We start from the raw sequence: 51,665 nt of genomic DNA, 5'->3' as shown, positions 1-51,665 counted from the left end.
GTATAAAATGAAAGCGCTTTTTTTTTTTAAAATAAAATCTTCTTATGGAACAACTGCCCTAGCCCTTATGGGAGGAAAAATCCTTTTTCTTGCTCCTTTAGCAAGAAAAAGATTTGGAAGGACAGCAGGAAATAACTCCTAAAAAAACTTAAATTCTAAATTCCAAAAGGATTTATTTGAGTTTTGTTTTCATAAGCCTTCGACTTCGCTCAGGAGGACAATCGGGGTATAAAAAACTAAATTATAGAAGGCTTTCTCTTTCTAAGGTTTTGGGATTATCAGGATTATTACGGACGATAATTAAGTTGTTCTTTTCTTACAAGATTCAATTTTAACAGCGATTGCGAGAATTAATTGTTATTTTTGATTTTCTCTTTAAATACAATTCTTCAGGAAATTCAACTTTATAGCCTGATCAAATACAAAAACCAATTATAACAACATTAGATTATGAATGTTCTACTCATTGAGGATGATAAACGCATTAGCGAATTTATTATAAAAGGTTTAGAAGAAAACAATTTTACGGTGCATCTTGCCGAAACGGGCGAGATTGCAAGAGATTTACTTCAGCACGATACCTGGGATATTATCCTGATGGATATTATGCTTCCGGGAATTGATGGCATTCAGCTGACTAAAATGATGCGTTTCAAGAAAATTCATACTCCAATTTTAATGCTTAGCGCACTCAGCGATACCGATGATAAGGTAAACGCGCTGGATTCGGGCGCTGATGATTATTTGGTTAAACCTTTTCATTTTAAAGAATTGATCTCGAGAGTAAATGCGCTGACACGCAGGACTAAATTTAATTATGATAAGGTAGAAACTTTATACACTTTAGGAAGTTTGGCCATAAACCCCGAAGAACATAAGGTTACCGAGAATGATATACTAATCGATTTGTCTCCGCGTGAATACAAACTGCTGTTATTTTTATTAGAAAACAGAAATAAGGTGATGTCAAGAACTCAAATTTTAAACGCGGTTTGGGGTATTAATTATGACAATAACACCAATGTTGTCGATGTATATATTTCTTATTTAAGAAACAAAATCGAGCAAAACCATAAATTTATCCATACCATAAAAGGAACGGGATATATGCTTAAAGAATAGTCATGAAAATACGCAATAGGTTCACCTTAATATCTTCTTTTACGTTTAGCGTTGTCTTTGTCATTGCTTCTGTTATCACGTATTTTTCTTTTTACAGTTATTCTGAAAAGATTATTTTTAATGAACTTCAAAAAACCTGTTTGCTAACGGGTATTTTCTATCTTGAAAAAGATGAATTACCACAAAATCAGCATTTATTGATTGGACAGCAATTCCGCGAAAATTCACTTGAAATTATATCACGGGTTTACAACAATAAAAATGAGATTGTTTATGGCGATAAAACCATAGATAAAAATATAAATGCCCAACGACTGGATTACATTCGCAAGAATCGAAAACTGAATTTTAAATCGAATCATCACTTTTATTTTGGGAGTTTTTATCACGACAATCAGGGAGATTTTGTTGTTTTCGTAAAAAAGAACGATCAGGAATTTAAAACCATTACCAACAGATTGATGATCATTATGATTCTGGTTCTTATAAGCGGATTAATCACGATATATATTGTGAGTCGTTTGCTTTCGAATCTGGCGTATAGTCCGATAAAACACATCATCAATCAGGTTAACGAAATCGAAGCTTCGTCGCTCGATCGCCATATTGTTTCGCCCAATACAAAAGACGATATTCAGGAATTGATCGAAACGTACAACAATTTGTTTAAGCGTTTATCGGATACTTTTATCATTCAGAAGAACTTTATAAATTATGTTTCGCACGAATTCAAAACGCCTTTGACCGCCATATCCGGAAATCTCGAAGTATTTGCGCAAAAAGACAGAACAAGCGCGGAATACAAACAAATGGCTGAAAAAGTATTAGAAAACGTGTATCAGATCGAAGGTACTATGAACACGCTCATGATGCTTTCGGGATTGCGTAATAACACAGAACTCAATGAGATTTTCAGAGTTGATGAATTGGTTTGGGATATCAACGATCAATTGCCGGATGTTTATCCGTTAAAAGGTTCGCAGATACAAATTGCAATTGAGATTACTAATGACAAACTGCTTTCGATAAAAGGAAACAGTAACGAGATTAAAATCGCCTTATACAATATTATAGAAAATGCCGTAAAATACTCCAACGGAAATCCTATCAAAATTAGTTTGCTTCAACAAGAGGATCAGCTTAAAATTGTAATCGAAGATCACGGAACAGGTATTAGCGAAGACGACTTAAAATTCATCAAACAAACTTTTTACAGAGGCAAAAACGTCAATGATATAAAAGGCAGCGGCGTGGGGCTTGCTTTGGCCAACATTATCTTCAAACAAAATAATATTCACTTTACGATTACCTCTAAAAAAGACGTAGGAACGACCGTAACCTTACTATTTCCCCCACTCTAATCGTTTTCTAATGTAACTCTAACTCCTTTCTAACACACATCAAATTAGGGTTTAATATGCTGTAGATAGCTTTGCAACATATTAAAAACAAACTTAATTTGAAACGTATACTCTTAACATTACTCGTTATTGTGGCGCACAAAGGTGTGGCGCAAACTGCTGCACTAAACGATACAATTGTACTTTCCAGAACACAGGCCGAGGCTTTGTTTCTCGAGAAGAATATTTCTATTATATCAGAAAAACTAAACATTGACATTGCCGATGCGCAGGTGATTCAGGCCAAATTATGGCCCAATCCTACGCTGACTATTGGTGAGCTTAACCTTTGGCACAATGCTACAGCGCAGGAAGTTCCGCCTTTGTGGGGGAATTTTGGTAAAACTACACAAGTTACTGCAGAATTAGAACAACTCGTTCAAACGGCAGGAAAACGAAAAAAGTTGATTGCCATGGAAAAAGTTAGCGCTGATATCGCTAAAGAATACTTTAAAACTTTTTTACGTAATCTAAAAATCGAGTTTAGAGGCAATCTAACCGAACTTCAATATACGCAGGCTCAGGAAGCGGTTTATAAAAAACAACTTTCCTCGATGCAGACTTTACTTAAAGCTTACGGCAATCAGGTGGCACAAGGTAATGTAGGACGTGGTGAATACATCAGATTAAAAGCATCTGAACTGCAGTTCCTGAAAGAAATCAGCGATTTAAAGAAAGAAAACAATTCACTACAAAAAGAATTGAAGGTTTTGATGAATCTGCCTGCAACAAGTTATATCAAACTTACTGATGACGGTTTTGTTCCTGACAATAAAAATATCGACAATATCAATTTAGGAAATCTTATGGCTTCGGCGGTAGAAAATCGTCCTGATATGAAAGTCATTAAACTCGGAAATGACTATAACGATAAAAAGTACAAATACGAAAAAGCAATGCGTACGCCAGATGTTACACTTGGTATTAGTTACGACCGTGGTGCAAGTACAATGAATGATTTCGTAGGATTGGGTTTTGCTTTAGATCTTCCGTTTTTTAATAGAAACCAGGGAAATATAAAAGCCGCAAAAATTGCCGTTGATCAGGGAAAATTACTTACCGAGGAGAAAACTATAAGCGTACAAGCCGAAGTGTTACAAGCTTACGAGGATTTAATTGTAACCAAAAAATTATACGAAAGTGTTGATGCAACTTATGAAGTTGACCTGGATAAACTGCTGGAAAGTTACCGCAAAAACTTCATGCAGCGAAATACCAGCATGTTAGAATATCTTGATTTTGTTGATGCGTATTTAGACAACAAATCGATCCTGCTTAATTCTAAAAAAGACCTGAACAAAAACCTTGAAGAATTGCGCTATATCGCGGGCGAGGAAATCAATTAAATCTAATGATCTAAAAATAATAACAAACAAAATGAAGAAACTTATTTTACTCCCGATACTTGGGTTAATGCTCGTTTACGGATGTGGCAAAAAAGAAGAAATCAAAGATACAAAAGAGGATAAATTTTGTATCGACAAAGGCTTAAAAGCAAAAATCACGATCGAACCGGTAGAAAAACGTTCGGTTAGCGAATCTATAAACCTCACCGGAAATATTACCTACAACGCAGATCACGTAGTTCAGTTTAACAGTCTTGTTGAAGGAATTATTACCAAAACGACTTTCTCGTTAGGCGATTATGTAAAAAAAGGACAAGTTCTGGCAGAGATAAAAAGTACAGAATTAAACAGTATGCAATCTGAAAGTAAATCGTTTCAATCGCAAATAGCCGTTGCACAACGTAATTTACAATCGACCAAATCGATGTTTGAGGACGGAATTGCTTCTCAAAAAGATTTAATGCAGGCACAAAGCGAACTAGATGTTTTAAAATCTTCTCTAGAAAATGTAAGGGCCAATCTTGCCATGTTTAGCGCCAGCAGCGAAAGATCTGTTTTTCAGATAAAAGCGCCAACTGAAGGTTATATCGTTGCTAAAAACATTAGTCCGGGAATGCAGATTACAGATGGCAGCGAACCTCTTTTTACGATTTCTGACCTGAAAGAAATCTGGGTTTTGGTTAATGTATATACCAGTAATCTAAAAAATGTGAGCGAAAATATGCTCGTAGATGTTACGACACCCGCTTATCGGGGAGAAATTTTTAAAGGAAAAATAAAAATGATGGCCAAAGTTTTTGATGCTGATGAACATGTTCTAAAAGCCCGAATTGTAATGGACAACCAGAATCTAAAACTAAAACCCGGAATGACCGCTGATATCATTATCGACAAAAGTCTGGGTGGCGAAATGTTAGCCGCTGTTCCTGCAAAAGCCGCCATTTTTGATAACAATCGTGATTATATTTTAATTTATAAAGACGATTGTACGATCGAAACCCGAGAAATTCATCCAACGCTTAAAAACAACAACTGGATTTATTTTGATAAAGGAGTTAAAGAAGGTGAAATGGTGATCACTAAAAATCACTTGTTAATTCACGAAAGATTAAAAAACTAATTATCCCTAAGAACGGATAAATACCATACAAAACATGAAAAAATTTGTACAAGGTCTGGTAGCTTTCTCGTTAAAAAACTCCCTTATAGTTTTTTTCCTGACAGCAGTATTACTAGTCGCCGGAATAGTGAGCTATATCCATACGCCCATCGAAGCTTTTCCCGATGTAACCAATACAAGGGCAAGAATCATTACACAATGGCCGGGAAGAAGTGCCGAAGAAGTAGAGAAATTCATCACACTTCCTATTTCAAAACAAATGAACACGATTCCTAAAAAAGCCGAAGTACGTTCTATTTCGCTTTTCGGATTATCGGTTGTAACAGTTTTATTTGATGATGATGTCGAGGATTTTTACGCACAGCAATACGCCTCAAATCGCCTTAATGGATTAGATCTTCCCGAAGGTGCAGATGTTGATATTGAACCGCCATCCGGAGCAACGGGTGAGATATTCAGGTATGTAATCAAAAGTGATTTACCTATTAAAGAAATCAAATCCATTCAGGATTGGGTAATTGAAAGAGAACTAATCGCTGTTCCCGGAGTTGCCGATGTGGTGAGTTTTGGTGGTGAAGAAAAAATCTTCGAAATTAAAATTAATCCAACCGAATTAGAGAATTACAATCTCTCTGCGCTTGACGTTTACGAAGCGGTTTCTAAAAGTAATGTAAATGTTGGTGGAGACGTTATCCAACGTGGTGATCAGGCTTATGTCGTACGAGGCGTTGGTTTAATAAATAAAGTCGAAGATATTGGAAATATCTTGATCGAAACCAAAGGTTCATCGCCCATATTAGTAAAACACGTAGCCGAAGTTTCGATTTCAGCCAAACCAAGATTAGGTCAAGTAGGTTTAGATGGTGATGATGATGTTGTAGAAGGAATCGTGGTTATGCTTCGCGGAGAAAATCCAGGTGAAGTAATCAAAAGACTTAAAGACCGTCTGACTGAACTTAACGAGAGAGTTTTACCGGATAATGTAAAAATAATTCCGTTTATAGATCGTACCAAATTGGTCGATACAACCGTAAAAACAGTAACCAAAAACCTTGTCGAAGGAATTGTATTGGTATCGTTAATCGTGTTTATTTTCCTTTATAACTGGAGAACTTCATTGATTGTGGCATCTGTGATTCCGCTTTCGTTTTTGTTTGCCATTGTAATGCTTAGAATTCAGGGATTACCCGCCAACTTAATTTCTATGGGAGCGCTGGATTTTGGATTGCTCCTCGAAGGAACACTGGTTATTGTCGAACAAGTCTTTGTATCGCTCGAAAAGAAAGCGCATAAAGTAGGAATGGAACGCTTTAACAGCATGAGCAAAATGGGATTGATCAAGAAAAGTGTGGGTAGCGTAGCGACATATATTTTCTTTGCCTTAATTATTTTAATTGTCGCGCTAATGCCTATTTTCTCTTTCACGAAAGTGGAAGGAAAAATGTTCTCTCCCCTAGCCTTTACACTTAGTTATGCGCTATTAGGATCGTTGATTTTATCCCTTACGTATGTTCCGGCAATGTGTAAAGTCATGCTGACGAAAAACATTGTAGAGAAAGAAAATATGATCTCACGTTTCTTTAGAGAAAACCTATTTAAATTATTTAAATGGAGTACCAAACATCGTAAAGCGACCTTATATGCATTCTTAGGTTTACTGGCTATATGCTGCGCGAAGTTTGCTTTTTATGGTTCAGAATTTATTCCGAAGTTGAATGAAGGCGCCATTTATGTAAGAGCCACTTTGCCTAACAGTATCAATCTGGATGAAGCAGTACGACTTACCAAAGAAATGAAAGCCAAAATAAGGAAATTCGAAGAGGTGAAATTTGTCCTGACACAAACCGGACGGCCAAATGACGGAACGGATCCAACGGGATTTTTTAATATCGAATTGCATATCGAACTAAAACATCAGGACAAATGGAAACGCGATATCAGCAAAGAACAATTGATTGCCGAGATCAAAAAAGAACTCGATGTATATCCCGGAATTGGTTTTGGATTTAGCCAGCCTATTCAGGATAATGTCGAAGAATACGTTGCCGGAGTAAAAAGTCCGTTGGTCATTAAGATATTCGGAAATGATCTTTTTCAACTCGAAGCCATGGCCGCAAAAGTAGCCAAATCTATTAAAGATGTAAAAGGAATCGAAGACATCAACGTTTATAAAAATATTGGTTTACCGGAATTAAGAATTCAGCTTCACGACGAAAAAATGGCGCGTTATGCCATTACCACCGCCGATGCGCAAGCTGTAATCAGAATGACCATTGGAGGTCAGGCCGCAACCAAGTTTTATGACGATGAAAAGATCTTTGACATTACTCTACGTTTCGAAAAAGAATATCGTGACTCAAAAGAAAAAATCGAAGATATCCTGATTCCTACTATGAATGGTAAAAAAGTTCCGTTAAAAGAAATTGCAACCGTAGAATATAAAACCGGTCCAACCTTTATTTATCGCGAAGGAAACAGCCGTTATATCGCTGTAGGTTTTAGTATCGAAGGACGAGATTTAGGAAGTACAATCGACGAAGCTCAGAAAAAAGTAGCCGCAGAAGTAAAACTTCCGAAAGAAAATGTAATGAAATGGGCCGGAGAATTCGAGAGTAAAGAAAGAGCTTCGAAACAATTGGCCATGATTGTTCCGGTTGTTTTGATCTTGATTTTATGTCTGTTGTATTTCAACTTTGGTAATTTCAAAGATACTCTGGTAGCCATAAGCGCCATGCCGTATGCCTTTATTGGTGGTTTCTTATCGCTTTGGGTAACCGGAACGGTATTTGGAATCTCAGCCGGAATTGGTTTTATCATTCTCTTTGGAGTCAGCGCGATCGACAGTATTGTCCTCATCGGAATGATCAGGGAAAATATGCGCGCCGGAATGCATCTCAAGGATGCAATTTCAAACGGAATTCACAGCAGAATTCGCCCTATTGTCATGATTGCCCTTATGGGATCTTTAGGATTATTGCCCGCAGCATTGTCTACAGGAATGGGTTCTGAGGTTCAAAAACCTCTGGCCATCATGATCGTAGGCGGACTAATAACCTGTATGATATTATCTTTAACCGTGTTACCGCAGGTATTTTATCTGGTGTATCGCAAAAAAGATCCCAGCAGAATAGATTCATAATTATCCTACTATATAAATTGAAATCCACCTTTAGACTTTATGTTTAAAGGTGTTTTTTTTAGTATACAATTGGGTATATCTCGTGTAAAGACTTTTTTATTTTTTGATTATCAATAAATTACAAAAGCAACAAATAGCTGAGATTAAACATCTACCTTTGAAAAAAATATAAATGAACAAAGGCGGACCAATTATTATAATTGAAGATGATTTAGACGATCAGGAAATTTTGACTGATATTTTTGCAGAACTTGATTATAAAAATGAAATTATCTTTTTTGCCGAAGGCGAAAAAGCATTAGAATACTTAACCTCTACACAAATTGAGCCTTTCATCATCTTCTCTGATATCAATATGCCAAAGCTAAATGGCATGGAATTACGAGAAAAAATTCATCAAAACGAAGATTTACGACTCAAATCAATCCCATATTTGTTCTTTTCGACAAGTGCAGAACAAAAGCATGTTGTAGACTCTTATTCAAAATCTATTCAGGGCTTTTTTGTTAAACCAACCGGTTACAACGAAATCAAAGAAACCATCAAAACAATTGTTACTTATTGGGAAATGTGCGTTTCACCCAACTATGTAAAGTAAATAACATACACCTTTAACTTTTACAAACATCTTTAGACACAAAGTTTAAAGATGTTTTTTTTTTTTAGAAGCAGAAAAAAACTGCATTCATTAGAAATATAGTCCCGCTCTACACTATATCTTTTATGGCGAACCCCGCCATAAAAGGATGCCGCTTCGATCGGGGCTATTTTAGAGGTTTAGTATTTCAATTCACTTTTCTTATTTCTCGTAAAGTCTTGCATTCGCTATAAAAAAAACTTAAATATTTTATTTCGCTTTGAATATATGTAGTTAACTACGTATATTTGCACGCAAATTATTTTTCCAGCATACCCAATATATCAAACGTTAAAACAAAATGAGCCATACTACCATTATAGTCGAAAAAGTAGACAATCAAAAACAAATAGAAATTGCATTCGAAATTAGAAAACAAGTATTCGTTATAGAACAAAATGTATCCCAGCAACGCGAATCTATGGACGATGAAGATGCAATACATTACATAGCTACCGTAAACGGAGAACCAGCCGGAGCAGCGCGATACAGAATAATGGAAAAAGGAGCCAAAATTGAACGAATTGCTGTTTTAAACACTTTTAGAGGAAAACGAATTGGTGAAGCCATCCTCCTAAAAATTTTAGACGATCTAAAAAATGAAGAGAAAGTATACCTATACGCTCAGGTCAACGCAAGTCAGTTCTACATCAAAAACGGATTCAGACAAACCGATAATTATTTTCTCGATGCCGGAATCGAACATGTCGAAATGGATTTTATAAAATAATTTCAGCAAAGCTCCAGCGGAGCGACATATTTATAGCTAAAAAATTCCAATCCGAAAAAGAGTTCCAGCGGAGCGACATATTTATCGACATTATCAAATTCAAATACTCAATCTGTTTTATTTTTTAATGAATTACTATAACATAAAATACATTTTACGATAGTAGGGAGATCGAAATAAATCATTACGATTAACATGAAAATAAGACTTTTATCTTAACTTTGTTCATCAACTTTAGTAAATCAACATCATGCAGGCAATTAGCATCACAGCATATACAGAAGACGCTTCTCAAATAGAAGCGGTAAAAGCTTTTATGAAAGCACTAAAGATAAAGTTTGAAATAGCAAATGTAAAACCGTATGAATTATTTGCTGAACAACAAGAAATTTTAGATAGCCAAATTAATTCAGACAAAAGTCTATACACAGATGCTGAGTTATCATATACCGATTTAAAAAAGAAATATGAATTATAAGGTTATCGTTTCTCCAATTGCATTAAAAAATATTGAAGAAGCAGTTGAATATTATATTTTTAAAACGACTAAAAAAGTAGCTTTAGATTTTCTTAATGACTATAAAAGTATTTACAAAGCTTTACAAGTAAATCCGTTCTATCAATTACACGACAATAATTATCGTTTTTTACCTTTTAAAAAATTTCCATATATCGCTTTTTTATTGTTGATGAACTATCAAAAACTGTTTTTCTAAATGCAATTTTTCATACTTCTCAAAATCCTGAAAAGTATCCCATAAAATAAAAATCTCTCATAAAAATTACAACTTCTCGCCTAGCCCCGATCGAAACGGTATCCTTTTATGGTGGGGTTCACCATAAAAGATATAGTGCAGAGCGGGAAAAATGGTCTTGAAACACAAAAAAACATCTACTCCTTAAAAAAATTAAACTAAAAAAATCCTTATAATTAAGGCACTTCGGGGATTTTTAATACTTGTCTATACAACAATAAGAAAATATTATGACAAAAATATTTCATTATTAGAAAAACCGCCATACATTTGTCTAACGGTGTTAAACAATTTAATACTCATTAAAAATGGCAAGTAAAGATCGAATTTTAAGACAAAAAGAAGAGACAAGAACTAACATTCTTGAGGCTGCTTATGCTATCGTCAAAGAAGAAGGATGGCAAGGTCTGAGTATGCGAAAAATTGCTGACAAGATTGAATATACGGCTCCTATTATTTATGAATACTTTTCGAATAAGGATGCCATATTGAATGAATTAACCGGAAAAGGTTTTATTAAGCTGGCCAAAGAACTCCAGATAGCAAGAGATAAATTTGAAAAACCGGAAGATCAATTAGAAGCCATGTGGATGGCATATTGGGATTTCGCTTTTACTGATACCGAAATGTATCAGGTTATGTTTGGTGTTCAAATGAGTTGTTGTTCGCAACGATGTTCTGCTGCCGAGGCACCATATAAACTGTTTACTGCAGTAATTGGTGAAATAATGAAAAACAGTAATCCTAGCGAAGATATAATTAAACAAAAGTATTTTACTTTCTTTTCTGTTATTCATGGTTTAATTGCAATTAATATCATTAACAAAAGTGATATCATGGCCACCATAAATGCTCAAATCCTGAAAGACGCCATAAGTGGTATCATAAAATCAATACAATAAAAAAATTTCATTTTAACTTAACAGTGATAAATGATTTAATTAAGTAATATAAAGTAATTTTGCTCGTACTACTTAACAATGTTAGATAATTTAATAGAGTAATACGGGAGTTTTTTTTCTCATTTACTTAACAGTGATAAATAATTTAATACCGATTACGAAATAGAATTGGAAGGCATCATTGTATGGATTTCTGTACCAATTCACTTAACAACGTTAGAAAATTTAATAGACTTAAATATGAATGCCGAGAATTTCAGAATGCCACAAAATTTAAATAATAAGAATGTCCAACAAATTAAAACCAATACGAAAATGAAAAATGTAATTATAACCAGTTTTATTCTGGCACTTGTGTTAAGCAGTTGTGCAGATAAGTCGCAGGCTCCAGCAGCTCCGGCTCCACCATTATTACCAGTTTTAGCTATTACTAGCGAGAACACAACTACAGATGCTGAATATCCGGCTTCTATACAAGGAACAGTTGATGTTGAAATTCGCCCACAAGTAAGCGGAAACCTTGAAAGAGTTTATGTAGACGAAGGTGCTTATGTTAATAAAGGTCAAACTTTATTTAAAATAAACGAACGTCCTTTCCGTGAACAATTAAACAATGCTTTGGCAAGTCTTCATGCTTATGAAGCTGCTTTAATAAACGCCAACTTAGAAGTTGATAAATTGACTCCTTTAGTACAAAACAAAGTAGTTTCTGACTATCAGTTAAAAACGGCTAAAGCTTCTCAAAAAATTGCTGCTGCCAATATCGAACAAGCAAAAGCAATGGTAGGATCTGCTAAAATTAATTTAGGATATACTAATGTTACAGCTCCTGTGAGTGGTTACATAGGAAGATTGCCTAAAAAACAAGGAAGTTTAGTTTCTGCAACTGATGTAGAGCCTTTAACAAACTTATCTGACGTGCATGAAGTTTACGCTTATTTCTCTTTAGGAGAAACTGATTTCATCAATTTTAAAGCGCAATACGCAGGAAACAGTTTAGGTGATAAACTAAAAAAATTACCTCCTGTAACTTTGGTTTTAGCCGATAACAATGCTTATCCTCAAACCGGAAAAATTGATATGGTAGACGGTCAGTTTGATAAAACTACCGGAGCGATTACTTTAAGAGCGACTTTCCCTAATACTGGCGGAACACTACGTTCAGGAAACACAGGAAAAATTCGTTTAGGTCTTCAACACGATGATGCTGTTTTAGTACCACAATCGGCTACAGTAGAAATGCAGGATAAAGTTTTTGTTTTCACAGTAAATAAAGAAAACAAAGTTGCTAAAATGCCTATTACAGTTATTGGTAAAAGTGGTACAAACTACTTGATCAAAGACGGTGTAAAATCTGGTGACCAAATTGTATTAAGCGGTATCGATAAACTTCAGGAAGGACAAGTAATTCAGCCTGAAAAATCAACTCCTTCAAAAGTTGCCCAAATAATTAATAAAAAATAATTTTTACGAAAATGTTCAAAATATTTATACAAAGACCAGTACTAGCAACCGTTATCTCCATCTTATTGGTGATCCTGGGTATACTTGGACTTACAAAATTACCCTTACAACAGTTTCCTGATATTGCGCCGCCATCGGTTTTGGTAACGGCGGTTTATCCGGGAGCTAACGCAGAAACGGTTTTACGTTCTGTGGCTCCTTCTTTGGAAGAATCTATAAATGGTGTTGAGAACATGACTTATATGAGTTCTACAGCCAGTAATGACGGATCTTTAGCTATTACAGTTTTCTTTAAATTAGGAACTAACGCAGATCAGGCAGCGGTAAACGTACAAAACAGAGTTGCTCAGGCAACGAGCCAGTTACCTGCAGAGGTTGTACAACAAGGTGTAACAACTGCGAAACAACAAAACAGTTTCATCATGGCGATTGGTATGTATACCGATGATGAGTCAAAATACGATCAGACTTTTGTTGCCAATTATGCACAAATTAATATTATTCCGGAGATTAAACGTATTCCGGGAGTGGGTTCTGCCAGTATTTTTGGAGGTGTAAAAGATTACTCTATGCGTGTTTGGTTAAACCCAACACAAATGTCGACTTATAAAGTGACGCCAAACGAAATCATGGGTGCTATCCAGGATAAAAGTTTGGAAGCTGCTCCTGGTAAATTTGGAGAAAGAAGTAAAGAAGTTTTCGAATATGTAATTAAATACAAAGGAAAACTAACCAAACCGGAAGAATATGAAAACATTGCGATTCGTTCTAATCCTGATGGTTCTGTTCTTCGTTTAAAAGATGTTGCCAGAGTTGAGCTTGGTGCTTATTCTTATAACAGCTTAACGCGTTTAAATGGTAAAAAAGGAGTTGTAATTGGTATTATCCAGTTAGCAGGTTCGAACTCAAATGATATTCAGGTTGCGATTAACAAATTGATGGTGAAAGCCTCAAAGGATTTCCCAACAGGAATAAAACACAACATTTTCTATAGTACAAAAGTTGCCTTAGACCAGTCTATTGAGCAAGTTCAACATACTTTACTTGAAGCGTTTATATTAGTATTTATCGTAGTATTTATATTCCTTCAGGATTTTAGATCAACATTAATCCCGGCTATTGCTGTACCTGTAGCAATTTTAGGAACGTTCTTCTTCATGCAGTTATTCGGATTTTCGATCAACCTTCTTACGCTTTTCGCTTTAATTCTGGCGATTGGTATTGTGGTAGATGATGCGATTGTGGTCGTCGAAGCCGTGCATGCTAAAATGGAGCACAAACATTTGTCTCCAAAAATAGCAACTCATGAAGCAATGCACGAAATAACGGGTGCTATTATCTCGATTACGTTGGTAATGGCTGCTGTATTCCTGCCGGTTGGTTTTATGGAAGGCTCAACAGGAGTTTTCTATCGTCAGTTTGCCTTTACAATGGCAATTGCAATTGTAATTTCGGCCGTAAACGCTTTAACTTTAAGTCCTGCACTTGCTGCATTATTCTTAAAAGACAATCACGGAGCACACGGTGATGAAACGTATCAGAAAAAAGGATTTAAAGAAAAATTCTTTAACGGATTCAATAAAAGTTTTGATTCCCTTACCAACCGTTATGTTGGAGGTTTGAAATTCTTAATCCGTAGAAAATGGTTAAGTTTAGGAGGTTTAGCTTTAATTACTGTAGCTACTATTGTAATGGTTAAAACAACTCCTGCAGGATTTATCCCAACAGAAGATCAAGGATTTATTGCCATTGCAGTAAATACGCCTTCAGGAACATCACTTGACGGAACTCAAAAAGTAATGACCGAAGCTGAAAACACATTAAGAGGTTTAGATGCTTCCCGATTTGTAACAGCGATTTCAGGTTTCAACTTATTGACGAATTCTACAAGCCCGTCTTCAGCAGTTGTTTTCGTATTGCTTAAACCAAATGAAGATCGTGGAGATGTTAAAAACATTGACGAAATCATGAATCAGGTTCGTGGTAAACTTGGAGCTATTTCCGGTGGAAGTTTCTTCGTATTTAGTTTCCCAACCGTTCCTGGATTTAGTAACGTTGAGGCTTTAGATTTAGTACTTCAGGATAAAACCGGAGGAAAACTGGATAAGTTTAGCGGAATTTCTCAAAACTTCATCGGAGAATTGATGAAACGTCCTGAAATTGCCGTAGCCTTTACCTCTTTCAAAGCTGATTATCCTCAATTACAATTGGATATTAATGATGAAAAAGCAGATCAGTTAGGCGTAAAAGTAAAAGACATTTTACAAACCATGCAAACTTATTTTGGTAGTGCGCAAGCCTCTGACTTTAACCGATTTGGTAAATATTACCGAGTAGTTGTTCAGGCAGATATCGACGACAGAGCTGATCCATCATCAATTGACAGAGTTTTTGTAAAAAACAAAACAGGCGAAATGGTGCCAATAAATACTTTAGTAAAACTAACTCGTATTTATGGTTCAGAAACTGCTTCGAGATACAACTTGTTTAATTCGATTTCGATCAATGCAATTCCTAAACCAGGATTTAGTTCAGGAGATGCTATTAAAGCAATACAAGAAGTTGCAGCACAACAATTACCTGCGGGTTATGGTTTTGAGTTTTCAGGACAAACTCGTGAAGAGATTTCTTCTGGAGGTCAGTCAGCAACGATTTTCTTACTGTGTTTGATATTCATCTATTTCTTACTTGCTGCACAGTATGAAAGTTACATATTGCCATTGGCTGTAATCTTATCAATTCCTGCAGGTATATTTGGAGTATTTGTTGCCATCGGATTAACTGGAATCGAAAACAACATTTATGTACAAGTTGCACTGGTAATGCTTATAGGTCTGCTAGCCAAAAATGCCATCTTGATTGTGGAGTTTGCGGTACAGAAACGAAAATCAGGTCAGGCATTAGTAAGAGCGTCAATCGATGCAGCAAAACTACGTTTGAGACCAATTATCATGACATCATTAGCATTTGTTGTGGGATTGATACCAATGATGAGCGCAAAAGGGCCATCAGCACAAGGTAACCACTCTATCAGTATTGGTGCCGCCGGAGGTATGATATCAGGAGTAATACTAGGATTATTTATCATCCCGGTTTTATTCATCATCTTCCAACATTTACAAGAAAAGGTTTCTGGAAAACCAGTAGCCGTAATTCATAACGAAGAAAAATAAAAATGGAAAACTATATAACGACAATCCTTGTAGCCATCATCGTTGGCATTGGATACATATCCTATAGAATCTCAAGAGATCTTGATAACAGAAAAGATACTTGTACAGAAATTTAATGATAACATATAAAATGAAAAATTATATAACCAAAATCGTGATGATCGCCATTTTGATCACGACTATAATATCCTGTAAAGTTTCTAAGGATATTGAAACTCCAAAAGATGCATTTCCTGAAAATTTCAGGAATGCATCGGTTTCAAAAGATACAACGAGTATTGCTGATCTGGAGTGGAAAAATTTCTTTACAGAACAGGATATTATCAAACTCATCGATAGCGCTGTAGCCAGAAATAACGACCTGCAGATTGCTACTAAAAATATCGAAATTGCACAATACAGATTCACACAATCTAAATGGGGAAATGTTCCTCAGATAAATTTAAATGTAAGTGCAAGCACAAGCAACCCGTCTGATAATAGCTTTACCGGAAAAAATTTAGGTCAGGCTTTAGGTCAAAATCATATCGATGATTACTCTGCCGGAGCAACACTTTCGTGGGAAGCTGACATCTGGGGGAAAATCAGAAATCAGAAAAAAGGAGCTTACGCAGGTTACCTTCAGTCAGAAGAAGTAAAAAAAGCATTGCAAACTACTATTGTAGCCAATGTTTCTAAAGGATATTACAACCTTTTGATGCTAGATGCGCAATTAGAAATCGCCAAACAAAACTTTAAATTAAATGATAGTACAACCAACATCATTAAATTAAAGTACGATGCAGGTCAGGTTACTACATTAGCGATTCAACAATCTGAAGCACAAAAATTAGTTTCGGCACAATTAATTCCGCAATTAGAACAAAACATTGCCATTCAGGAAAATGCTTTAAGCGTTCTAACAGGATCATTCCCGAATTCTAAAACAAGAACCACACGTTTAAGTGCTCTTGAAGTTAAAAATAATAATGCAATCGGAATTCCGTCTTCATTAGTAAGCCGCAGACCCGATGTAAAAAGTGCCGAATTAGCGCTTAAAGTAGCCAACGCAAATGTTGGAATTACAAAAGCTGATCTTTATCCGTCACTTAAAATTACCGCTCAGGGCGGAGTAAACTCGTTCGAAAGCAGTAATTGGTTCAACATTCCGGCTTCATTGTTCGGAACCGTTGCCGGAGGTTTAACACAACCATTGTTGAACAATAAAAAGGTAAGAACTCAATATAATATTGCAGTTGCCGAAAGAGAAAAAGCCGTTTTAAGCTTTAGACAATCGGTTCTTGTGGCAGTTAGCGAAGTATCTGATGCTTTGGTAAAAGTCGAAAAATTGCAACAGCAGGAATCTTTTCTAAAAGAAAGAGTAAAAACATTACAACAAGCCATCAAAAATGCCAATTTGTTATTCAAAAACGGTATGGCTGAATATCTCGAAGTTATAACTGCGCAATCTAATTTATTGCAAAGCGAGTTAGAACTGGCCAACATAAAAAGAGAACAACTTTCTGCCAATACCGAGTTGTATCGTGCATTAGGCGGTGGTTGGAGATAATACCCGTTAATTATTTATTTTTTGAGATGAAAACGCTGTGAGACTTTTAGTTTCATGGCGTTTTTTTATTTTGTTGAGATATGGCACGCGGATGACGCGGATTCGCGTACCATTTCTCTCCCAACCTTTATATTTCAGTTTATTTTTTTATTTTTGATCAAATTACTTTCACAAAGAAAAAATACCATTTCTATAATTAAAATCAAATCCATGAAAAAAATCGCATGCATCGCACTTTTAGCAGTATTCTTTACCAACTGTAAACAAAGCAATCCAGACGAAAAAGCAGCATCAGCAGAAAAACCAGTCGATACAGTTACCGTTGTAAAAGAAGAAAAAGCAAAAAAAGCAGACGAAGATTGTAAAGACATTCAGGTAGAAATGGGATCCGGAAGAGAATGCATCGTAAAAACTACAGATCTAAATGCCGTTTATCAAGGTATTATCGCAAATAAAGAAGTCGAAGAAACAGAGTTTTATCTGGCTACAATTCCAACCGAGAATAAATCTGTTACAATAAATAAAAACGGATTAATCTCAATTGATTATGAAATCACTAAAGATAAAGTTGCTATTGCTATGAATTACGAAGGTGGTGTGACCGAAGTGGCGCTGGAAAAAATAAAAGATACCATCAAAAAAAGCATTTATCATTACGCTGATTAAACTCCATAAATAAATCTCCAATCTTTGTCGAGCTAATAGCGGAGATCCTTCCTCCGTCAGGATTGACAAATAGTACGAGTACAAAATTGCGAGAAAAAACAATAAAAATCCGTTTTAAATTCGTGTTTTCGCTTTAGCGAATCCATGTCATCCGCGTGCCATCATTCCGTATTATTTCTTTACTTTTGATAGTATATAATTATTCCCGACAATGACACTCAATCAAGATAAATACAGTAACGATTTAAAACTGAAATTCGAAAGCTACGCTCCTGTTTCGGTAACATCCTGGCAATTGATTGAAAACATAATAGACATAACCGCAATAAAAAAAGGAGAATTACTTTTAAGAAACGGACAAATTGCAAAAGAAATTCACTTTGTAGTCAAAGGTGCTTTGCGCGCTTTTATAACCGATGCAGAAGGAAATAGTTATAATAAAAACATCTTTCTCGATGGCGATTTTGCAGGTTCAACAGTTTCTTTAATTCAGCAAACTCCTTCCGAATTTTCGATCGAAGTCCTCGAAGATTCCGTTTTGATTAATATCAATTATAAAAAATACAGAGAACTGATTTTTCAAAATGACGATTTAAAAAACTTCTACATTGCTTACTTAGAAAGAAATTGGGTAATCGAAAAAGAACAAAGAGAAATCTCGATCGTGATGGAAAATGCCACCGAAAGATATCTTGACCTCTTAAAAAAGCATCCCGATATTTCAGAACGAATCGCATTGCACCATATTGCGTCGCATTTAGGAATTACTCCAACGCAATTAAGCCGCATTAGAAAAACTTTCGAAAAAGATTTGTGAATCAACATATGTAAAGGTTTGTCATAAAACCTAAAGTTATCTTTGTCTCTCAATTGCATCACAATGGAAAAAAAAAACCTCATAGAAGACAATATTAATAACCTTACCGATTTTTGGAAAACCGTAGGAACTCCTTTCCTATCCTATCATAAAAACGATACTTTCGAATATTGTAAAATCGAAAATTCAGGCTGGCCTAATAAATTGTGGCTTCGCAACGATATTACAAAAAATAATCTGCCAGAAATTATTAAAACTATGCAATCTAATTCGGGCTTGGTTTTATCGTATTGGGATATCTTCGGTACAAAATCGTATGAAATTCTCGATGCTTATGGTTTTACCCTAAAAACCGAGCAAGTTGCAATGGCTTTAAAATTAGATCAAAAATTTGCACTTCAAAATACACTTAGCTTTAAGAAAATCGATAACGAACAAGACGCCAAAATCTGGTCTGATTTATACCCAAATGCTTTTGGATATGTGATCAGTAAAGAAATCCTGATTCACAATCATACTGATGTTCATTTCTATTTGGTTTTTCAGGACAATCAACCCATTGGCACTTTTATGCTTTTTCAAACCGGAAACAACATCGGAATTCACGGAGTTGGCGTTATCCCTGAAATGCGCAGAAAAGGCTTTGCCGAAGAAATCATGAAATTTGCACTTAATCTTTCAATAGATTTAAAAGCTGGTTATGCTTTATTACAAGCTTCCGCAATGGGAAAAGATATCTATACCCGATTAGGTTTTGAGGATTTGTTTATCATTAAAAATTATGTTTTGAAAACTGAGTAAAATGGCATTTATTGACCTGGCACGCGGATGGCACGGATTCGCTTTGCGAAAGCGCGGATGTTCACAGATTTTTTATATTACTCATTATAACTCCCCGCAATCTTGTCATCCTGGCACGAAGGATCTCACGCGGGATTCTATATAGATTGCGGAGTTTCTAGTGCGATCCTTCGTACCTCAGGATGACAAACTGTACAGTAAACTCCGTTTAAAAAATCTACATTCTATCCTCTTTATTCTATTCTCTCTCCAAAAAATCAAAAATTTTGTTCTTTGTCCTAAATGACCTTAAAAAAGTCGCAAATACCTATTAGCACAAAAAATAACATTTGTAAGTTTGTAATACATTAACTGATAACCACTTAAAAAACAAACCTATGAAAAAAGCAAAAATTATTTTTTGGATTACTACTATTATTATTTTTCTATTCGAAGGCGTTATGCCGGCATTAACTTCTCAGACCGAACTTGCAAAAGAAGGAATTAAACACCTAGGATATCCGGAATATTTTGGAAATGCATTAGTTGTTTTCAAAATTCTCGGAGTATTGGCATTGATTATTCCGCAAGTTCCTAAAAACATAAAAGAATGGGCTTATGCAGGATTTGGTTTCGATTTTATATTTGCTTCTATAAGCCACTTTGCAGTTGACGGAGTTGGTTTTCAATCCTTTTTCCCATTGATCTTTTTAGTGATCCTGGCGATTTCATATCATTACTATCATAAAATCGAGCGGTATAAAAATATCGCTTTATAATTCAGGAACGATGATCGAGGTTTTTAAAACAAATGTTCAGAAAGTGGAACAATCTCAAATGATTGTAGAAAAACTTTTGAAACATTTTCCAAATAGTGCAATCAACTTTGATTTGGAGGATTGTGACAAAATTTTACGGATTCATAGTTTATCGATTTCAAACAGAAAAATTATTGCAATCCTTAAAGCAAACGGTTTCTATTGTGAGGTTTTGGCATAAAAACAAACGACATAATTTATTGATTTTAAAATAATTAATTTTAAAATTGTAAATTTATAGTACTAATTACAAACCCAAAATCATGAATTTACCTTCAGGACATCAAACCATAATGCCTTATTTAATTCTAAAAGGGGCATCAGATTTTATTGATTTTACCAAAACAGTTTTCGGAGCAAAAGACGTTATAAAACCAGTGTTGCACGACGACGGAACTATAAGACATGCCGAAATCATACTCAATGATAGCACCATTATGATTACAAATGCAAGTAAAGACTGGTCGAGCCAAACGGCAAACTTATTTGTTTATGTTCCTAATGCCGACGAAACTTATGCAAAAGCATTAGAAAATGGGGCCACCAGCTTAATGGAATTAAGCGATAAAGAATACGGCCGAACCTGTGGTGTAACGGATGCTTTTGGGAATGTTTGGTGGATTACCTCTATTGTTCCCTAATTTTTTTAATTTCAAAAATCAACAAAATGAAAACAGCACTTCAAAGAGATATTGTTGAAACCTTTAAAAAATTAAACGAAACCCTTTCCTCTTTTTCTGATGAAGAGATCAATACCGTTCCGTTTAAAGGAAGCTGGACACCCGGACAAGTTGTGCAGCATATCATTCTGGGCAATTCCGGATATCCTGAATTATTTGCAGGAAATACAAAACCTACCATTCGCAAATACGACGAACATGTACAAGAACTCGAAGGAATATTTTTGAACTTCAATACCAAAATGGACGCTCCAGACTTCTTAAAACCAGAGGCAAAAAATTACAATAAAAATGCGTTAACTTTATCGTTGCTCAAAATAGAATCTGATTTATTAAACGCAGCCGAAAATAATGATTTAACGCTGACTTGTATGGATTTTCAGGTTCCGGGTTTCGAAAATTTTACCATTTACGAGTGGATTAATTTTGCTCTTGTTCATTCGCAAAGACATACGCATCAGCTTCAAAAAATTTCAAATTACATCACAACATTATAAATTATATCACGCAATAATTATCTACATGAAATCAAAATCAGGAACTATTTTTTTATCAGGATTAATTGCAGGAACACTTGATATTCTTGCCGCAGTTATTATTTATGCTGTTGTACTTGAAAAAACAACCGCCATAAAAATTCTTCAATCTATTGCAAGCGGCGTTTTTAAAAAAGAAGCCTACACCGGAGGATCGCAAATGGCATGGTTGGGTCTGGGACTTCATTATCTGATTGCTTTTATTTTTGCCTGGTTTTATTTTATTGTCTATCCTTATTTTCCTTTTCTTAAAAAAAATCTTATCCTTTCCGGAGCTTTATACGGTATTTTTGTTTGGATTGTAATGAATCTTATTGTCCTTCCTATTACATTTCCTCTCTTGCCGGAAAAACACTTCGATTTCCCTCTACTATTGTCAATACTAATTTTGATTTTCTGTATCGGACTTCCAATTGCGTCTGTTACCAGAAAGTTTTATGCATTTCGTTGATATTTAGTCTCAGTTTTTAGTCGCAGTCTCAGTCGCGGTTTTCAGTCTCAGTTAAAGTACACAGTAAAACGTATTGACTGCAAGCTGAGACTGAGACTGTATACTAATGCTGTGACTGCGACTGTACACTAAACACGATTCTTACAAAAAACTACATTTCTAAACGTTAAAATAACATTGCAATTATCTATAAATCAAAATTTTGACTTACTTTTATAATTCCCTCTTTTCGTTATAGAATTCCCACATAAACGCTTTTGAGTTAATTTTTTGATCGATTGGATCAATCAGGCCTTTGGGCTTAAGGTAATTTTAGATAAATATTTTAAAAGATATGAAAGTAGCTCAGAGACGGCTAAATTCATAGTCTTATAGGTACCAAAAAAGACTTATTAACTGAACTAAAAAAGAATCCCAATGAAAACGATATCAAATAAATCAAAAATAGTTTTTCTATCTACATTTCCACCAACACAATGCGGAATCGCAACTTATACACAAGATACCATAAAAGGAATTACCGATGTTTTTGGTAAATCGATTACCTGCGAAATATGCGAATTGGTAAAAGAGCCAAAAGCAAATCCTACGCAAGCTTATACTTTAAACACAAAAAACAAAGAGGAATATACAAAGGTTGCTCTTGAAATTAATAAAGACAAAGCGGTAAAATTGGTTCATATTCAGCATGAATTTGGTTTGTTTGATGGAAATTACGGAGACTATTTATTAGATTTTTTGAATGAAGTTAAAAAACCTTTAACCTATACGTTTCATAGTGTAATTCAGAATCCAAATAAGGAATTAAAAACATTTGTAAAACTGTTGCTTTCTTACAGCAATTCGGTTTTCGTGATGACTAATAAATCAAAAGAAATTTTGATGAGAGATTATGACATCGACGAAGATATTATTACTTGTGTACCACACGGAACTCATATCGTAATTTATGAAGCTCCACAACAAGCCAAAGAAAAATTCAACATTCAGGATCGTAAAGTACTAGCTACATTTGGTCTTTTAGGAGAAGGTAAAAATATTGAGACAGGCTTAAAAGCGCTTCCAAAAATTATAGAAAACACACCAAATGCGCTTTACTTAATTATAGGCAAAACACATCCTAATTTAATTATCGATGGCGTTGATGCGTATCGCGATAAACTCGAAGGCATTGTTGCTGATTTAAACCTGCAAGATCACGTTCGTTTTGTAAATGAATATTTAGATACAAATGAACTTTTAGATTACTTAAAAGCAGCAGACATTTATCTGTTTACTTCTAAAGATCCTAATCAGGCAGTGAGCGGCACTTTTGCCTATGCTATGAGTTGTGCTTGTCCTATTGTAGCTTCAAAAATTCCACATACATTAGAAGTTTTAACTCCTGATTCGGGAATATTGGTAGATATCGGAGAAGTAGATCAATTTGCAGATGCAGCGATAAAACTACTTTCCGATGATCATCTGAGAGAAGAAATGGGAATCAACGCTTTTAGAAAAACCAGAGCGTCATCCTGGGAAAATGTAGCCATTACTCACATGGATACTTATAAGGAATTAATCGAAAATCCTGCAGAAATAAAATACAGTTATCCATCTATTCAGTTAGGACACATCAAAAGAATGACTACTGATTTAGGAATTATTCAGTTTAGTAAAATTTCGATTCCGGACTTAGAATCAGGATATACATTAGATGATAATGCACGCGCTTTAATTGCCGTTTGTATGCATTATAAACTTACTCAGGACAAAGAAGATTTAGCTTATATTTTAATTTATTTAGACTTTATTCTTCGCTGTCAACAGCCAAAAGGCAACTTCATCAATTATGTCGATCAGGAAAACCGCGAACATATTGAGCAAAATGCCGAAGTAAATCTGGAAGATTCTAATGCAAGAGCAATCTGGGCTTTAGGAACTGTAGTTGCCAACAAAGAAATCTTACCTGAAGCGATTGTAAAAAAAGCTTCTCAATGTTTACTGAATTCATTAAAATGGGCAGAGAGTATTCAATCGCCACGTTCTATTGGTTTTGCAACAAAAGGTTTGTATTTATATCATACCGCTGTTCCTAACTTATATGTAGCAGCAATTATCAATAAACTGAACGCTAAATTGCTTTCTAATTATGAAATTCATGCTTCGCACGAATGGAAATGGTTTGAAAATTACATGACTTACGGTAACGGAATTTTACCGGAATCTATGCTTTTTGCTTTTTTAACGACCAACAAACCTATTTACAAAAAAGTAGCTTTAGACTCTCTTGACTTTTTAATGTCGAAAATGTTTAAGGATAAAAACTTCAAAGTAATTTCAAACAACGGATGGTTGCACAGAGATTCGCAAGAACAAGTTCACGAATACGGAGAACAACCTATAGATGTTGCTTATACGATTCATACATTAAATTCATTTTATAGCGCCTTTGGTACACCAGAATACAAACAAAAAATGAAGATGGCCTTCAATTGGTTTTTAGGAAAAAATCACCTTGGGCAAATTATGTATAATCCAATAAGCGGCGGTGGTTACGACGGACTCGAAAAAGATAACGTCAACCTCAATCAGGGCGCTGAATCTACAGTTTGTTTTTTAACTGCCCGATTATTAATGGAAAATCTTAAATTATCAGAAATAAAAGTAATTCCGCTTATGAAAGCCAAAACCGGAATTGCCATTAACTCATAATTGATTGACACTATATTTCTAACTAAATATACTATTGAACCCTAAAACTCCCTTTTCACAAAGGGAGTTTTAGTTTTTTAACATTTTCGGGAACAACGTTACTTTATTCTATTTATTGTGTTTGATTATGTTAATTATATAAACTTCTAAAAAAGTTGTGTAAGATTTTTTATGTACTTCTAAAGTAATTTTAAGTTATAATAATCAAGGGGTATACAACCTTTTAAACCGTTGATTTTCATGCATTAGCTTTAACTTAAAAACATAGTATTTTGATACTTACTTTAAAAAATACATTCACGGAAATAGGAAACGCAACAGTGTTTGCAAAGCAGTTTTTTAAGGAGGTTCTTGTTCCGCCTTATGAAACAAAAGAGTTTTTGAAACAATGTTATGTTATTGGCTATAAATCCTTACCGCTGGTAGCGATAACAGGCTTTATTATGGGTTTAGTACTCACGCTACAATCCAGGCCAACCCTGGTAAAATTTGGAGCCGAATCCTGGTTGCCGGGAATGGTAGCTCTATCATTAATTAGAGAAATTGCTCCGGTAATTACAGCTTTAATTTGCGCAGGAAAAATTTCATCAGGAATTGGTGCAGAATTAGGTTCGATGAAAGTAACCGAACAAATTGATGCCATGGAAGTTTCTGCCATCAATCCTTATAACTATTTGGTCGTAACCAGAATCTTAGCCTGTACGCTAATGGTGCCTATATTAGTATTCTTTGCTGATGCAATTGGTATCATAGGCGGATACGTAGGTATCAATATTCACGGTGATGTCAATTTTTACCGTTATCTGACACAAATCCTGCAATCACTTGAATTTCTGGATTTAATTCCCGCAACCATCAAAACATTCTTCTTTGGATTTTTTATCGGAATGATTGGATGTTATAAAGGCTTTAATGCTTCTAACGGAACTGAAAGTGTTGGTAAAGCAGCGAATTCAGCTGTTGTTACTGCTTCGTTAACCATTTTTATTATTGATATGGTGGCTGTTCAAATAACCGATTTATTTTTTTAAGATGATTAAGGAAAAAGAAAATATAGAAAAAGATAAAGCTGCTAAAACCAAAAAGCAAGATCCTATTATTGTGATTAAAGACTTGCATAAAACTTTTGGTAAAGACAACAAAGTCCTGCAAGGTGTAAATCTTACGGTAAACAAAGGCGAGGATTTAGTGATCTTAGGACGTTCCGGATCTGGAAAATCAGTTACGATAAAATGTATTGTAGGTTTAATTGAACCTGATCAGGGCGAAATAAAAGTTTTTGACGAAAATGTACTGAACCTAACAAAACCGGAACTGAATGAAATTAGAGTCAGAATTGGATTTTTATTTCAAAGTGGCGCTTTGTACGATTCAATGTCGGTTCGCGAAAATCTGGCTTTTACATTAAAAAAACACAAACGTGATCTAAGCGCCGAGGAAGTGGAAAGTGAAGTAATGGAAGCTCTTGATAATGTAGGATTGAGTGATGCAATTGATAAAATGCCTTCTGAATTATCCGGTGGTATGCAAAAGCGAATTGGTCTGGCGAGAACTTTAATCCTTAAACCGGAAATCATTTTATATGATGAGCCAACAACCGGATTAGATACGATAACATCACGAGAGATCAGCGAATTAATTCTCGATATCAAACACAAACGAAAAACAACATCGATCATTATTACTCACGATATGGCTTGCGCCAAACTTACAGCAGACCGCATTATGGTTTTGAAAGACGGAGTAATACATGCTGAAGGAACATACGAAGAATTAGAAAAAGACGAAGACGAATGGGTACGTTCTTTTTTTCAATAATACTAAAAACAAATAATTAGAAATCATGGATAAGCAATCTGGATATACTTGGAAATTAGGAATGTTTGTAACAATAGGTTTATTGCTGTTTATAATGGCGATTTACTTTATTGGTAAACAAAAAAATCTTTTTGGTTCGACATTCAACATCACATCTCAGTTTAAAACTGTTAGTGGTTTAGAGGTGGGAAATAATGTTCGTTTTTCAGGAATTAATATCGGAACGGTCGAAGAAATTCAGTTAATAAATGATTCTTCGGTTGTGGTAAGAATGGTCATTAAGGATGAAGTTCGCGAATTTATTAAAACAGATGCCCGTGCAAGTATTGGTTCTGACGGATTAATGGGAGATAAAGTACTAACGATTTCTCCGGGAGTTAAATCTACCAAAGTAATAGAAAACAATGGCGCAATTGCTTCTGTAAACGGAATCGAGATGCAGGATCTAATGAAAAGCGTAAAGAAAAGTGTCGATAATGCTGCTGTAATAACAGATGAATTGGCCATTTTTAGCCATAGTATGAATAACGGAAATGGAGCTTTGGCACGATTAGTTCGTGATGATAAAATGGCAAACAGCGTTTCGAATACACTTTCTAATTTAGAATCAGGTACAAAAGGCTTTAGCGAAAATATGGAAGCTGCAAAAAGCAATTTCCTGCTTAAAGGATACTTCAAGAAAAAAGAAAAAGAGAAAGAAAAGAAAAAAGAAGAATTAAAAGAGCAAAAAGAAGAGCAACAGGAAAAAGCGCAAAAAGAAGAGCAACAGGAAAAAGCGCAAAAAGCTAAGGAAGAAAAAGCAAAAGAAGACAAAGAGAAAGCGGAAAAGGCAGAAAAAGAAAAGGCTAAAGCTGAAAAAGAAAAAGCCGACAAAGCCAAAGAAGAGAAAGAAAAACTGGAAAAACAAAAAGCGGAAGACGCTAAAAAAGCCGAAAAAGGAAAATAAAACTACTCTTTTTTTTTACAATGCTATGAGCCCTATTTTAAAATCGATCCATGTATTCTCTATTGAATAAATTAAAATACTATGAAAACTTCATATAAAAATATAAGCCTGAAAATCTTAAAAGTAACAGGAATAGTAATAGCAAGTATCTTGCTATTACTGTTTTTGATACCATTGCTATTTCCCGGAACCGTTGCTACTGAAGTAAAGAAAATCGCTAACGAACGATTGGATACTAAACTGGATTTTTCGAAATCCAGACTTTCGTTTTTTACACACTTCCCTTCTTTAACCGTTTCACTTGATGATTTGTCAATGACAGGATCGGCGCCATTTAGCAATGATACTTTGTTGAAAGCAGAGCAAGTCGCTTTTGGTATCAACTTAAAAAGGTTAATTTTTGATAATGAAGTAAAAATTAATAAACTCTACGTTTCTAAAGCTTTAATCAATATAATGGTGAACCAAAAAGGACAAGCCAATTATAATATTTATGTTGCTCCGGAAGATCGGGACAAAAAACCAAATGATCCTAACGCTCCTGAAGAAGGAACAGCCATCAGATTAGAGCGAATTGACCTAAAAGATTGTCACGTAAAATACAACGACCGTTCGGCTAAAATTCTGGTCGATGCAAAAGGTTTTAATTATATAGGAAAAGGAAATCTTAGCGAAGATATTTTTGATTTAAATACCGATGCCCAAATTGACAATGTCGATTTCTATTACGACAGAACAGCTTATCTTAGAAAAAAAGAAGTTCGTGCTGATTTAATTACCAGAATCAACACGCATGCCCTTTCATTTATTCTTCAAAAAAATGAATTAAGAATCAATAAATTACCGTTGAAATTCACGGGTTTATTTACCATTTTAAGAGAAGGATATAAAATAAATATCAAAGCAGCATCTGAAAATACAACCCTAAAAGATTTATTTTCTGTAATGCCTCCTGAATATTTAACCTGGATGAACGAAACTGAAATCTCAGGAAATAGTGATTTGCTTTTTACTTTTAAAGGAGATTATAATGTTGCAAAAAAACAAAAACCGGATTTGGCTTTTAATTTAAAAATCGATAAAGGAGCCATAAATTATCAAAATGCCCCTGCTCCTCTTACTGATTTTCAAATGAATCTAAATGCTGTTTTACCTTCATTAGATATCGAAAAATTATTGATTAATCTTCAAACCTTTAAATTTAAAGTAGGCGAAAAAGATTATTTCACCGCTTATTTACACAGCAAAGGCTTTAACGAAATGACCGTTGATGCAAGTGTAAAAGGCGCATTAGATCTTGCTACCGTTGATGCCGCTTTAGGATTGAGCAGTATTGATCTTAAAGGAACTTTAAAAACAAATATTCAGGCAAAAGGAATTTTTAGTACTTCGAAAAAATTATTCCCTAAAACAATTGGCGGAATTGCTTTGCACAACGGCTGGCTAAAAACAGACTCCTATCCTAACCCAATTAAAGACATTACGTTTGTGGCCAATGTGCTCAACAAAGCCGGAACTTTTCAGGATTTAATTGTGGCCGTGGCTCCCGCTTCTTTTGTTTTTGAAGGAAACCCAATGTATGTAAACGCTACATTATCTGATTTTAGTGATTTGGCTTATAATGCTAAAATAAAAGGAGAACTTAATGTAGGACGAATTTATCAGGTTTTCTCTCAAAAAGGACTTGATGTTACGGGTTATGCCAAAGCCGATCTTTCACTTAAAGGAAAACAAAGTTATGCAACCAAAGGACAATATGATAAACTGGATAATCGCGGAACTATTGTTTTAAAAAATATCAAAGCAACATCAGAACTTTTCCCGAAATCATTTTTTATCAAACAAGGAAACTTCCGTTTTCAGAATGAGAAAATGTGGTTTGAAAGATTTGACGCGACTTATGGAAAATCAGATTTTGCCATAAACGGCTATTTGCTTAATACCATTAATTACTTTCTGGAATCGCACGGAACTTTAAGCGGAAACTTTAACATGAAATCCAAACTGATTAATGTTGATGAATTTATGGCGCTCAAAAAAGGCGAAAATACAGATCGAAATATCGAAGTGGAATACGCCAAAGAAGATCATCCAAAAATGAGCGGCGTTGTTATTGTGCCTAAAAACTTAAATGTTGCCCTTACGGCAAATGCAGATAAAGTAGAATACAACGGATTGGTTTTAAACAAACTTACTGGTAAAGTCGGAATGACAAAAGAGGGGTTTTATTTAGAAAATGCCAATTTTAATATTATCGATTGTTTAGTAGGAATCAATGCAACTTATAAAGACGAATCACCAACAGGGGCACATTTTGATGCACATTTTACAGCCAAGGATTTTAGTGTACAACGCGCTTACAAAGAAATCCCAATGTTTCATGATATGGTTACAGCGGCAGAAAAAGCACAAGGAATTATATCTGTAGATTATAAAGTAAAAGGCGATCTAGACGGTAATATGAGTCCGATTTATGCTTCTCTTCAAGGTGGCGGGAAACTGAATTTACGCGATGTAAAAGTCAAAGGATTAAAATTATTTGACGGTATTAGTTCACAAACCGGACAAAAAGGCCTTGATGATCCCAACTTAAAAGGAATCGAAATCAACTCGACGATCGATCGTAATTTAATTCATATAGAAAGCTTCACTTTTAGTGTCGCCAGTTTTAGACCTACAATAAAAGGAACCACAAGTTTCGACGGACTTTTAGATTTACGCATGCGATTAGGTTTGCCTCCTTTTGGTATCATAGGATTTCCTATTGTTATTACCGGGACGCATGAAGATCCTAAAATTAAAATCTTTAGTAAAACCGGTCAAAAAATTTATGAAGCCGTTTATGATGAAAAACACAATAAGGTTGTTCGGAAAGAAAAAGCAAGTAAACGTAAAAGTTAAATTCAAATGAAAACTAAAAAACAAAACAAGACCAGTGCTTTCGAAAAGTTCGCGACTCATGTTTCTAAAGCCGCAGGAAGTACAACCGCTTTTATTGGTGCCTTTTTACTTGTAGTCGTCTGGGCCGTTTCGGGACCCATTTTCGATTATTCAGAAACCTGGCAGCTGGTCATCAATACCGGAACAACAATTATTACTTTCCTGATGGTTTTTCTTATTCAGAAGGCACAAAATAAAGATTCGCTTGCCATTCAATTAAAGCTAAACGAATTGGTGGCATCCAACGAATATTCCAGCAATAGTCTGGTAGATATTGAAAGTATGACCGAAGAAGAAATGATCATTGTACAAAAATACTATCATAAACTGAGTGAATTGGCCAAAAAGGACGAAAGCATAAGAAGTTCCCATTCTATTGCTGAAGCCTCTGAACAACACGAAAGAAAAGACAAAAACAGAACTAAATTACGTACCCGAAATATAACCAAAAAATGAAACTACGTTCCTCTGAAACTTTTTGGCCCTTAAAAAGTGCCATGAAATACAGTTATCCGTCTATAGATGCCGATCTTTCTACTGAGATCCTAATTATTGGCGGAGGAATTACCGGAGCTTTAATTGCTTATAAATTAATCTCCGAAGGCAAAAAAGTAATACTTGTTGACCGACGCGACGTTGCAAACGGAAGTACTGCCGCAAGTACGGCTTTGCTGCAATACGAAATCGACGTTTCGCTGCATGAACTCATAAAAATCAGAGGAACCGAATGTGCTGTAGACAGTTACACCAACGGCAAAAAAGCCATCTTTGATTTGCGTACCATTATAGATACCATAAAAAGCGAGTGTCAGTTTGAGTTTAAAAAAAGCATTTATTACTGTTCCTTAAAAAAAGATATTCCGTTTTTAAAGAACGAATTTAAATGCCGTAAAGAGCACGGATTTGATGTAAACTGGCTCGAACGATGGGATTTGGAGAAAATGGGCTTAAATGCAATTGCAGCCATTGAATCTAAAACTGCTGCCGTAATGGATCCTTATAAACTTGCGAATGACTTACTGCATTACTGCAAAAAAAAGGGAATGCAGATTTTTGACCGTACCAATATTACGTCCATTCAAAATCAAAAGTCAAAATTGATAGCGCATACCGAAAATAAATTTACGATTACCGCAGAACATATCATTCATTGCAGCGGTTATGAAAGCACCGAAACACTAACCGAAAAAGTAGTAGACTTAAAAAGTACCTTTGTCATTGCATCCGAAAATCTGGAAGTTTTACCAACCGCTTTTAAAAACGCTATTTTTTGGGATACTTCTTCGCCTTACTTGTATTTTAGAGTGACCTCAGATAACAGAATTATCATGGGTGGCAGCGACGAAGATTTTAAAGATACTAAAAAACGCGATAAACTATTGCCTAAAAAAGAACAATATCTATTAAGGCATTTCAAGAAAAAATTTCCCAATATCAATTTCAAAATTGATTATTCCTGGGCGGGAACTTTTGGAGAAACAAAAGACGGTCTACCCTACTTTGGAAAACCCGACCCAAGCAAAAATGAACATTACGTCCTGGGCTTCGGCGGAAACGGAATCACCTTTAGCGTTATAGGCATGAACTCTATTATGGATTCTATTAATAATAAAAAGAATCAGGATTTAGAGTATTATCGTTTTGGGAGATAAATAAGGTGCAAAGGCACAAAGGTTCAGAGGAACAAAGGTTTAAACCTCTGAGCCTTTGTTGCTCTGAACCTTTTAACCTTGATTATAAATAATCCTCTCTTATTGGTGTAAAAACATCTACTACTTCTCCGGCTTCGATGATTTCGATAGAATGCTCAATATTGGCAGGAATCGAATACGTATCACCTTCTGATAATGCAAATTCTTCTCCTCCAAATTTTAAGTTGTACTTACCTGAAATCACGTATCCGCTTTGCTCATTGGGATGTTTATGAAACGGAACATTATCTGTCGCTTTATACAACATTTTTGTTACCATAGAATCTTTTCCTATAGAAAGCACAACAAAATCAACTCCTAAAAACTGTCTTGAAACAGCATTTTCTTTTTTTACAATGTTTTTCATGATTTTTATTTAAAAGGTACAAAGCTGCAAAGACTCAGAGGCTCAAAGTTTTCTTGGCCTTTGAACCTTTATTACTTTGTCACTTTGAACCTAGATTTTTAACTCCATCTGAATATTACAACGCTTATAAGGTGTTGCCAAACCGTATACGCGGTGGAAACCCAGTTTGTAATACAAATTAATGGCAGGTTTTAAGATCGTATTGCTTTCCAGATATATGGTGCTTGCTCCTAATTCTTTGGCGCTTTTTACGATGGCCTGGCCTAATAAAAACCCAATGTTTTTTCCTTGCGCTTTTGGAGAAACCGCCATTTTTGCCATTTCAAAATCATAATTTGAATCCTTCATTTTGATAAGGGCGCAAACTCCAACGGGTTCATTGCGGTACAAAGCCACAAAAATTTTCCCTCCTTTGTTTAAGATGTATTCTTCAGGATTATCCAGCGCTTTATAATCCGCTTCTTCCATTTCGAAGTAAGTCGAAATCCATTCTACGTTTAGGGATTTGAAAGCATCAAGATATTGAGGTTCGAATGCTACGATTTGCACATCGTGACTTTCACGCTTTTTCTTGGCTTCGGTTACTCTTTTAAGCAGGCTTTTTTGTTCCAGTAAAAATTCCCATTCTTCGAGTGCCGCCCAAAGATTGTGTTTAGATTCTGTTATTAAGCTGTCAACAGCGGCTTCAACATCTTGTAATTGCAGTTTTAGTTCTTTCGAAAATTCCCATCCCTGCTTGGTGAGACCTACAATATTTCTGCGTTTATCATTGCTTTTCAGACTTTCTTCTACCAATCCTACAGCAATCATTTCCTGAACAATTTTGCTCACAGAGGGTTGCGAATGACCAATTTCGTTGGCGATTTCGGTAATTGTTATTTCCCTTTCATCCATGAGCGTATAAAATACAGGAAACCACTTTGGCATAAAAGTCATCCCGTAAGACTCATATATTTTGGCCGCATCATCTGTGATAATGGCCGTCATTAAACGTAAGCGACTTCCTAAAGCCACCTTACCTACTTTGTCAAAAAATTCCATATATAATTAATTACATAACTAGTTATGCAAATGTATATATTTTTTAGATACTAAGGTTCTAAGTTGCTAAGAATCTAGTTTTTTTTCGAAATTTTAATGAAAAATAAAAAATATCATGAAAACAAATGCCCTAGCCCTGATAGAAGCGGTATCCTTTTTCTGGCTCCTTTAGCCAGGAAAAGATACAAGTGGATAGCAGGAGATAGCTCCTAAAAAAGATTCAAAATCATTACACTTTTAAACAAAAAAAAGAGACGCACTGCTGTGCGCCTCTACAAGATCTTTGTTCCTTTGAACCTTTGCAACTTTGAACCTCCTCTAAGCTGTTATAGCCAACGGATTCAAATTGAATTTATATTCTTTTGGACTACAATTGAATTTTTGTTTGAATATTTTTGAGAAATAGCTTCTGCTGGTAAAACCAATGCAATAAACGATTTCGGATATATTGAGATCAGAAGTTCTGATTAAAATTTCGGCTTTCAGCACGCGCATGTGGGTAATGTAGTCGTTTACGGTTCTGTTGTGTATGAGTTTAAAACCTTCCTGCAGTTTATTTGGCGATAAACCTGATTTTTTGCTTAAAGATTTAATCGTAAAAGCTTCTTCGGGATTGGCTTTGATGGCTTCAGAAAGTTCTTTGATTTCTTCCATTTCACGCAACGTCAGGCAATTGGTATCTTTGGCATTCATGCACAAATCGTCTGTATGTTGCTGAATTTCCATTGCCAGGATAATTCTTAAAATGCCTTCTTTTAGAAGATTTCTAACAATTCCGGTTTGTGTAACGGCATTTAATTGTTCGATTTTTTCGGCAATTTTTAAGTTATAAGAACCTACGTAAAAGAAATCCTGAACGGTATTATTTTCAAAGAAAGTTTCTTTTACTTTTTGGTTTAATGAGTTGGCAGGATCCTGATGCAAAACATGAGTTCCTACTATTATTAAGGTAAATTTTGTGTTTTTATCTTTTTCAAAAAACAGCACATTATCCTGATTTTTCTTTGAGGTTACAATGGCGGTCTGGAAAGTTTTAAATTTTCTTTCTTCGCCGGTAGTACCAAAACTATGCGATAAACTGCCTTTTGAGCAATAGGCAAAATAAATTGGTGATTCGATAGGATTTACAATTTCCATACGAACATCTGCAGCAAAAGTCATATCGAACTCAACGTACGAAATATTATCATTGAATGAAGCACCAATTATAGATCCTTTTGCAAAACTATTGTTCGTTTCGAGCGTGTATTCGTCTAAATCAAAAGTTACTTTACCGCCTAGATTTGTATGTAGTTCTTCAAAAATATTTTGAATTCTTTCTGTATTTATAGTAACTATTTTCATTTTGCAAGGGATTTTAATTCAACTTCATTTTACATAGATTTACAAAAAAAGAAAGTCCGTTTTGTGGTATTGGATTTCTAAAAATCTACGATTCAAAGTTCGCCCACAAGTCAGGCAAAAATGTTATATAATTTTTCTAAATTGTTTTATAATTACTTCTGCATGATGTTTTTAACGGTAATATTTTTTACCTTTCTACTATAATAGTAATACATATATGAAAAGTTTTTCGTTTGCACCAATATCAAACAACGAGGCTAACATTTTGATTCTGGGTACAATGCCGGGAACAAAGTCATTAGAACTGAACCAATATTACGGTCACAACCAAAATAATTTCTGGAAATTCATGTTCGCCATTTTTAATGAAGATTTCTCGAATGATTACGAAACTAGAAAAGCGCTTTTGCAAAAAAACAAAATTGCCTTATGGGATGTTTTACAGTTTTGCGACAGGGTTGGAAGTTTAGACAGCGCGATAAAAAACGAAATCGCGAATGATTTTGAAACGTTTTTAAAACAACATCCCAACATTAAAACGATATTATTCAACGGACAAAAAGCGGCGGCGTTCTTTAAAAAATATGTTCAGCTAAAAAATCCGTATCAACTTATAACTTTACCCTCTACAAGTCCTGCAAATGCAGCAAAAACATATCAGTCGAAACTAGACGAGTGGAAAATTATAAACTCTTTATCTTAAACTAAACAACGAAAAAATATGCATTAAACCTTAAAAGTTGAAATAATATAACATTTGCCTTTTAAAATATAACAGCTTTTTTTACCAACTCAACTAATTTTACCAAAGAGATTAAAGACAGATTAAAGCCATTGAAAAAGAGAATGAAAGTGAGGCTTTTTAAATATAGATACTACTAAGAGAACTTGAAAAAGTTTAATTATAAAGAGAACATTGGTTATGTTAGTTTATTTTTGGAAAAAAAGCTATTCTATTTTTTTAGGGTAGCTTTTGTTTTTTTGATAGCAAACCGTAAATAAATAATTATGAAAATCCAGACCTATTACAATCATATCAGGTTTTATACCCCGCATCATTTTGTTTACTACCCTATTCTTACCATCTTTCTGGCGGCAAGTATTTACTTTGCTTTTACAACAAACGATACCTTAATATGGTCGTTTATTAGCGTTGTTTTTGTGTTTTTATTTTGCCTTGCTTTTATGTTGCGCCAGCATTATGCCCTTATTCTGCAAAACAGAATTGTGCGACTGGAACTTCGTTACCGCTATTTCACCCTAACCGGAAAAAGATTTGAGGAAATCGAATACAAACTAACCGATGATCAGATTTTTGGACTTCGCTTTGCGCCGGATAACGAACTTTTGCCTCTTATAGAAGACGCACTAAAAAATAACCTAAGCGGAGACGCCATCAAAAAAGCAATCGTACACTGGAAAGCCGATTATAACCGGGTATAAAATTTCAATAAAAATGCAGGTTTTTCTATGCAGTTTTTCTTTTATAATTAAATAAAATATAAATCAAGAACCCAATCAGCCAAGCGCCTACAACTACAGCAAAGAAGATTTCGATAATCGACGGATGAAGATATTTTGGTTCGTAGAATAATCGCTCCAGCGTATCAAATTTTTCTGTCAGCGCTTTTCTGTCATAATTATTTCTAATCGCATTCAACGGTTCGCGAGTGTTCTTTTGATAATGGCGCACATCTTTTGCCAGATCTTTAGGCACCAAACTCGTTTCGATTTTGTATTTTCTTAAAAGCGTATCCAGTTGTTTAAAATTATTAAGCAACGAATCTTCCTTAGTTTTATAAAGCAATTTATAGCGTTTTACTGCAGCATCATATTGCTGTTTCTCTATCGGAATGCCTTTTACAGACTTGTACAACGCTTTATTCTCAACAAAAATGCAAATATTCTCATCGTAATCAGGATTTACGCGCATGCCTTTATAGATAATTTCGGTACTGTCTTTTATCACATTTTTTTTGATGATGCGTTCCAAAAGCTCTTTTTTACCAAATCCAATACTATCTAAAATCGTACTTGCAGCGCCCGAAACTTTGTTCAAATCCGTCGTTAGCATTTTTAGCGTATCAATACTATAATAATTATACTCTACACTATAATAATTACCATACAAAGTACTATCAATCACCTCGATAACCGGATAAGGTTTTGGGTATAAAATATTTACCGGATTAAATAATTTCTCTGAACTATAAGAAGTATAATTATACAAAAACGGACGCAAAACATTCAATAACTCTTTGTCTTTATTCAGTTTTGCCTCAGACAATTCAGTTCTCATTTTTGCATTCAGTCCAAAACTGTAACTAATAAAAAATGAAAAACTAAAGAAAGAAATCAACAATAATAAACCACCAATTTTAAGCAGATTTACAAAAGAATAATTTTTCCTCGAATGATTTTTTAATAAAAAAATCAAGAAGAAAAGTAAAAACAAACCCGTTATAAAAAAATGCGAAATAGACACATCATCATAAAACTTAAACCTGTAAAACTCTGTATAAATGTCGATATTCCCAATTCCTTCAAACTTAAAATAGCCATATAAAAAATAGCCCAAATGAATCAATAATAGTACTACGAAAGACTTTACAAGGTATTGTTTTAATTTTTTATCCATAATTGTTTTCAGATTATACTTTCAAATATAACGTAAATCAATTACAATGGCAATTGCAAAAAATAAAATTCAATGACAATGACAATGGCAATGACAAAAATCAATTACAATCGAAAATAAGATATAATCTAAAAATTTGACATTGATATTGAGTTTTGAAATTGAATTTTAAAATTGATATTGAGTTTTTGAATCCAGGCGTGCCACCATCCCGGCAAGAGGGCAAACTTACTTTGCGCTTATTCGCCCTCTTACCGGCATGCTGTCGGGCTATCCGCTCCGCCGCGGCGGACTGCTCCTATCCCTCACGCGACACACGTTCTAAGACAAAACAAAAAAAAAGACGCACATCAGCACGTCTATAAATTAAACCTTAGAATCTTAGATTCTCAGCAACTTAGAGCCTTAAAGAAAAACCTTAGATCCTTAGATCCTTAGATCCTCAGCAACTCAGAACCTTTATTTAACCTCAAATCCTTCCTTCACAATTTCCTTTTCAACCTTATTAATAAGTTTATTCATTTTGCCCGTAAGCCTTTCTTTTTTCCAGTCGCCTTTGGCATAAATAAGCATTGTAACAATTGCCGTAACAACCGTCGAAATTGGGAAAGCCCACCAAATACCAATTGCCCCAAGCGAAGTATTATGAGATAATATATATGCCAGCGGAAACTGCAAAACCCACTGCGAAACCAGCGTTAAAATCATAGGAAGCGTCGTATTACCAACAGCCCTGAAAACGCCCAGTAAGCACATTTGAAGTCCCAGAAATCCCCATGAAAGACACGTAATTCTTAAAAAAGTAGTTCCTCCCGCGATTACCTCAGGCTCGTTTGGAACGAAAAAAGCAATTAAATAAGGCGCCAAAACATAGGCGATTATTCCAATTCCCGTTAATAACCCAAAACCTAGATAAGCGCCTAATTTTGCGATCCTACCCGCGCGAAGCATATTTCCTGCACCAATATTCTGACCCACCAAAGTCGCAATTGCCATCGAAAGTCCAAGCGCCGGAATCATAATAAGCTGTATTAAGTTCGAGCCCGCTCCATAAGAAGCAACAGTCGTTGTACCAAAATGCACAATTAAAAAAGTAATGGCAGTTAAACCAATTGCTCTCATTGATTGTTCTATCGATGAAGGAAAACCAATTTTAAAAGCTTTTTTAATATGCTTAAAATCGGGTTTAAAATCTCTGGTTTGCAAATGAATACCATGTTTTCCTCTAAACAAAATCACAAACCCTATTATTATCGCCAGACTTTGCGTTGATAAAGTCGCCAAAGCCGCTCCTTTTACGCCCATTGCCGGAATAAAATGCCATCCAAAAATAAACAACGGATCTAAAGCAAAATTCAGAATCACCGTTCCCAATACAATATAAACCGGCAAAGTAACACGCCCAACCCCTCGCATAACCGACTGAAAAATCATGAAACTAAAACTAAAAACAAGTCCGATAAAAGCAATTTGCATAAAGCCCAAAGCATCTTTATAAACCGTTGGCGTTACTTTTAGAATTTGCAAAAAATACGGACTCATAAAATAGCCTATGATCGATAAAACAATCGACGCCGAGATTACCATAAGCAAGGTTTGAGCTGCCACGTGATTTACCATTTCCTGTTGTCCTGCACCAAAATATTGTGCAATAAGTATCGATCCGGCAATAGCCAAGCCGGTTCCTAAAGCAATCATCAGGAAAATTACGGGTGTACTTACAGACACCGCTGCAACGGCGTCTCCGCCCAATCGTCCAACCCAAAAAGCATCTACTAATTGATAAGCGGCTTGTAGTAAATTAGCAATCATAATTGGCACTGCTAATTTTAATAAGGAAGAAAGTATAGGACCTTCTAATAATTCGTTTTTGTTCATTTTGTATTTTCTATAATATTGTTTTCATTGTTTTTTGCCTCAGATTATAAAGATTAAAATGATTATTAAAACCAATAAAAATCCGTTCAATCAATAAAATCAGTGGCTAATTTCTTTGTTGACATGTCAACCTTTAAAACCTAAAAAAATTAAAGCGTATCTAATTTGTCTGCGTAACCTCTGATTGTTTGTAAAGCTTCTGATCTTTCTTTGACTGAAAAAACAGCCAAAACCTCATCTTCTGCCCTATTCATTAAAATTCTAATGTTTTTGGCCAAATCGATTCCTTCATCTGTAAGGCTTACGATATTCTTTCGTTTATCGCCTTTGTCTTTTTTAACGACAACCAAACCCTTCTTTTCTAAGGCATTGATACTTCTCAAAATAGACGATTTATCCCTCATGGTAATATCGGAGAGTTCTCTTTGCGAACGGCTGTCACTTTGAAGAATCATAATTAACGGGAGTTGTTCTAACTGCAAAGTAATTCCTGCTTCGTTCATTAAGGCATTAGTATGACGAAAGATCGTACGCTTCATTCGATGTATCTGAAAGAAAAAACTATCTGAAATGTTCTCTCTAGAAGTATTAAAATCTGTTTTATCTTTTTCCATGATACAAAACTACAAAAAAGAGTGACATGTCAACTAATTTTAACAAAACCCATAATTTACTGATAGTCAATAGATTTATTCAAATAATAAAGATCAAAAATAAAAATGCATGATTTTTTTTGTTAACTTTAAGTGTTAAAAATTTATCAATAAAATTTAAAAATAAATACAATGAAAAACTTATTTTATTTTTTGATAGTTTCCTTTTTGTCCCTTTCCCTTCAGGCTCAAACCACCGCCGAAATTCCGGTAGAAAATGCTCTCCCAGCTTTACAAAACAATGCTTCAGAAGATTTTCAGGATTACGACGCCACTGATTTACCATGGCACGACAGACGTTTTAAAGTAACTGCCGGAGCTTTTTTTCCTGTTAACAATACAGAAATCGAAGTTGGAACAAATAACGGAAACAGAGGTACAAAAATAGATCTTGAAGACGATTTAGGGTTTTCGAAATCAAGCGTGTCTTTTATGGCAACATTTGACTGGCGAATTTCAAAAAGATCCAGATTGGGTTTTGAATATTTTTCTTTAGATAGAACTTCCACAAAAACGCTTCAAAGAGAAATCACTTTTGGTGAACACACCTACAATGTAAATACAAGTGTAACAGCCTTTTTTGATGTTCAGATTGCGAGAATCGCTTACGGTTATGCTTTTTTGGCAAAGCCAAAATATCAGGCTGGTTTATTAATTGGGGCTCACGTACTTTTTACAGATGTGGGTTTACGTGTTAATGCGAATCAGCTTAGTGCAGAATATAAAGATAGTTTTAATTTCACCGCTCCCTTACCAGACATCGGGATTTGGGGTGATTTTGTATTAGCCAAACGCTTTGGATTGTATGTCAACGCCAATTATCTCGCCCTAAAAATCGACGATATCGATGGCCGAATCATCAGCTATAATCTTTCTCTTTTATACAATGTGCACAAAAATTTTAGCCTTACCGCTGGATATACCGGACTGAACTTTAAAGTTGATGCTGTAGAAAAAAGACTCAACGGCTTTCTGAAATGGGGATACAACGGACCTACTTTAGCCGCAGCTTATACTTTTGGCGGGCATATTTCGTATAATAGACATTGATTTTTTCTTTGAGATAGTGAGGCGCTGAGTTGCTAAGGTTCTAAGATGATGTTGTTTTGATTTGGTAGGGTGAATAAAATCCTTATATATCCGCGTTTTCACATTGCGAATCCGTTTAATCCGCGTCTCATTCCTGACATAGTAATCGCAAAACAACCACAATCTTGTCATCCTGACGAAGGAAGGATCACACTTGTAAATCGACAAAGATTAGCGATTCTGATTGCAGAGTTTCTCGCGGAGATCCCTCGTTCCTCGGGATGACAAAAATGAGAGTCGCAACCAAACTTATAATCTCTTAGATGAACTTACATGGTTCAAAAAATAACAAACCCGATATCTTTTTCAAGACATCGGGTTCATTGCGCAAACTTACACTCAAACTTAAACTTAACTCAAAATAATATTAAACTAACTTATTTCTCAATTGGAGAGAATTTTATAGCTGTTCCTCCGCCAGCTGCCAACTTAATATCTAATATTGTTTTACTGTTTACTTTTTGTTTTGCAATTGTCACCGGATACGGATTTGTTTTATAATTCGCTCCTGCTCCATCGGCATAGATTTCGGCTTCGTATTCTTTTCCGGCATCTAAAAATGATAGATTTACTTTTAGATTTCTGGCGAAACTATTAGTGATCGCACCCAAATACCAGTTTTTCTCGTCCCAGTCTTTTCTGGCAATGGTTGTGTATTCTCCTATTTTAGAATCTAAAACTTTAGTATCTGACCAAGTACACGGAACATCTTTTATAAACTGAAATTCCGGTTTTCCTTCGTAATTCTCCGGTAAATCAGATGCCATTTGCAGCGGACTGAAAATGATTACATACAATGCCAATTGGTTTGCTAAAGTAGTTTGAACTCTTGCCCCTGACGGTGTTTTGTAATCAAAATTGAAGTTCCCTGGCGTGTAATCAAACGGGCCTGAAAGCATTCTTGTAAATGGCAAAGTGATTAAATGTTCGGGAGTATTTCCGCCATCAACGGACCATGCATTGTATTCTTGCCCTCTTCCGCCTTCTTGTGTCATAAAGTTCGGGTAAGTACGTTGTAATCCTGTTCCTTTTATAGGTTCGTGATTATCGATCATGATATGGTATTTAGCCGCAGTTTCCATTACTTTTCTGTAATGACGTGCTCCGTACTGGCTATCGTGCCATTCTTTTTTGTCTAAATACTTATTTACATAACCAGTTTTTACGGTATTTACGCCCATTTTCTGATACAATTTAAAGGCATCTTCTAACTGGCTTTCGTAATGTTTTGTAGCTCCCGCTGTTTCGTGATGTCCTATTAAACGAACATTTTTAATAGCGGCATATTTCGTGATTTCTTCCAGATTAAAATCAGGATAGGCTTTTACAAAACTAAAAGAAGATCCGTCAGCAGTCCAGTCGCCATCCCAGCCTTCGTTCCAGCCTTCTACCAGAACTCCGTCTAAATTGTTTTTCGCAGCAAAATCAATGTATTCCTTTGTATTCTTAGTCGTTGCGCCATGTTTTGGCCCTTGTCCCCAGGTGAATTTTTCCAAATGCATTCCCCACCAGATTCCGATATATTTTGAAGGCGTGATCCAGGAAAGGTCTTCAATTTTTGAAGGTTCATTTAAATTCAGCATAATAGTAGATGTTGCTACTTCTCCGGGAGTTTTCCCTACTACAATCGTTCTCCATGGTGTTTTAAACGGAGTTTCAGCATATACTTTTACGCCATTAGCCCACGGCACTAATTCGCTTTTGTATTGTTTATCATTTGTTTTTAATAACGTCATTGAGGCAAAATCAGTTAGGTTGGCTTCGTGAATCGCCACAAATAATTTTTCTTTGGTTTCTAAGGTCGCCGGTGTATTGATGGTATCGGTTTTACTAACAGGCGTTTTACGGTAGGTACTTTCGTAATAACTGTTTTCGCGATGCACCGGGATCCACCAAACATCATTATCTGATTTAAAGGTAAATTGTGTGATTTCGTTTGAAATTTCTACTTTACCTAAATTAGGCTGTTTTGGAAATTCGTATCTAAAACCAACACCATCATCAAAAACTCTGAAAATAATATCAACCAAACGCTCCTGTCCTTTTGACTCTTTCAAATGCACAATTAATTCGGTGTGGTGATCTCGCACTTTTTTAAATTCACCCCAAGGCTGTTCCCAGGTTTCATCAGCTGATTTTTCTTCGGTAGTTACTACTTCAAAACCATCAGTCATTTTTTGAATTCCTTTAAATTCAAATCCAAGTAAAGATGGTTCTATTACTGATTTTCCGTTTGATGTTAAACTATATTGAGGCTGTCCAGAAGGAGTTAATTCAAAAACTAATTCGGTATTTTTTCCGGGAGAACTTATTTTGTATGTTTTTTTAGTACTGCAGGCAACGATCAACATTGATGCTAAAGCGATTAGACAGTATCTATATTTTATGTTTTTCATTATTTAATTGTATTAATTACAACTCTTTATTTAATTTCGTTTAGTAATTGTTTTGCTTTTGCAGGCTGCATCGAAACAAAATAATTAAAAGCCTGATCTAATTTTTTCTGGGCATCGGCATTGCCTTTCTTTTCTACTCGCAGATTGTACATTTTACTGATATCAGGAAAAACAGTTTCGGTGTTTTTTACGCCAGCAAATGCTTTTACTTTTTCTATATATGAATAACCAAATTCTACTGTTGGTTCGAACATTGTTCCTTCTCCAAAGTCATTCCATGTAATTAGTTGCAGGTAATTTAAATTCGCATTTTTAGCCAGAGAAAGTGTTTCGTCAAGAGTTGCTCCATTGTTGTGTTCTATGGTCCATCCAATTGCAGCTCCGCCACCACCTTCGGCATAAAAATCTTTAAAACCTGGATAAGCGCCTCCCATTGCAACCGCTAGTTTTGGTTTGTTATTTGTATAAAAATTATTCAGATAGGTATTGTTTTTATATACCCAGGCATATTCTCCCGCGGCATTATCTCCTGCATCTCCAGATTCGTTCCAGAGTGTTAAAAAAGTAGGTTTTGCAGTCAGGGTATTAAAAACGTTAGTCCATTCGGCTGGTGTTTGCAATACGATTGGTCCAAAATTTAGCAATAATGGTTTTCCGTTTATTTTGATGTAATTTTTATCATCAAAGTAATTTTTCTCCATATAGGCTAAATCGGTTTTTGCTGCGCTGGTAACAGAAATTGCTTTTCCGGCATTTACTACGTTCGGCAAAAAACGATCTTCATAAACAATGGCATAATCTAATCCTACTTTGTCTAACATGGCAATAAGCTGTTCTGTATTTTCTTTTACCATTCGATAATCGTTTACATCAAAAGTGCCGTACCAATCGATTAGAATACCATCGATTCCTGAATACTTCATCAATAATAAATGATTTTCGATCACATTTTTATCGCCTGAATGATAAGGGCCAATGAGTGGATAATAATACGACGCAATTTCCCTGCGATTGTTTGCCCCTATGTTGTTTGGATTTTTGTTGGCCATTGTCCAGTGATATCCCCATTTTTTATCGGCACTACTTTCATTGGTCTCAAACCAAGGCATATAATGAACATAAATTTTGGTGCTATTTGTTTTTCCAATCGCAACAGGTTCAAATGTTTCCGGTTCTGTAGGTTTATCAGAATTTTTATCGTCGCTGCTACAAGCCGTGGCGACAATAATATTCATGATCCCAAAAAACAATAATGTGATAGATCTTTTCATATTGATAATATTTGTTTTTATGACTGGTTGCTAGCGTCTATTTTTTATACTATTACTTCGTTTTTAGCTCACCACCTTTGTCTAAATTATTTCACGCAGATTCAAAAAGATTTAAGCAAATTCTGCAGATTTTATTATTACACTAAAATTTAAATCTGCTTTGATCTGTAAAATCTGCGTGAAACTTTTTTTACCATTTTAATTCTTTATTTCGATAGCTATCGGCCATCGTAAAATTTTCTCTCGCAGATTGTGCAGATCTGGCTGATTTTTTTCTTACACATTAGCAGATTAATTATATCTGTTGAATCTGCCTGAAATAAAATCCTTTTAATCTTTTAATCTGTGGCAAAAATTATCCTTAAAACATGTCAGCCTTCCACGACTAACCAACACGGAAGACTGACATTCAATAACCTAGTTTACAGGATACCCAGGATTTTGTACTAAATTTTTATTTGTTGTTAAAACTGTACTCGGAATTGGGAAAATCGCTCTGTATTTCTCTGTTGGTCCTTTTTCCCACCATGAATTGAAGAATGTTCCAAAACGAATGTTATCTGTTCTTCTTCTTCCTTCAAAAGTAAATTCCTTAAGTAATTCTTTGTCTATAAAAGGAAGATCAATTATTGTAGGCATTTCTTCTCCGGCACGAGCTGTAATTTGTTGTACAAAAGGTTTTGCTAAATCAGCAGATCCTAAACGTACATAACATTCAGCCTGCATCATTAAGATCTCGGCATAACGAATTAAAACTAAATCGTGATCGCGCTCCCATTGTTCTCCGGCTTTCATTTCGTATTTTCCTAAACGAACTCCCTGATTTTCTTTTGCATCAGCAACACTTGTAACTTCTTCTGTATAGGTTAAAGGTTCTCCGTTATCCATAATAATTACAGAACCTGTTGCTACACTAATCTGATCGCCCGCAACCATACATTTTCTTCTTTTATCTGTGGCAGCAAAAGCAGAGTAAACACCTGGTTGTGCACACATTCCGTTTGCACTCCAAGGATAATCTAATCCTGTAGCAGAAATGGTAAGTTTATGTAAATAATGAAGAGACATCGAGTTCATATAATTTCCTACTGTTCCTGCTTTTTGATCGTAAGGAATAGAGAAAATAATCTCTGGCGATTTTTCATTTTCTGTAGCAAAATTGGCGAAGAAATCCGGCGTCAAAGTATATCCTGTTACTTTTTGACACATGTTGATACAATCCTGCCAGCGTGGTGTACCAATAAAAGCTTCTGAATTTAAATACAATCTTGCTAATAATGAATAGGCTACATTTTTTGTAAATTTAGAATACACCACATTTGATGTTAAATACGGAAGCGCATCCAACAATTCTTTTTCTACGAAATCATATACTTGTTTTCTGGTAGAGTTTGATGGCAAAGAGGTATCTTCAAAATTCACTACGATTGGCACATTACCAAATAAATCTAAAAGGTTATAGTAATAATAAGCTCTTAGCGATTTTAATTCGGCATAAATTGGTGCTTTTGCCGCATCTGTCAGGCTTGATTTATCTACCTGATAAATGATCGAATTGATTTTAGCGATTCCGGTGTAGTTGTAACGCCATGCTGATAAAATCATACGGTTGTCTGCTTTCCAGGTATGTCTTTGCGCGTCCTGATATTGACCTCCATCGTACCAGTTGGTTCCTCTGGTTGGAATGGTGGCTTCGTCTGAAACGGTCTCATTCAAAAAGAATACGTACTCACTAGTTGGGTAATTGGTTGATATACCATCAGAAAATCCTCTTAAAGAAGAATAGGCTCCTCCTACTAATGCATCAATTTCTTTTGGTGTTTTTCCAAAATTCCCGTCTTCTACTTTATCATATAAATCTTCATTTAAATCTGTACATGATATCGTAAAAAGCATACTTACTAATAATAATGCTGTTATTTTGACTTTCATTTTTTATATTTTTGAGTTATCGCTTAATTATTCAGCGTAAAATTTAATCCAACAGAAATCGTAGTTGGTCGAGGATAGTTATTAAATCTATCAATTCCGGGAGCCGCCAATCCCGTTTCATCCAATTTACCGGTTTGATTGATACCGTCTTGCGCATTTAACCCAATCTCCGGATCTACCCCTTTGTATTTTGTAAATACAGCAAGGTTTTCTCCCATAAGATAAATTCTAAGTTTTGAACTTTTGTATTTTAATGGCAATGTATATCCTACTGAAACTGTCTGAAGTCTAAAGAAAGAAGCATCTTCGATCCAGTAATCTGAATATTTAGGAGCCGATTTGATTCCGGTATTCAGGAAATCATCCGGAACATTAAAAGTTGGTAATCTATTAGGATCGTTTAGCATCATGTTGGTTGCATTTAATGCTTTTTGACCAAACATTCCGTATCCTGTAATTCCTAAATCAAAGTTTCCGTATGTGAAATTCATTCCGATACCCATAGTCAAATCAGGCTGAATATTTCCTAAATCTGTTTTATCAGCATCTACCAGAGCACTTTCGGCAACGATACCTCCTGCTGCATTATAATATTGAATTTTACCATTTTCGTCAAGTCCCGCATTTTTGAAACCCCAGAATGTTCCAACAGGATAACCCTCAGCAATAATTTGAGAATATTGTCCTGACATACCTGCTAATCCGTGTAAAGATCCGCTGTAGATCACATCTGTTTTATAAGTAGGGTTTGATAGTTTTTCGATTTTTTGAACGTTGTGTCCTAAAGTTAAATTTGCATTCCATGAAAATTTATCTCCTTTTATGATATCGGCATTCAACGTAAGTTCAACTCCTTTGTTAGACATTTCACCAACGTTTGCAAGCATTGTTCCTACTAAATAAGGCGGCTGAGGCACTTCGTAAGTATAAAGCAAATCGTTTGTGTTTTTTGAATAATATTCGAATGAACCTGTGATTCTGTTGAATAAACTAAAATCTACCCCAATGTTTAATTGTTTTGTTGACTCCCATTTTAAGTCAGGATTTGGGTTTTGTTTTGGCGAATAAGCCAAACTCCATCTTCCTGTACTTGGATCGTAGTAACTGTCATTTCCAACTCCTAAAATCGAAAGTGATTTGTATTCTCCAATTCCGTCCTGATTACCGGTAACTCCGTAACCTACTCTAAATTTAAGGGTGTCTAACCATCCTTTTGTTGAACTCATAAACTCCTCGCTAGAAACTTTCCAGGCTACAGATGCAGATGGGAAAGTTCCCCATTTATTGTTTTCTCCAAAACGGCTTGAACCATCTCTTCTTACAGTACCGGTTAGCAAATATTTTCCGTCATAAGAATAATTCGCACGGGCATAAAACGAAACCAGATTTGATTTTCCTTTATAAGAATACACATCGCCTAAACGGTAATTGTAACCTGCACCAAGATTGTTGTAGCTAAAAGCATCTGTAACAAAACCACTACGTTGCGCGCCAAAACCTTCGTAAATATTCTCTAAGTAAGAATATCCGGCAAGAGCTCCAATAGTATGTTTATCGATTACTTTATTATAATTTACATAAAGTTCTCCTTGTGCATTAGCGTATTCAGCATAGGTTTTTTGAGCATATCCTTTTTCATCAACTCCTTCCATAACTGCGTAAGAAGGTTTGTAAGTGCTCCCTTTTACCGCATTATGTTCGTATGAAATATTAGCTACAGCAAGAAAATCTTTTAAAAATTTTACTTCAGTTTTAAAATAACCTAACAATCTGTGTCTTTCGTTATCTACTGTTCTATTGGTTAAAATCTCAACTGGATTTTGGTAGATATTTCCACTTACTGCAGAGAATTCTCCGTTTGAATTGTATACCGGAATTGTTGGATTTAAATTATAAGTACGCTCAAAAATTCTATAATCCATTGGGTGCCATTTGTCAACATTAGCAAATAAACCCATGTCGAATTTCACCTCTTTATTATCTCCAAGATATTGGTAAGCATTGATATTTCCGCTTAATCTTTCAAGACCTGTTTTTTTAATTACTCCTTCATTGTTTAGGTATGAAAGTGAAGTTCTGAAACCGCTGTCAGTTTTACCAGAATTGATACTTAATGTATGCGATTGCGAAATAGCGGTTTGTTCGATTGCTTTTTGCCAGTTTGTATTTCCGCCGTAATCAACAGCATCTTTGTTTCCTGTGCTACGTACATAACCTCTCCATTGATTGGCTGATAAAAGATCTAAATTATCTGTTACATAACCCACACTTGATAATCCGCTGTAGGTTACAGAAACTCCTTTTGTACCTGATTTTGTTGTAATGATAATTACTCCGTTTGCTCCTCTTGATCCATATATAGCTGTTGCCGAAGCATCTTTTAGAACGTCTACAGATTTAATATCTGATGGCTGAACAATGTTAATATCAACTCCAGCAATACCATCTACTACAATAAGCGGACTGTTGCTTGCTGTAAGCGAAGTTCCTCCACGTAAACGAATCGTAGAACCTGCAGCTGGATCTCCAGAAGGACGAATGATATTTAAACCTGCCACTTTTCCTTGTAAAACCTGTTCTGTAGAAGAAATTGTTCCTTTTACCAAATCATCAGCTTTTACACTCGAAATAGCTCCGGTTAAATCTGATTTCTTTTGAGTTCCGTATCCCACAGAAACTACCTGAACTTCTGCAAGCTGATAACCATCATTTTGCAAACGAACATCTATGTTTGGTTTCGTTGCTGATGTGATCTGAATCTTTTGATTTGTAGATCCTATAAACGAAATTTCAATAGAACCTCCTACGGCTACCGTTAAGACAAACTTTCCGTCAAAATCTGTAGTGGTTGCATTTCTGGTTCCTACCTCAATTACCGTTGCTCCCGGTAATACACTTCCTGTATTGTCATGAACGGTACCTGATACCTGCTTTTTTTCCTGTGCAAACATTCCTGCCGAAAGAAAAAGCATGAAAATCATGAATACCACATTTTTAGTAGTCCACATTTGATGCAGGACTATTTTTTTATTTTTACTATTCATTAGAATTGATGTTTTAATTTGATAGTGAATTATTTGTCTAAAGTTTTAAGCGGAATCGTTGTATCCGAAATTGTTTTGTCTTTATTGTCTTTGACCAAAACATGAATTTCACTTAAATTCGGAACATCCTTAAGCTCTGAAACCAAATTGACAAATCCTTTTATCTCAGAAGTTCCTCCGGTAAATTCACCTGAAATAACTTTGCTTCCGGCTGTAATGGTGTAGATTAATTTGTTTACGCCCGATTCGTTATTTTTTCTCGACATTCCAAGAAAATCTTTTTGACTAATTTGTAATGGGAAAAATCCAAAAACCGGTGCTGGCGGCGGTACAAAAGCTCCTGCGTATAAAACCTGATCCGGAGTTGTTCCTGCCCAATTGTCTTTTACCATCAGGAAAACCAGGTTTTCCATCACAAAACCGTCTGGCGCATTATAGTAATCTTTTGGTACCAGATCCATTTTATAAAAGCCGTTTCCTAAATCTTTTAGTTTGGTTTTTTCTGCAATCTCCGGTTTTGACGCTTCGTACATTTGCTGAATACTCCAGTCGTTTAGTCCGCTATGAATATGTACGCTTGTAGCGCCGGCAAATCCAGGAGCCAGATTGGCATTAAACAAAATACTCACTCCTTTATCAAGTGTTGGTTTTGTAGGGTAAGATCTAATTAACTCATTTGCTGTATAAAAGGTCGAAAAATCAGTGTATGGCATATTGGCCACTTCACTTTGTTTCGATCCGTTTTTGTTTTTTATACGAAGCCAGAATCCTGCACTTGCTGCGATTTCAGCAGGTGTTTTTGAAAAATATTGTGTTGGAGTTAAAGTAATGCTCCAAATTTTGTCTTTTACATGGGTTAATTTAGCAAAGTCTGATGAGTTTTCCCAGTTTCCAGCATCTGGTTCTGATGGGGACCAGATCCATAAATATAAAACCTCATTCTCAGCAAATGTGGTTGCCGAAAGGTCAAAAAACCACGTCACTTTTTCATCATATTTGTATACTACAGGAAATGATGTCATACTCCCTACAGCTCCAGTTGTTTCTTGTGCCTGCACAAAATTAGGAGCCATCAACAGGGCAAGTAAAATTGTATATATAAACTTTTTCATATTACTTTTTAATTAATAGCATTTAATTTAAACACATAAGAAACAAACACAATTCCGCCAGAAGCATGATCTAACTGAATTTCCATCTCTCCATTTTTACCCGGAATCGATCCTACTCGAAGTTCATCTGTTTTTTGAGTTTTTTGGGCATCGCTGTACAAATAAATCTTTACAGGATTACCCGGATTTGTTGGCTGAAAATCGGTGCTAAGTCTCCAATATCCTTTTGGGGCAAATAAAGGGGGCACATTTCCTGTAACTTCGTAACTTGTTGGATTGTTCTTTTCATCTACATTAAATTTGATTTTAAAATCTTCGTAGTTGAAATAGGTACTCAAGTTTTCTTCGTTTGGCTCGATCTTATTTGCCTTTGCAAATACATCGACCATTTTCAAATTTGTTAATCCCCAATTTCCACTTACTTTCTCATAAATGGTAATCGGATCAACGTAGCTTCCGTCTTCTGTGTTGTCACAGCCAATGGCAAATAAACACATCATAAGAGCTAACCAGTAAATACTTTTACATCTCATAAATTTTGGTTTTTGTTAGTTTTTCATCCCTTTAAAAGGACAGTACGAAACTAGATGTTAAATAAATCTAAAAAAAAATATCTTTAAAAAATCAAGATATAATTGAACTTTTTTCAACGTCAAATAATTGATAACCAATCAACTAAATCGTTTTCGTGAATTAAAAAATCAAGGTTTTGTTGAGATGAAAAAC

42 protein-coding genes are annotated in these 51,665 nt (G+C 35.1%); 30 read left to right on the top strand and 12 right to left on the bottom strand.

All coding sequences use genetic code 11. The annotated features are described in order from the left end of the window. The first annotated feature begins 450 nt into the window (after positions 1-450). From FLACOL7796_RS06600 to FLACOL7796_RS06470, 27 genes are all read left to right on the top strand, one after another. The gene (locus tag FLACOL7796_RS06600; RefSeq protein ID WP_173970024.1) at positions 451-1,122 is read left to right on the top strand and encodes a response regulator transcription factor; all 672 of its coding nucleotides are present in this window, start codon (positions 451-453) and stop codon (positions 1,120-1,122) included. A 2-nt stretch (positions 1,123-1,124) separates the two neighbouring features. Continuing rightward, positions 1,125-2,483 carry a sensor histidine kinase gene (locus FLACOL7796_RS06595; protein ID WP_173970023.1) on the top strand — a complete coding sequence of 453 codons (1,359 nt, stop codon included), beginning with the start codon at positions 1,125-1,127 and terminating at the stop codon, positions 2,481-2,483. A gap of 98 nt (positions 2,484-2,581) precedes the next feature. Then, the gene (locus FLACOL7796_RS06590) at positions 2,582-3,868 is read left to right on the top strand and encodes a TolC family protein (protein WP_173970022.1); all 1,287 of its coding nucleotides are present in this window, start codon (positions 2,582-2,584) and stop codon (positions 3,866-3,868) included. Between the two features lie 31 nt (positions 3,869-3,899). Continuing rightward, the gene (locus tag FLACOL7796_RS06585; RefSeq protein WP_173970021.1) at positions 3,900-4,988 is read left to right on the top strand and encodes an efflux RND transporter periplasmic adaptor subunit; all 1,089 of its coding nucleotides are present in this window, start codon (positions 3,900-3,902) and stop codon (positions 4,986-4,988) included. Positions 4,989-5,022: 34 nt separating this feature from the next. Continuing rightward, entirely contained in the window at positions 5,023-8,127 is a 3,105-nt protein-coding gene (locus FLACOL7796_RS06580) for an efflux RND transporter permease subunit (protein ID WP_173970020.1), read from the top strand. Positions 8,128-8,299: 172 nt separating this feature from the next. Continuing rightward, positions 8,300-8,725, top strand: a complete 426-nt coding sequence (locus FLACOL7796_RS06575; RefSeq protein ID WP_173970019.1) for a response regulator — start codon at positions 8,300-8,302, stop codon at positions 8,723-8,725. Between the two features lie 340 nt (positions 8,726-9,065). Then, complete coding sequence (locus FLACOL7796_RS06570) at positions 9,066-9,494, top strand: GNAT family N-acetyltransferase (RefSeq protein ID WP_173970018.1); 429 nt, start codon at positions 9,066-9,068, stop codon at positions 9,492-9,494. Between the two features lie 250 nt (positions 9,495-9,744). After that, a complete protein-coding gene (locus FLACOL7796_RS06565) occupies positions 9,745-9,972 on the top strand; it encodes a DUF2683 family protein (protein ID WP_173970017.1) in 228 nt (75 codons plus the stop codon). After that, complete coding sequence (locus tag FLACOL7796_RS06560) at positions 9,962-10,210, top strand: type II toxin-antitoxin system RelE/ParE family toxin (RefSeq protein ID WP_232067305.1); 249 nt, start codon at positions 9,962-9,964, stop codon at positions 10,208-10,210. The genes FLACOL7796_RS06565 and FLACOL7796_RS06560 overlap by 11 nt, the downstream gene beginning before the upstream one ends. A 347-nt stretch (positions 10,211-10,557) precedes the next feature. Then, positions 10,558-11,151 (top strand): TetR/AcrR family transcriptional regulator, encoded by a 594-nt coding sequence (locus FLACOL7796_RS06555; RefSeq protein ID WP_173970016.1) that lies wholly within the window; start codon positions 10,558-10,560, stop codon positions 11,149-11,151. 240 nt (positions 11,152-11,391) lie between these two features. After that, on the top strand, positions 11,392-12,615 hold the full coding sequence (locus tag FLACOL7796_RS06550; protein ID WP_173970015.1) for an efflux RND transporter periplasmic adaptor subunit: 1,224 nt from the start codon (positions 11,392-11,394) through the stop codon (positions 12,613-12,615). Positions 12,616-12,626: 11 nt separating this feature from the next. Further along, positions 12,627-15,788, top strand: coding sequence for an efflux RND transporter permease subunit (locus tag FLACOL7796_RS06545; RefSeq protein ID WP_173970014.1), 3,162 nt, complete (start codon positions 12,627-12,629; stop codon positions 15,786-15,788). Positions 15,789-15,918: 130 nt separating this feature from the next. Beyond that, complete coding sequence (locus tag FLACOL7796_RS06540) at positions 15,919-17,337, top strand: TolC family protein (protein ID WP_173970013.1); 1,419 nt, start codon at positions 15,919-15,921, stop codon at positions 17,335-17,337. A gap of 210 nt (positions 17,338-17,547) precedes the next feature. Beyond that, a complete protein-coding gene (locus tag FLACOL7796_RS06535; protein WP_173970012.1) occupies positions 17,548-18,003 on the top strand; it encodes a hypothetical protein in 456 nt (151 codons plus the stop codon). A gap of 211 nt (positions 18,004-18,214) precedes the next feature. Further along, a complete protein-coding gene (locus FLACOL7796_RS06530) occupies positions 18,215-18,820 on the top strand; it encodes a Crp/Fnr family transcriptional regulator (protein WP_173970011.1) in 606 nt (201 codons plus the stop codon). 63 nt (positions 18,821-18,883) lie between these two features. Beyond that, entirely contained in the window at positions 18,884-19,621 is a 738-nt protein-coding gene (locus FLACOL7796_RS06525) for a GNAT family N-acetyltransferase (protein WP_173970010.1), read from the top strand. A 377-nt stretch (positions 19,622-19,998) separates the two neighbouring features. Beyond that, complete coding sequence (locus tag FLACOL7796_RS06520; RefSeq protein WP_173970009.1) at positions 19,999-20,379, top strand: DoxX family protein; 381 nt, start codon at positions 19,999-20,001, stop codon at positions 20,377-20,379. Positions 20,380-20,681: 302 nt separating this feature from the next. Next, a complete protein-coding gene (locus tag FLACOL7796_RS06515) occupies positions 20,682-21,059 on the top strand; it encodes a VOC family protein (protein ID WP_173970008.1) in 378 nt (125 codons plus the stop codon). 26 nt (positions 21,060-21,085) lie between these two features. Further along, positions 21,086-21,595 carry a DinB family protein gene (locus FLACOL7796_RS06510; protein ID WP_173970007.1) on the top strand — a complete coding sequence of 170 codons (510 nt, stop codon included), beginning with the start codon at positions 21,086-21,088 and terminating at the stop codon, positions 21,593-21,595. A gap of 25 nt (positions 21,596-21,620) precedes the next feature. Beyond that, positions 21,621-22,085, top strand: a complete 465-nt coding sequence (locus FLACOL7796_RS06505; protein ID WP_173970006.1) for a DUF1440 domain-containing protein — start codon at positions 21,621-21,623, stop codon at positions 22,083-22,085. Positions 22,086-22,502: 417 nt separating this feature from the next. Further along, complete coding sequence (locus tag FLACOL7796_RS06500) at positions 22,503-24,779, top strand: glycosyltransferase (RefSeq protein ID WP_173970005.1); 2,277 nt, start codon at positions 22,503-22,505, stop codon at positions 24,777-24,779. Positions 24,780-25,051: 272 nt separating this feature from the next. Then, positions 25,052-25,810 (top strand): MlaE family ABC transporter permease, encoded by a 759-nt coding sequence (locus tag FLACOL7796_RS06495; RefSeq protein WP_173970004.1) that lies wholly within the window; start codon positions 25,052-25,054, stop codon positions 25,808-25,810. Position 25,811: 1 nt separating this feature from the next. Continuing rightward, entirely contained in the window at positions 25,812-26,597 is a 786-nt protein-coding gene (locus FLACOL7796_RS06490) for an ABC transporter ATP-binding protein (RefSeq protein ID WP_173970003.1), read from the top strand. 25 nt (positions 26,598-26,622) lie between these two features. Then, positions 26,623-27,543, top strand: coding sequence for an MlaD family protein (locus FLACOL7796_RS06485; protein ID WP_173970002.1), 921 nt, complete (start codon positions 26,623-26,625; stop codon positions 27,541-27,543). An 81-nt stretch (positions 27,544-27,624) separates the two neighbouring features. Then, positions 27,625-30,444, top strand: a complete 2,820-nt coding sequence (locus FLACOL7796_RS06480; RefSeq protein WP_173970001.1) for an AsmA family protein — start codon at positions 27,625-27,627, stop codon at positions 30,442-30,444. 6 nt (positions 30,445-30,450) lie between these two features. Further along, entirely contained in the window at positions 30,451-30,939 is a 489-nt protein-coding gene (locus FLACOL7796_RS06475; RefSeq protein WP_173970000.1) for a low affinity iron permease family protein, read from the top strand. Next, on the top strand, positions 30,936-32,135 hold the full coding sequence (locus FLACOL7796_RS06470; RefSeq protein WP_173969999.1) for an NAD(P)/FAD-dependent oxidoreductase: 1,200 nt from the start codon (positions 30,936-30,938) through the stop codon (positions 32,133-32,135). Before FLACOL7796_RS06475 ends, FLACOL7796_RS06470 begins: the two co-directional genes overlap by 4 nt. Before the next feature lie 82 nt (positions 32,136-32,217). Here the strand turns inward: FLACOL7796_RS06470 and FLACOL7796_RS06465 are convergent, their stop codons facing one another. The 3 genes from FLACOL7796_RS06465 to FLACOL7796_RS06455 all read right to left on the bottom strand — a co-directional run bounded on the left by FLACOL7796_RS06465 (position 32,218) and on the right by FLACOL7796_RS06455 (position 34,926). Beyond that, positions 32,218-32,541: a cupin domain-containing protein gene (locus FLACOL7796_RS06465; RefSeq protein WP_173969998.1), complete on the bottom strand. Its 324-nt coding sequence runs from the start codon at positions 32,539-32,541 to the stop codon at positions 32,218-32,220. Between the two features lie 90 nt (positions 32,542-32,631). Further along, the gene (locus tag FLACOL7796_RS06460) at positions 32,632-33,582 is read right to left on the bottom strand and encodes a bifunctional helix-turn-helix transcriptional regulator/GNAT family N-acetyltransferase (protein WP_173969997.1); all 951 of its coding nucleotides are present in this window, start codon (positions 33,580-33,582) and stop codon (positions 32,632-32,634) included. Positions 33,583-33,900: 318 nt separating this feature from the next. Further along, the gene (locus FLACOL7796_RS06455) at positions 33,901-34,926 is read right to left on the bottom strand and encodes a helix-turn-helix domain-containing protein (RefSeq protein WP_173969996.1); all 1,026 of its coding nucleotides are present in this window, start codon (positions 34,924-34,926) and stop codon (positions 33,901-33,903) included. Between the two features lie 217 nt (positions 34,927-35,143). Between FLACOL7796_RS06455 and FLACOL7796_RS06450 the strand changes: the two genes are divergently transcribed. Continuing rightward, positions 35,144-35,629 carry a DNA-deoxyinosine glycosylase gene (locus FLACOL7796_RS06450; RefSeq protein ID WP_173969995.1) on the top strand — a complete coding sequence of 162 codons (486 nt, stop codon included), beginning with the start codon at positions 35,144-35,146 and terminating at the stop codon, positions 35,627-35,629. A gap of 305 nt (positions 35,630-35,934) precedes the next feature. Beyond that, entirely contained in the window at positions 35,935-36,369 is a 435-nt protein-coding gene (locus FLACOL7796_RS06445; RefSeq protein WP_173969994.1) for a DUF6526 family protein, read from the top strand. 25 nt (positions 36,370-36,394) lie between these two features. Here FLACOL7796_RS06445 and FLACOL7796_RS06440 read toward each other — a convergent pair whose 3' ends face one another. From FLACOL7796_RS06440 to FLACOL7796_RS06430, 3 genes are all read right to left on the bottom strand, one after another. Further along, positions 36,395-37,564 (bottom strand): hypothetical protein, encoded by a 1,170-nt coding sequence (locus FLACOL7796_RS06440; protein ID WP_173969993.1) that lies wholly within the window; start codon positions 37,562-37,564, stop codon positions 36,395-36,397. A gap of 459 nt (positions 37,565-38,023) precedes the next feature. Further along, complete coding sequence (locus FLACOL7796_RS06435; RefSeq protein ID WP_173969992.1) at positions 38,024-39,442, bottom strand: MATE family efflux transporter; 1,419 nt, start codon at positions 39,440-39,442, stop codon at positions 38,024-38,026. Positions 39,443-39,591: 149 nt separating this feature from the next. Then, complete coding sequence (locus FLACOL7796_RS06430) at positions 39,592-40,056, bottom strand: MarR family winged helix-turn-helix transcriptional regulator (RefSeq protein ID WP_173969991.1); 465 nt, start codon at positions 40,054-40,056, stop codon at positions 39,592-39,594. 171 nt (positions 40,057-40,227) lie between these two features. Between FLACOL7796_RS06430 and FLACOL7796_RS06425 the strand changes: the two genes are divergently transcribed. Then, positions 40,228-41,145, top strand: coding sequence for a hypothetical protein (locus tag FLACOL7796_RS06425; RefSeq protein WP_173969990.1), 918 nt, complete (start codon positions 40,228-40,230; stop codon positions 41,143-41,145). A gap of 416 nt (positions 41,146-41,561) precedes the next feature. Here FLACOL7796_RS06425 and FLACOL7796_RS06420 read toward each other — a convergent pair whose 3' ends face one another. The 6 genes from FLACOL7796_RS06420 to FLACOL7796_RS06395 all read right to left on the bottom strand — a co-directional run bounded on the left by FLACOL7796_RS06420 (position 41,562) and on the right by FLACOL7796_RS06395 (position 51,472). After that, entirely contained in the window at positions 41,562-43,580 is a 2,019-nt protein-coding gene (locus tag FLACOL7796_RS06420; protein WP_173969989.1) for a glycoside hydrolase family 97 protein, read from the bottom strand. A gap of 26 nt (positions 43,581-43,606) precedes the next feature. Then, positions 43,607-44,851, bottom strand: a complete 1,245-nt coding sequence (locus FLACOL7796_RS06415) for a glycoside hydrolase family 71/99-like protein (RefSeq protein ID WP_173969988.1) — start codon at positions 44,849-44,851, stop codon at positions 43,607-43,609. Between the two features lie 417 nt (positions 44,852-45,268). After that, a complete protein-coding gene (locus FLACOL7796_RS06410) occupies positions 45,269-46,783 on the bottom strand; it encodes a RagB/SusD family nutrient uptake outer membrane protein (RefSeq protein WP_173969987.1) in 1,515 nt (504 codons plus the stop codon). Between the two features lie 23 nt (positions 46,784-46,806). After that, positions 46,807-49,827 (bottom strand): SusC/RagA family TonB-linked outer membrane protein, encoded by a 3,021-nt coding sequence (locus FLACOL7796_RS06405; protein WP_173969986.1) that lies wholly within the window; start codon positions 49,825-49,827, stop codon positions 46,807-46,809. Positions 49,828-49,856: 29 nt separating this feature from the next. Further along, complete coding sequence (locus FLACOL7796_RS06400) at positions 49,857-50,939, bottom strand: hypothetical protein (RefSeq protein WP_173969985.1); 1,083 nt, start codon at positions 50,937-50,939, stop codon at positions 49,857-49,859. Between the two features lie 8 nt (positions 50,940-50,947). Next, positions 50,948-51,472, bottom strand: a complete 525-nt coding sequence (locus tag FLACOL7796_RS06395; RefSeq protein ID WP_173969984.1) for a DUF5004 domain-containing protein — start codon at positions 51,470-51,472, stop codon at positions 50,948-50,950. Positions 51,473-51,665: the final 193 nt, after the last annotated feature.

It is taken from the genome of Flavobacterium bizetiae (assembly GCF_902804475.1).
GTDB classification, from domain to species: Bacteria; Bacteroidota; Bacteroidia; order Flavobacteriales; family Flavobacteriaceae; genus Flavobacterium; species Flavobacterium bizetiae.
Note: the sequence above shows the minus strand (reverse complement) of the source record. Positions and strands in the feature narration are given on the sequence as shown.

What these genes read in the sequence shown, in the direction of transcription:
- FLACOL7796_RS06600 (WP_173970024.1), top strand. Translation starts at nt 451, where the DNA reads ATGAATGTTCTACTCATTGAGGATGATAAACGCATTAGCGAATTTATT.
- FLACOL7796_RS06595 (WP_173970023.1), top strand. Translation starts at nt 1,125, where the DNA reads ATGAAAATACGCAATAGGTTCACCTTAATATCTTCTTTTACGTTTAGC.
- FLACOL7796_RS06585 (WP_173970021.1), top strand. Translation starts at nt 3,900, where the DNA reads ATGAAGAAACTTATTTTACTCCCGATACTTGGGTTAATGCTCGTTTAC.
- FLACOL7796_RS06580 (WP_173970020.1), top strand. Translation starts at nt 5,023, where the DNA reads ATGAAAAAATTTGTACAAGGTCTGGTAGCTTTCTCGTTAAAAAACTCC.
- FLACOL7796_RS06575 (WP_173970019.1), top strand. Translation starts at nt 8,300, where the DNA reads ATGAACAAAGGCGGACCAATTATTATAATTGAAGATGATTTAGACGAT.
- FLACOL7796_RS06570 (WP_173970018.1), top strand. Translation starts at nt 9,066, where the DNA reads ATGAGCCATACTACCATTATAGTCGAAAAAGTAGACAATCAAAAACAA.
- FLACOL7796_RS06565 (WP_173970017.1), top strand. Translation starts at nt 9,745, where the DNA reads ATGCAGGCAATTAGCATCACAGCATATACAGAAGACGCTTCTCAAATA.
- FLACOL7796_RS06560 (WP_232067305.1), top strand. Translation starts at nt 9,962, where the DNA reads ATGAATTATAAGGTTATCGTTTCTCCAATTGCATTAAAAAATATTGAA.
- FLACOL7796_RS06555 (WP_173970016.1), top strand. Translation starts at nt 10,558, where the DNA reads ATGGCAAGTAAAGATCGAATTTTAAGACAAAAAGAAGAGACAAGAACT.
- FLACOL7796_RS06550 (WP_173970015.1), top strand. Translation starts at nt 11,392, where the DNA reads ATGAATGCCGAGAATTTCAGAATGCCACAAAATTTAAATAATAAGAAT.
- FLACOL7796_RS06545 (WP_173970014.1), top strand. Translation starts at nt 12,627, where the DNA reads ATGTTCAAAATATTTATACAAAGACCAGTACTAGCAACCGTTATCTCC.
- FLACOL7796_RS06540 (WP_173970013.1), top strand. Translation starts at nt 15,919, where the DNA reads ATGAAAAATTATATAACCAAAATCGTGATGATCGCCATTTTGATCACG.
- FLACOL7796_RS06535 (WP_173970012.1), top strand. Translation starts at nt 17,548, where the DNA reads ATGAAAAAAATCGCATGCATCGCACTTTTAGCAGTATTCTTTACCAAC.
- FLACOL7796_RS06530 (WP_173970011.1), top strand. Translation starts at nt 18,215, where the DNA reads ATGACACTCAATCAAGATAAATACAGTAACGATTTAAAACTGAAATTC.
- FLACOL7796_RS06525 (WP_173970010.1), top strand. Translation starts at nt 18,884, where the DNA reads ATGGAAAAAAAAAACCTCATAGAAGACAATATTAATAACCTTACCGAT.
- FLACOL7796_RS06520 (WP_173970009.1), top strand. Translation starts at nt 19,999, where the DNA reads ATGAAAAAAGCAAAAATTATTTTTTGGATTACTACTATTATTATTTTT.
- FLACOL7796_RS06515 (WP_173970008.1), top strand. Translation starts at nt 20,682, where the DNA reads ATGAATTTACCTTCAGGACATCAAACCATAATGCCTTATTTAATTCTA.
- FLACOL7796_RS06510 (WP_173970007.1), top strand. Translation starts at nt 21,086, where the DNA reads ATGAAAACAGCACTTCAAAGAGATATTGTTGAAACCTTTAAAAAATTA.
- FLACOL7796_RS06505 (WP_173970006.1), top strand. Translation starts at nt 21,621, where the DNA reads ATGAAATCAAAATCAGGAACTATTTTTTTATCAGGATTAATTGCAGGA.
- FLACOL7796_RS06500 (WP_173970005.1), top strand. Translation starts at nt 22,503, where the DNA reads ATGAAAACGATATCAAATAAATCAAAAATAGTTTTTCTATCTACATTT.
- FLACOL7796_RS06490 (WP_173970003.1), top strand. Translation starts at nt 25,812, where the DNA reads ATGATTAAGGAAAAAGAAAATATAGAAAAAGATAAAGCTGCTAAAACC.
- FLACOL7796_RS06485 (WP_173970002.1), top strand. Translation starts at nt 26,623, where the DNA reads ATGGATAAGCAATCTGGATATACTTGGAAATTAGGAATGTTTGTAACA.
- FLACOL7796_RS06480 (WP_173970001.1), top strand. Translation starts at nt 27,625, where the DNA reads ATGAAAACTTCATATAAAAATATAAGCCTGAAAATCTTAAAAGTAACA.
- FLACOL7796_RS06475 (WP_173970000.1), top strand. Translation starts at nt 30,451, where the DNA reads ATGAAAACTAAAAAACAAAACAAGACCAGTGCTTTCGAAAAGTTCGCG.
- FLACOL7796_RS06470 (WP_173969999.1), top strand. Translation starts at nt 30,936, where the DNA reads ATGAAACTACGTTCCTCTGAAACTTTTTGGCCCTTAAAAAGTGCCATG.
- FLACOL7796_RS06465 (WP_173969998.1), bottom strand. Translation starts at nt 32,541, where the DNA reads ATGAAAAACATTGTAAAAAAAGAAAATGCTGTTTCAAGACAGTTTTTA.
- FLACOL7796_RS06460 (WP_173969997.1), bottom strand. Translation starts at nt 33,582, where the DNA reads ATGGAATTTTTTGACAAAGTAGGTAAGGTGGCTTTAGGAAGTCGCTTA.
- FLACOL7796_RS06455 (WP_173969996.1), bottom strand. Translation starts at nt 34,926, where the DNA reads ATGAAAATAGTTACTATAAATACAGAAAGAATTCAAAATATTTTTGAA.
- FLACOL7796_RS06450 (WP_173969995.1), top strand. Translation starts at nt 35,144, where the DNA reads ATGAAAAGTTTTTCGTTTGCACCAATATCAAACAACGAGGCTAACATT.
- FLACOL7796_RS06445 (WP_173969994.1), top strand. Translation starts at nt 35,935, where the DNA reads ATGAAAATCCAGACCTATTACAATCATATCAGGTTTTATACCCCGCAT.
- FLACOL7796_RS06440 (WP_173969993.1), bottom strand. Translation starts at nt 37,564, where the DNA reads ATGGATAAAAAATTAAAACAATACCTTGTAAAGTCTTTCGTAGTACTA.
- FLACOL7796_RS06435 (WP_173969992.1), bottom strand. Translation starts at nt 39,442, where the DNA reads ATGAACAAAAACGAATTATTAGAAGGTCCTATACTTTCTTCCTTATTA.
- FLACOL7796_RS06430 (WP_173969991.1), bottom strand. Translation starts at nt 40,056, where the DNA reads ATGGAAAAAGATAAAACAGATTTTAATACTTCTAGAGAGAACATTTCA.
- FLACOL7796_RS06425 (WP_173969990.1), top strand. Translation starts at nt 40,228, where the DNA reads ATGAAAAACTTATTTTATTTTTTGATAGTTTCCTTTTTGTCCCTTTCC.
- FLACOL7796_RS06420 (WP_173969989.1), bottom strand. Translation starts at nt 43,580, where the DNA reads ATGAAAAACATAAAATATAGATACTGTCTAATCGCTTTAGCATCAATG.
- FLACOL7796_RS06415 (WP_173969988.1), bottom strand. Translation starts at nt 44,851, where the DNA reads ATGAAAAGATCTATCACATTATTGTTTTTTGGGATCATGAATATTATT.
- FLACOL7796_RS06410 (WP_173969987.1), bottom strand. Translation starts at nt 46,783, where the DNA reads ATGAAAGTCAAAATAACAGCATTATTATTAGTAAGTATGCTTTTTACG.
- FLACOL7796_RS06405 (WP_173969986.1), bottom strand. Translation starts at nt 49,827, where the DNA reads ATGAATAGTAAAAATAAAAAAATAGTCCTGCATCAAATGTGGACTACT.
- FLACOL7796_RS06400 (WP_173969985.1), bottom strand. Translation starts at nt 50,939, where the DNA reads ATGAAAAAGTTTATATATACAATTTTACTTGCCCTGTTGATGGCTCCT.
- FLACOL7796_RS06395 (WP_173969984.1), bottom strand. Translation starts at nt 51,472, where the DNA reads ATGAGATGTAAAAGTATTTACTGGTTAGCTCTTATGATGTGTTTATTT.